This window comes from Paenarthrobacter sp. NPDC057355, from assembly GCF_042667405.1.
Classification (GTDB): Bacteria; Actinomycetota; Actinomycetes; order Actinomycetales; family Micrococcaceae; genus Arthrobacter.
In genome coordinates this window covers 171,214-227,940 of sequence record NZ_JBHVAL010000004.1, presented here as the reverse complement: position 1 = coordinate 227,940, position 56,727 = coordinate 171,214, and the positions used below count along the sequence as shown (strand labels likewise).

Annotated in this window: 51 protein-coding genes (2 of these 51 cut by a window edge); 23 read left to right on the top strand and 28 right to left on the bottom strand. The window is 63.9% G+C overall.

Annotation, left to right across the window (positions count from 1 at the left end):
- Together ACFUOZ_RS07680 and ACFUOZ_RS07675 are read right to left on the bottom strand one after the other, a co-directional pair.
- Positions 1 to 970 carry the 5' portion of a nucleoside hydrolase gene (locus tag ACFUOZ_RS07680; RefSeq protein WP_377546389.1) on the bottom strand. It extends 23 nt beyond the left edge of the window, so only the first 970 of its 993 coding nucleotides appear in the window; its start codon is at positions 968 to 970; its stop codon lies beyond the left edge, outside the window.
- 71 nt (positions 971 to 1,041) lie between these two features.
- Positions 1,042 to 2,487, bottom strand: coding sequence for an MFS transporter (locus tag ACFUOZ_RS07675; RefSeq protein ID WP_377546386.1), 1,446 nt, complete (start codon positions 2,485 to 2,487; stop codon positions 1,042 to 1,044).
- Positions 2,488 to 2,622: 135 nt separating this feature from the next.
- Between ACFUOZ_RS07675 and ACFUOZ_RS07670 the strand changes: the two genes are divergently transcribed.
- Together ACFUOZ_RS07670 and ACFUOZ_RS07665 are read left to right on the top strand one after the other, a co-directional pair.
- The gene (locus ACFUOZ_RS07670) at positions 2,623 to 3,396 is read left to right on the top strand and encodes a GntR family transcriptional regulator (RefSeq protein ID WP_377546384.1); all 774 of its coding nucleotides are present in this window, start codon (positions 2,623 to 2,625) and stop codon (positions 3,394 to 3,396) included.
- A 37-nt stretch (positions 3,397 to 3,433) separates the two neighbouring features.
- Positions 3,434 to 4,342, top strand: coding sequence for a ribokinase (locus ACFUOZ_RS07665; protein WP_377546381.1), 909 nt, complete (start codon positions 3,434 to 3,436; stop codon positions 4,340 to 4,342).
- Positions 4,343 to 4,387: 45 nt separating this feature from the next.
- Here the strand turns inward: ACFUOZ_RS07665 and ACFUOZ_RS07660 are convergent, their stop codons facing one another.
- The 3 genes from ACFUOZ_RS07660 to ACFUOZ_RS07650 form a co-directional block, all read right to left on the bottom strand.
- Positions 4,388 to 4,672, bottom strand: coding sequence for an acylphosphatase (locus ACFUOZ_RS07660; RefSeq protein ID WP_377546378.1), 285 nt, complete (start codon positions 4,670 to 4,672; stop codon positions 4,388 to 4,390).
- A gap of 106 nt (positions 4,673 to 4,778) precedes the next feature.
- Positions 4,779 to 5,657: a glycosidase gene (locus ACFUOZ_RS07655; protein WP_377546376.1), complete on the bottom strand. Its 879-nt coding sequence runs from the start codon at positions 5,655 to 5,657 to the stop codon at positions 4,779 to 4,781.
- Between the two features lie 145 nt (positions 5,658 to 5,802).
- Entirely contained in the window at positions 5,803 to 6,834 is a 1,032-nt protein-coding gene (locus tag ACFUOZ_RS07650) for an adenosine deaminase (RefSeq protein ID WP_377546374.1), read from the bottom strand.
- 83 nt (positions 6,835 to 6,917) lie between these two features.
- Between ACFUOZ_RS07650 and ACFUOZ_RS07645 the strand changes: the two genes are divergently transcribed.
- From ACFUOZ_RS07645 to ACFUOZ_RS07635, 3 genes are read left to right on the top strand one after another with little or no spacing between them, the layout of a single operon-like run.
- Positions 6,918 to 7,832 carry an MSMEG_6728 family protein gene (locus ACFUOZ_RS07645; RefSeq protein ID WP_377546372.1) on the top strand — a complete coding sequence of 305 codons (915 nt, stop codon included), beginning with the start codon at positions 6,918 to 6,920 and terminating at the stop codon, positions 7,830 to 7,832.
- Between the two features lie 28 nt (positions 7,833 to 7,860).
- A complete protein-coding gene (locus ACFUOZ_RS07640; RefSeq protein WP_377546370.1) occupies positions 7,861 to 8,253 on the top strand; it encodes a DUF1622 domain-containing protein in 393 nt (130 codons plus the stop codon).
- Entirely contained in the window at positions 8,250 to 9,251 is a 1,002-nt protein-coding gene (locus ACFUOZ_RS07635; RefSeq protein WP_377546368.1) for an alpha/beta hydrolase, read from the top strand. Before ACFUOZ_RS07640 ends, ACFUOZ_RS07635 begins: the two co-directional genes overlap by 4 nt.
- Before the next feature lie 17 nt (positions 9,252 to 9,268).
- On the opposite strand, the gene ACFUOZ_RS07630 is transcribed toward ACFUOZ_RS07635, so the two are convergent.
- Positions 9,269 to 11,623, bottom strand: a complete 2,355-nt coding sequence (locus tag ACFUOZ_RS07630) for a Tex family protein (protein WP_377546366.1) — start codon at positions 11,621 to 11,623, stop codon at positions 9,269 to 9,271.
- Between the two features lie 76 nt (positions 11,624 to 11,699).
- Between ACFUOZ_RS07630 and ACFUOZ_RS07625 the strand changes: the two genes are divergently transcribed.
- Positions 11,700 to 11,996, top strand: a complete 297-nt coding sequence (locus ACFUOZ_RS07625; protein ID WP_377546364.1) for a hypothetical protein — start codon at positions 11,700 to 11,702, stop codon at positions 11,994 to 11,996.
- Positions 11,997 to 12,034: 38 nt separating this feature from the next.
- Here the strand turns inward: ACFUOZ_RS07625 and ACFUOZ_RS07620 are convergent, their stop codons facing one another.
- Positions 12,035 to 12,466 carry a CBS domain-containing protein gene (locus ACFUOZ_RS07620; protein ID WP_377546361.1) on the bottom strand — a complete coding sequence of 144 codons (432 nt, stop codon included), beginning with the start codon at positions 12,464 to 12,466 and terminating at the stop codon, positions 12,035 to 12,037.
- A gap of 396 nt (positions 12,467 to 12,862) precedes the next feature.
- On the opposite strand from ACFUOZ_RS07620, the gene ACFUOZ_RS07615 reads away from it, so the two are divergent.
- A complete protein-coding gene (locus ACFUOZ_RS07615) occupies positions 12,863 to 15,103 on the top strand; it encodes a hypothetical protein (protein WP_377546359.1) in 2,241 nt (746 codons plus the stop codon).
- A gap of 85 nt (positions 15,104 to 15,188) precedes the next feature.
- Here the strand turns inward: ACFUOZ_RS07615 and ACFUOZ_RS07610 are convergent, their stop codons facing one another.
- A complete protein-coding gene (locus ACFUOZ_RS07610; protein WP_377546356.1) occupies positions 15,189 to 15,641 on the bottom strand; it encodes a nucleoside deaminase in 453 nt (150 codons plus the stop codon).
- A gap of 97 nt (positions 15,642 to 15,738) precedes the next feature.
- On the opposite strand from ACFUOZ_RS07610, the gene ACFUOZ_RS07605 reads away from it, so the two are divergent.
- Entirely contained in the window at positions 15,739 to 19,311 is a 3,573-nt protein-coding gene (locus ACFUOZ_RS07605) for a TM0106 family RecB-like putative nuclease (protein ID WP_377546447.1), read from the top strand.
- 44 nt (positions 19,312 to 19,355) lie between these two features.
- Here the strand turns inward: ACFUOZ_RS07605 and ACFUOZ_RS07600 are convergent, their stop codons facing one another.
- From ACFUOZ_RS07600 to ACFUOZ_RS07540, 13 genes are all read right to left on the bottom strand, one after another.
- Positions 19,356 to 20,123 (bottom strand): triose-phosphate isomerase family protein, encoded by a 768-nt coding sequence (locus tag ACFUOZ_RS07600; protein ID WP_377546354.1) that lies wholly within the window; start codon positions 20,121 to 20,123, stop codon positions 19,356 to 19,358.
- The gene (locus tag ACFUOZ_RS07595; protein WP_377546352.1) at positions 20,123 to 21,472 is read right to left on the bottom strand and encodes an MFS transporter; all 1,350 of its coding nucleotides are present in this window, start codon (positions 21,470 to 21,472) and stop codon (positions 20,123 to 20,125) included. The genes ACFUOZ_RS07600 and ACFUOZ_RS07595 overlap by 1 nt, the downstream gene beginning before the upstream one ends.
- A gap of 153 nt (positions 21,473 to 21,625) precedes the next feature.
- Entirely contained in the window at positions 21,626 to 22,390 is a 765-nt protein-coding gene (locus ACFUOZ_RS07590) for an SDR family NAD(P)-dependent oxidoreductase (protein ID WP_377546350.1), read from the bottom strand.
- A 12-nt stretch (positions 22,391 to 22,402) separates the two neighbouring features.
- A complete protein-coding gene (locus tag ACFUOZ_RS07585) occupies positions 22,403 to 23,371 on the bottom strand; it encodes a 3-hydroxyacyl-CoA dehydrogenase family protein (protein ID WP_377546348.1) in 969 nt (322 codons plus the stop codon).
- 2 nt (positions 23,372 to 23,373) lie between these two features.
- Complete coding sequence (locus ACFUOZ_RS07580; protein ID WP_377546346.1) at positions 23,374 to 23,856, bottom strand: ribose-5-phosphate isomerase; 483 nt, start codon at positions 23,854 to 23,856, stop codon at positions 23,374 to 23,376.
- Positions 23,853 to 25,607 (bottom strand): dihydroxyacetone kinase subunit DhaL, encoded by a 1,755-nt coding sequence (dhaL, locus tag ACFUOZ_RS07575; protein ID WP_377546343.1) that lies wholly within the window; start codon positions 25,605 to 25,607, stop codon positions 23,853 to 23,855. The genes ACFUOZ_RS07580 and dhaL overlap by 4 nt, the downstream gene beginning before the upstream one ends.
- On the bottom strand, positions 25,604 to 26,611 hold the full coding sequence (locus tag ACFUOZ_RS07570; protein WP_377546341.1) for a sugar phosphate isomerase/epimerase family protein: 1,008 nt from the start codon (positions 26,609 to 26,611) through the stop codon (positions 25,604 to 25,606). Before ACFUOZ_RS07570 ends, dhaL begins: the two co-directional genes overlap by 4 nt.
- Positions 26,612 to 26,778: 167 nt before the next feature.
- Positions 26,779 to 27,477, bottom strand: coding sequence for a GntR family transcriptional regulator (locus ACFUOZ_RS07565; protein WP_377546339.1), 699 nt, complete (start codon positions 27,475 to 27,477; stop codon positions 26,779 to 26,781).
- A gap of 145 nt (positions 27,478 to 27,622) precedes the next feature.
- Entirely contained in the window at positions 27,623 to 28,693 is a 1,071-nt protein-coding gene (locus tag ACFUOZ_RS07560; RefSeq protein WP_377546336.1) for an alkene reductase, read from the bottom strand.
- Positions 28,694 to 28,772: 79 nt separating this feature from the next.
- The gene (locus ACFUOZ_RS07555) at positions 28,773 to 29,456 is read right to left on the bottom strand and encodes a hypothetical protein (protein ID WP_377546334.1); all 684 of its coding nucleotides are present in this window, start codon (positions 29,454 to 29,456) and stop codon (positions 28,773 to 28,775) included.
- A gap of 55 nt (positions 29,457 to 29,511) precedes the next feature.
- Positions 29,512 to 30,129: an SIS domain-containing protein gene (locus tag ACFUOZ_RS07550; protein ID WP_377546332.1), complete on the bottom strand. Its 618-nt coding sequence runs from the start codon at positions 30,127 to 30,129 to the stop codon at positions 29,512 to 29,514.
- Between the two features lie 27 nt (positions 30,130 to 30,156).
- Positions 30,157 to 30,678: a hypothetical protein gene (locus ACFUOZ_RS07545; RefSeq protein ID WP_377546330.1), complete on the bottom strand. Its 522-nt coding sequence runs from the start codon at positions 30,676 to 30,678 to the stop codon at positions 30,157 to 30,159.
- A gap of 153 nt (positions 30,679 to 30,831) precedes the next feature.
- Positions 30,832 to 31,017: a hypothetical protein gene (locus ACFUOZ_RS07540; protein WP_377546327.1), complete on the bottom strand. Its 186-nt coding sequence runs from the start codon at positions 31,015 to 31,017 to the stop codon at positions 30,832 to 30,834.
- Positions 31,018 to 31,151: 134 nt separating this feature from the next.
- Between ACFUOZ_RS07540 and ACFUOZ_RS07535 the strand changes: the two genes are divergently transcribed.
- The gene (locus ACFUOZ_RS07535) at positions 31,152 to 32,327 is read left to right on the top strand and encodes a zinc-dependent alcohol dehydrogenase (RefSeq protein WP_377546325.1); all 1,176 of its coding nucleotides are present in this window, start codon (positions 31,152 to 31,154) and stop codon (positions 32,325 to 32,327) included.
- Between the two features lie 81 nt (positions 32,328 to 32,408).
- A complete protein-coding gene (locus ACFUOZ_RS07530; protein WP_018777112.1) occupies positions 32,409 to 32,594 on the top strand; it encodes a CsbD family protein in 186 nt (61 codons plus the stop codon).
- Positions 32,595 to 32,758: 164 nt separating this feature from the next.
- Here ACFUOZ_RS07530 and ACFUOZ_RS07525 read toward each other — a convergent pair whose 3' ends face one another.
- Positions 32,759 to 34,486, bottom strand: a complete 1,728-nt coding sequence (locus ACFUOZ_RS07525) for a purine-cytosine permease family protein (protein WP_377546323.1) — start codon at positions 34,484 to 34,486, stop codon at positions 32,759 to 32,761.
- Between the two features lie 194 nt (positions 34,487 to 34,680).
- Here ACFUOZ_RS07525 and bioB point away from each other — a divergent pair, with 194 nt between their 5' ends.
- The 12 genes from bioB (at position 34,681) to fdxA (ending at position 46,381) form a co-directional block, all read left to right on the top strand.
- Positions 34,681 to 35,703: a biotin synthase BioB gene (gene bioB / locus ACFUOZ_RS07520; protein WP_377546320.1), complete on the top strand. Its 1,023-nt coding sequence runs from the start codon at positions 34,681 to 34,683 to the stop codon at positions 35,701 to 35,703.
- Between the two features lie 256 nt (positions 35,704 to 35,959).
- Positions 35,960 to 36,439 (top strand): very short patch repair endonuclease, encoded by a 480-nt coding sequence (locus ACFUOZ_RS07515; RefSeq protein ID WP_377546318.1) that lies wholly within the window; start codon positions 35,960 to 35,962, stop codon positions 36,437 to 36,439.
- 336 nt (positions 36,440 to 36,775) lie between these two features.
- On the top strand, positions 36,776 to 37,156 hold the full coding sequence (locus tag ACFUOZ_RS07510) for an Hpt domain-containing protein (RefSeq protein WP_377546316.1): 381 nt from the start codon (positions 36,776 to 36,778) through the stop codon (positions 37,154 to 37,156).
- A 90-nt stretch (positions 37,157 to 37,246) separates the two neighbouring features.
- The gene (locus tag ACFUOZ_RS07505; protein ID WP_377546313.1) at positions 37,247 to 37,846 is read left to right on the top strand and encodes a helix-turn-helix domain-containing protein; all 600 of its coding nucleotides are present in this window, start codon (positions 37,247 to 37,249) and stop codon (positions 37,844 to 37,846) included.
- Positions 37,847 to 38,010: 164 nt separating this feature from the next.
- Positions 38,011 to 39,333: an MFS transporter gene (locus ACFUOZ_RS07500; protein WP_377546311.1), complete on the top strand. Its 1,323-nt coding sequence runs from the start codon at positions 38,011 to 38,013 to the stop codon at positions 39,331 to 39,333.
- Positions 39,334 to 39,343: 10 nt separating this feature from the next.
- On the top strand, positions 39,344 to 40,708 hold the full coding sequence (locus ACFUOZ_RS07495) for an FAD-dependent oxidoreductase (RefSeq protein WP_377546308.1): 1,365 nt from the start codon (positions 39,344 to 39,346) through the stop codon (positions 40,706 to 40,708).
- A 5-nt stretch (positions 40,709 to 40,713) separates the two neighbouring features.
- Positions 40,714 to 41,955, top strand: a complete 1,242-nt coding sequence (locus ACFUOZ_RS07490) for a CaiB/BaiF CoA transferase family protein (protein WP_377546445.1) — start codon at positions 40,714 to 40,716, stop codon at positions 41,953 to 41,955.
- Positions 41,952 to 42,755 carry an enoyl-CoA hydratase-related protein gene (locus ACFUOZ_RS07485; RefSeq protein ID WP_377546306.1) on the top strand — a complete coding sequence of 268 codons (804 nt, stop codon included), beginning with the start codon at positions 41,952 to 41,954 and terminating at the stop codon, positions 42,753 to 42,755. Before ACFUOZ_RS07490 ends, ACFUOZ_RS07485 begins: the two co-directional genes overlap by 4 nt.
- 42 nt (positions 42,756 to 42,797) lie before the next feature.
- Entirely contained in the window at positions 42,798 to 43,742 is a 945-nt protein-coding gene (locus ACFUOZ_RS07480; RefSeq protein WP_377546304.1) for a dihydrodipicolinate synthase family protein, read from the top strand.
- Positions 43,742 to 44,569: an SDR family oxidoreductase gene (locus tag ACFUOZ_RS07475; RefSeq protein WP_377546302.1), complete on the top strand. Its 828-nt coding sequence runs from the start codon at positions 43,742 to 43,744 to the stop codon at positions 44,567 to 44,569. The genes ACFUOZ_RS07480 and ACFUOZ_RS07475 overlap by 1 nt, the downstream gene beginning before the upstream one ends.
- Positions 44,570 to 44,593: 24 nt before the next feature.
- Positions 44,594 to 46,060, top strand: coding sequence for an aldehyde dehydrogenase family protein (locus tag ACFUOZ_RS07470; protein ID WP_377546300.1), 1,467 nt, complete (start codon positions 44,594 to 44,596; stop codon positions 46,058 to 46,060).
- 6 nt (positions 46,061 to 46,066) lie between these two features.
- Positions 46,067 to 46,381: a ferredoxin gene (gene fdxA / locus ACFUOZ_RS07465; RefSeq protein ID WP_377546298.1), complete on the top strand. Its 315-nt coding sequence runs from the start codon at positions 46,067 to 46,069 to the stop codon at positions 46,379 to 46,381.
- Between the two features lie 58 nt (positions 46,382 to 46,439).
- On the opposite strand, the gene ACFUOZ_RS07460 is transcribed toward fdxA, so the two are convergent.
- Positions 46,440 to 47,183: a response regulator transcription factor gene (locus tag ACFUOZ_RS07460; RefSeq protein WP_377546295.1), complete on the bottom strand. Its 744-nt coding sequence runs from the start codon at positions 47,181 to 47,183 to the stop codon at positions 46,440 to 46,442.
- Between the two features lie 99 nt (positions 47,184 to 47,282).
- Here ACFUOZ_RS07460 and ACFUOZ_RS07455 point away from each other — a divergent pair, with 99 nt between their 5' ends.
- On the top strand, positions 47,283 to 48,953 hold the full coding sequence (locus tag ACFUOZ_RS07455) for an ATP-binding protein (RefSeq protein ID WP_377546293.1): 1,671 nt from the start codon (positions 47,283 to 47,285) through the stop codon (positions 48,951 to 48,953).
- 3 nt (positions 48,954 to 48,956) lie between these two features.
- On the opposite strand, the gene ACFUOZ_RS07450 is transcribed toward ACFUOZ_RS07455, so the two are convergent.
- From ACFUOZ_RS07450 to ACFUOZ_RS07430, 5 genes are all read right to left on the bottom strand, one after another.
- Positions 48,957 to 49,211, bottom strand: a complete 255-nt coding sequence (locus tag ACFUOZ_RS07450; protein ID WP_377546290.1) for a PLD nuclease N-terminal domain-containing protein — start codon at positions 49,209 to 49,211, stop codon at positions 48,957 to 48,959.
- A 35-nt stretch (positions 49,212 to 49,246) separates the two neighbouring features.
- A complete protein-coding gene (locus ACFUOZ_RS07445; RefSeq protein WP_377546287.1) occupies positions 49,247 to 50,455 on the bottom strand; it encodes a restriction endonuclease in 1,209 nt (402 codons plus the stop codon).
- 73 nt (positions 50,456 to 50,528) lie between these two features.
- On the bottom strand, positions 50,529 to 52,760 hold the full coding sequence (locus tag ACFUOZ_RS07440) for an McrB family protein (protein WP_377546285.1): 2,232 nt from the start codon (positions 52,758 to 52,760) through the stop codon (positions 50,529 to 50,531).
- A gap of 59 nt (positions 52,761 to 52,819) precedes the next feature.
- Positions 52,820 to 54,757 carry a DUF5107 domain-containing protein gene (locus tag ACFUOZ_RS07435; RefSeq protein WP_377546282.1) on the bottom strand — a complete coding sequence of 646 codons (1,938 nt, stop codon included), beginning with the start codon at positions 54,755 to 54,757 and terminating at the stop codon, positions 52,820 to 52,822.
- Between the two features lies 1 nt (position 54,758).
- Positions 54,759 to 56,727, bottom strand: partial view of a glycoside hydrolase domain-containing protein gene (locus tag ACFUOZ_RS07430; RefSeq protein WP_377546280.1) — the 3' portion only. It continues 1,181 nt past the right edge of the window; only the last 1,969 of its 3,150 coding nucleotides appear in the window; its start codon lies beyond the right edge, outside the window; the stop codon is at positions 54,759 to 54,761.

Below are 56,727 nucleotides of genomic sequence, written 5' to 3'. Positions count from 1 at the left end.
GGTCTTCGCTAAGCCACGCCGCCTGCATGGTTCCCAGCAGGTGCGGTGCGAATTCTTCCCCGATGGACAGCACGACCCGGCACCGCGCGCCACGCTGGTCCGGGAAGCCAACGTACTGACCACGGAGGTCGCATACCGTCTGGCCGCGGCCCGGGCCATCAGTGGTGTCCACCTTCACGCGGACCTTCGGGGCCACATCCAGCTCCACTCCCCTGACGGCAATTGCTGCCGCGAGGGGGTCGTGCATCGCCGAGCATGCACGGCCAAAGATATCCACGTAGAAGCCGAAGTAGTACCCCAGCATTTCGCCCAGCGCCTGTGAAACGGGGTGCTCGTTTGCCAGCAGTTCCTGACGGTGGGATTCCTCCAGGACATTGGTCATGGTGACATCGAGCGGCACAAGGGTAATGTCCCAGTCGGCCGCGAGGACCTCCGCCGCGGCCTCGGGATCATTGGCAATGTTGGCCTCCGCTACGGGCGTGATGTTCCCGGGTGCCAGCGCCGCCCCGCCCATGATGGTGACCTCGGCGATGAGTTCCGGCAGCTTCGGTTCCAGCCGCAGCGCCTGGGCGATGTTGGTCAGCGGGCCGATGGCCACCAAACGCAGCTCGCCGGCATGCTGATGTGCCAGCTGGACAAGGAGTTCCGCGGCTGTCGCTTCCACGGGCTCCCGCTCGGATGGAGCCAGGTCGACGCCGCCGATCCCGTTGTCGCCATGAACATGCGGGGCTCCGCCGTGGAAAGTGCCCACCTGGGGATCATGGGCGCCCACTGCGACGGGGATGTCCGGATGCCCGGCCAGCTTCAGCAGGTCCAGGGTGTTCCGGGCACCGCCGGCAGCGCTGACATTGCCGCTCACGGTGCCAATGCCCACGAGTTCGGCCCTCGGGGCGGCCAGGAGGTAGGCAAGGGCAAGGGCGTCATCGATGCCGGTATCGCAGTCGAGGAAGAAGGGGGCAGGCTTGGTCATGGTCTCTCGTTTCAGGTGGCGGTGAGGGTAGAGGTGGGGTGCGTGCGAAACCGGCGGACCGGCGTCGTGCTTTAGATCTTTTCGCCCTTCGGCGCAGCGATGAACAGGCTCACGATGAACGCGACGGCGGTGATCGACACCGAAATCCAGAGGGCAGCGGAGTACCCGGCTGCGGTGCCCTGGCCGGCGAACGGCGCAACGACCACGACGCCGAGACTCGCCCCGATGCCGAAAGAGGCACCGTTGATTCCCGGCAGTGCGGCGGGTGCTTCCTTGGGCGAAAGCAGCACGGACAATCCGTTGATGGCGGTGAGGAAGAAGCCGTTGTAGAAGATGCCCAAGGCAGCAATCGCGACGAGCACTGCGATCTGGTTGTTGGCAAACAGGGCCGCCACAATGGCACAGGCAAGGCTGCTGGCAGTACCAACGCGGACGGTCTTGATCCAGCCGCGGCGGTCGGCGATCCAACCTGCCAGCGGAGCTGCGAAGACTCCGATCAGCGCGGCCGGCGTAAGGAACAGCAGCGCCGCCACCGAGGCCGGCAGGCCGAAACCGTTCACCTTGTCCTGGCTGAGGAGCACCACGGTGAAGTTGATGATGGCGAAGATTCCGGCGAGGGTCAGCACGGTGGTCGCGATGACCGGCCAAACCTGGCGGGAGCGGAGGTGGTGCACAGCTACCAAGGGAGTTTCGCGTTTCTTTTCGACGAGCCAGAAAGCTGTGAAGGACGCGATGCTGCCGGCGAGAAGACCGAGGGCCGACGGCGAGGTCCAGCCGGCGGAGGATCCCGTGGACACGAAGTAGGTAATGAAGACCAGGAACACGGACAGCGAACCCGCTCCCCACCAGTCCATGCGGCCCGGGGCCACCGCCGACTTACCGCCCGGCACCACTTTGATGACGCTGACGACGGCGATCGCGGCCAGTACCAGCACGGCGACGAAGATCGACTGGAAACCCAAGGTCTCCGCCATGAGTCCTCCGAAGTAGCCATCCACGCCGCCGACGCCTCCATTGATGGCTGCGATGATCCCGATGGACGTACCGAAGAGCCGTGCCGGGAGGTACTCGTTGAGCACGATGTAGGACAGGGCGAAGATAGCGCTGGAAACACCCTGCATGAAGCGGCCGGCGACCAGCAGCGGCAGGGTGGGGGCGAAGATGCACAGCACCGTTCCGGCTCCCATGATCACCAAAACCAGGAGCAGCGCATTGCGGCGCCCGATGAAGTCGCTCCAACGGCCGATCACCGGCCCGGAGATGGCGCCGGCCAGGAAGAACATCGACTGCACCTGGGCGACGGCTTCGGGGGTTTCACCAAAGAAGGAGCCGATGTGCGGAAGTGCAGGCGTGATCATGCTGGCGTTGAGCTGGAACGCAAGCACAGCCAGCACCAGCGTCGAGATGAGCATGGCTGCGGCCTTGCCGTGGATCCGGCCTCCGTCCGCAGTGGGGCTGGTGTCTTCCGGGGATGGGGCCTGCGGGTCGGCGGTCTGCTGGCCGGTTGGGATGTTCACATCAAACTCCTTTGTCCGAGGGCGCAGGGCGGCGCCACGAGATGTGAGTTGTTATACAAGCATGTATTACGAGCTTGTGCAACCTGTCACATTCTTCGGGTACAGTGTCGGTAACCCATTCCAAGTGAGGCCCCCTTGACCGACAACGCCGTCCAGTTCCTGTCCCGACCCATCGCAACCCAGCCGGGTCAGCCCCTTCGCGTCGCCGCGTACTCCCGCATCGCCGAAGCCATCAGGACCAAAATCCTGCCGCCAGGTTCTTTGCTCCCCACGGAGACAGAACTGGGCACCATGATGGACGTCAGCCGCACCGTGATCCGGGAAGCGCTGATGTTGCTGGAAGAAGATGGCCTCACCCGGGCACGCCGGGGTGTTGGCAGGTTCGTGGCCGATTCGCTCCCCCGCATCGGCATTGAACACATCCGCCCCTTCGACCAACTGCTCGGGGGTCCCGACCAGGACATCCAGGTCAAACGGGTAGCGGCCATCAAGCAACCGGCGTCCGAATTCGTAGCGCCGGGTATCGGCGTGGAACCCGACAAGGACGTGTGGTTCTGGGAAAGCGTCCTCATCCGCGACGGCGAACCCGTGGCACACCTCCAGGAAAACGTCGCCCAGGACATCCCCGAGGCATCAGCCCTTCAAGAAGCCGCCGAAGCACCCACCCTTTCCGCAGCGACGCTCCTTGAAGTCCTCTGCGGACTGCCGGGACTGTCCTTGGGGCCGGGTGAATGCGAAATCAGCCTCAGCACCGCCGGCCCCAGCCGCGCCAAGTTGCTCGGTTTGCGCCCGTCCGACCCCGTGCTGGTCCTCACCCAGTACGTCCGCAGCAAGGGCTCACCGTTCTACCTGGCCAAATGCCTCGTTGCCGCCAAGGCCGGACACCTCTCCGTCATCCAGTCCTCCTGAAGCTCACGCCGAGCTGACCCACCCCAAAGGATCTCCCATGAGTAACACCGTTCATTCTGCCGCGCCCAATTCGCCGTCGAGCCTCACCGTGGTGGGCAGCATCAACCTCGACATCACGGCCACAGCCAGCCGCCTCCCCTCCCCCGGCGAGACGGTGGGTGGCGCCTCCCTCCGACAGCAGCCCGGCGGCAAAGGTGCCAACCAAGCCGTCGCCGCGGCCCGGCTCGCAGGCAGCTCGCGCATGGTGGGGGCCGTAGGCCAGGACGACGCCGGGCGGTCACTTCTGGACGCGATGGCCGCCGCCGGCGTCGACATCAGTGGCATCGCGAGGGTGGACGAGGCAACCGGGACGGCGCTGGTACTGGTCGACAGCGACGGCGAAAACCAGATCGTGGTGTGCCCGGGTGCCAACGCCGCGGTGTCGCTGGACGGTGTCACCTTCGAGGAGCACGAGGCCGTTTTGTGCCAGCTGGAGGTGGACCAGCACGTGGTGCTGGAAGCGGCACGGGCCAGCAAGGGCTTCTTTGCGCTGAACGCCGCCCCCGCCGCACCGATCATTCCGGAACTGCTGGAACGCTGCGACCTGGTGATCGTGAACGAGACGGAATACGAGCTCATCCCGGCACTGAAGAGCGCTCCGCTGGTGGCCGTGACGTACGGTGGCGAGGGTTCAGCGATCTTCGTGGACGGCGAACGGGCGGCGGAAGCTCCCGCCGTGCGCGTCACGGACATTGCCAACACCATCGGAGCCGGTGACGCATTCTGCGCAGCGTTGGTATTGGCCCTTCAGGCCGGCCTTGAGCACGTGCACGCCCTGGCTGTAGCGAACGCCGTGGGCGCAGATGCGGTCCGCGATGCTGCGTCGCAGCCCGCGCTCAAACCGCTGGAACACTACATCGAAGCCATGCGACCTTCGCTCGCGGCAGGTGGAGCCCCCACCAAGTAGTCGGCAAGCTTTGCCGTCCCCGGGGCCCTAAGGTCTCCCCCGGCCCTAGCCGACGATCCGGAATCCTGTGAAGCCTCCGGCAGCTTCGGAGGTGTCAAAGTCAACGTTTTCCACGCGGCCCGGAGCCTGCGAGGACTGGAGCCACCTGGCCATGCGGTCAACGTCGCCTGCGGATCCCTCGGCCACCAGCTCCACCGAGCCATCAGCGTTGTTGCGGACCGTGCCCGTCAAGCCCAGTTCGTCGGCCTTCCGGGCGGTCCAATAGCGGAATCCCACCCCTTGGACGACGCCCGTGACATGTGCCGTGAGTCGCTTCCCCGCAGAGTTCATGGACCAACCTTACCCAACGCTGCCCTTGCCCGTCCCCTCCCCGCATAACGGAGTGGGGGACGAACAAGGGCAGCCCTGCGCCCCTAAGAAAGCGGGGCCAACGAAATCAGCTCACCACGATGTCCCGCGTGGCGTGGCTGTACGTGATGGTGACGGGTCCGCCGTCGTGGTTCAACTCGTGGTTCGCACCGTCACGGGCGCCAAACGCGCCATAGTTCTCGTCCCATGAGCGGTTCAGCGCGATCTTGTAGGTGTAGAAACCGGCCGGCAGTTCGGCGGTCAGCGTCCACACCTGGGCCAAGGGGCTGAAGGTCATCTGCGCTTCTTCATACTGCGGTGCCCAATCCTCGGGAGAGCCGAGGATCTTGTTGAAATCACCGGCAATCGCGACGGCGTCCGGCTGCGGCACGGTCTCGACGGCGGTGGCCACCGCTGCCTTGGCGGGAGCCTTCCGGCTGGCAGGCTTCTTGGTGGCGGCAGCTGCCTTCGGAGCCGATACCTTGGCTGCGGCCACCTTGGGCTCCGCGACCTCGCTGGCCGCGACCTTCGGCGCCGTTTCCTTCTTTGCGGCGGCACGCTTGGGAGCGGCTACGCGCTTGGCCTTTGCCTTCGCGGGCGGGGCTGTCGGGACCGGAACGTCGGCAGGTACCGGTGTTCCGGCGTCGAGCGCTGCTGCGAAAGCTGCAACATCTGCGAACGCGACCGTCGCACGGAGGCCGTCTTCGGGGATGGTCCAGCCCGAACGTCCCTTGACCAGCCAGCCTGCCTTGACCAGTTTGGCCGAGGCGGTGGTGAGGGTCTTGTGGCCGCGCGGGATGCCGCCGCTGAGCAGCTCAGCCTCGTGATCGTTGAAAGGAACGCGTGCAGTCGCTTCGGCCAGCACTTCGCCGGCGTTCAGCGTAGTTCCGGACCATACGCCCTCTGCGAGGATGTCCAGGACGGCCTTCAGACGAAGGTTGGTGTTCTCGGCGGTGTTCGCGCCCATGCTTCTCCTTCTACGTGGGATATTCCCTTGCAGTTTGCCAATGAATTGTTAATTCCCGCGACTGCAGCAGGTAAACACCGTGTGTCGTGACTGAGTGTGACATCACAAGCGCCGCAAGTGATGTACGGGTATCGGCTGGCGTGCTTCAGGCGCCCGTGACCGATGATTTGACCCATTCGGTGACCTCATCCAGGAGCTCCGCTTTCCGGGCGTCCGAAGCGAAAGACGAGCGGATGGAGTTGGCCGCCATTGTGGCCTGCTCGGGCACCGAGAACTTCAAGACCTCCACCAGCCGCTCATAGTTGTCGTCCACGTACCCGCCAAAGTAGGCGGGGTCGTCCGAATTGACGCAGACGTTCAGGCCGATGGCGAGCATCTCGGGCAACGGGTGGTCCTCCAGCTTGTCCACTGCGCGCAGCCGGACGTTGGATAGCGGACAAACGGTGAGCGGCACCTGCTCGGCCACCAGCCTCTGCACCACGTCGGTGTCCTCCATGCACCGGATCCCGTGATCGATCCGCTCGACGTGGAGCAGATCCAGCGCCTCAGTGATGTATGACGCCGGGCCCTCTTCGCCGGCGTGGGCGATCCGTCGGAGCCCCGCCTCGCCGGCGCGCTGGTACAGGCGCTCAAATTTCGACGGCGGGTTGCCCACCTCGGCCGAGTCCAGGCCGATGCCCGCAATGGGAGCATGCATGGCCAGGAGCTGTTCCAGCACCTCAAGGGCCGATTCCTCGGACATGTCCCGCAGGAACGCGGCAATGAGGAGGGTGGAGACACCAAAGTCCTCTTCGGAGGTTGCCAGGGCGTTGGCCACTCCGTTGACACAGGTTTCCAAGGCCACACCCCGGGAGATGTGCGCCTGGGGATCCATCATGATCTCCGCGTGCCGGACTCCCCCGGCGGCTGCTCGCTCCAGGTAGGCGCGGGTCATGTCGGTGAAGTCCTGCTCGGTCTGCAGGACAGCCATGTTGGCGTAGTAGAGGTCCAGGAAGGATTGCAGATCCGAGAATTCGTACTTCCCGCGCAGTTCTTCAATGTCTTCGTAAGGCAGTTCGATGCCGTTGCGTTCGGCCAGGTCAAAGATCAGCTCTGGCTGGAGGGTCCCTTCGATGTGCAGGTGCAGTTCGGCAACCGGGGGTGCCGTGGTGGTTGTTTTCTCGCCAATAGTTTCCACCCGATTACTCTAGGCCCGAACACGGGCACGTGTCCCGGAGCACTCAACTTGGTTCTCACGCCCGGCACCCTCAGACTGAAAGGATGCAGACTTTCCTCCCCTTTGCCGATTTCCGTGAGAGTGCCGCGGCGCTCGACACTTCAAGGCTCGGCAAACAGCGCGTCGAAGCCCTCCAGGTACTGCGCGCGTTGGTGATCCCGGAGTACGGTTGGCAGTCCCACCCGGCTGTCCGTATGTGGATGGGGCACGTTCCGGCCCTCACCTTGTACGGCTTGGCGATGGCCGACGAATGGATGGAGCGCGGCCACCCGGACAACACCCGCACCAACATTGCGGAGTTCGCTCCGCAGGCGGCCCACCCGGACTACGCCTCCAGGATCATCATGCCGCCATGGTTGGGACACGAGGACCTGCATATCAGCCACCGTTCCAAGCTGATCAGCAAGGATCCCAAGCACTACGCGCAGCTCTTCCCGGGCACCGAGGAAAAGCTGGAATACGTGTGGCCCGAGCCCAACCACGAATTCCACCCGGAGGATCCCGAAGAGGACCGCCTGTTCATCCTGCGCTCCGCCGTTGGGGACCTTCGGCCCGAAGAGCTGACCACCGTGAGCATGCCACCCCACGGCAAGGCACGTACGGTTGCTCCTTCAGCCGATGACGAATACCAGTTCGTTTACGCCGAGGAGAAGTCGCGGCGGCAGGTAGGCGGAGCCAAGAAGCGTCCCGTCAAGCCGCAGGAAAAGAAGCCCACACGCAAGCGCCAGGCACAGGAGAAGGCGTTCAGCACCCTCCCGGGCAAGACCGAGATCGCGGTCCCGTTCGACGGCGGCAGCACCTTCGCCGTCGGACTGATCCACGGCCGTCCCATCACTGTCGATGGCCGGTTCGCCCGCAATTTCGAGGTCACCAACGTGATCAAGCGCTCCGACTTCGACTATCCCGCGCTGCTCCAGGATCCCCGGGTGTTCTTCCCGGTGCCTGCACCGGCGCTGTAGAGGCACATCCACCAAGACAGGGAGGGCCATGGATTTCCAGCACATCATCGAGACTGTCGGCAGGTACATGGACGCTGCGGGCGTGGCGGTCATGGTGATCGGAGCCCTGGTCTCCATTCCCATGGCGCTCCGTGGCTACCAACCCGAACGCGCCCCTGGACTGGAACCGTTCACGCCGTACCGCGCCTACCGTCAATTACTGGGACGCTCCATCCTGCTGGGCTTGGAGCTCCTGGTGGCTGCCGACATCATCCGTACTGTCGCAGTAACGCCCACCTTTGAGAGCGTGGGCGTCCTGGCGATCATCGTGCTCATCCGGACCTTCCTCAGCTTCTCGCTGGAGCTGGAAATAACCGGCCGCTGGCCCTGGCAGAAGGAAAAAACCCCCAGCACCGGCGAACCGCTACGATCGGATCCATGACGCAACCGTGGGTACCGGACATTCTTGGCGAGGGTTTCGAGCAACAGACTTTGGAGCTCGACGGCGGCGCTGTCGCCACCTTGGTGAAGTACCTTGGCCCTGACCAGCACCTCGGCAATGGTCCGCAATGGCCTAACGCTCCCGATGGCGTTGGCCTCGACGCTGATGTCCTGTACGTCCACGGCTGGTCCGACTACTTCTTCCAACGCCACCTCGCCGAATTCTGGCATCGGGCGGGCGCACGGTTCCATGCCCTGGACCTGCACAACTATGGCCGCAGCTTGAGGCCCGGCCTTGTGCCGGGCCTGGTGACCAACCTTGCCGATTACGACGCCGACATCGCCGCGGCTTTGGAGGCCATTGGCCGCTCCGGGAACCAGGACCGGCCGCTCATCCTCCTGGGCCACTCCACCGGCGGCCTCACCCTGAGCCTGTGGGCTTCACGTCACCCCGGGGTGGCTTCGGCACTGATCCTCAACAGCCCATGGTTGGAGTTCCAGGCCACTGAACTCGGACGCCGCGCCATTGCACCCCTGGTGGGCTTGCACGCCAAACTCCATCCACTGACACCGCTGCCTCCCGTGGATCCGGGGATCTACACGCGGGCAGTCTCGGCGGCCCTGGATGGTGAATGGGACTACAATCTCGAATGGCGTCCCGATCGCGGATTCCCTCTCACGCCAGCCTTCCTGGACGCAGTGTTCCGCGGACAGGCCACCGTTGCCGCAGGCCTGGGCATCGACATACCGGTGCTCGTGTTGCTCTCGGACAAGAGCTACCTGCAGCCGAAGTGGTCCGCCGATGCCCTCACCGCAGATGTGGCCCTCAACGTGGACGCGGTGGCCCACCGTTCGTTGTCCTTGGCGGACACCGTAACGGTGAGCCGGCTGCCCAACGCCTTCCACGACATCTTCCTGTCCCCGGAACCCATCCGGAAGGAGGCGTTCGAGCGGATCGGCCGGTGGCTGCCCATGGCCCTTCAACCGATCCCCGCCTAGGGCAACGCGGGGGTTCCCTACTTCCCCAGCCCGGCCCGGCGCAGGGCTTCTGCCATGGCCGTGTTCGCCGGAGCGGCCGGCGACTGCTGCGGCCTGCCTTGGTTTCCACGACGATCCCCCTCACGCGGGCCGCCAGAGGTGCGAACACCGGAGGTGCGGCCGCCCGCGGTGCCGGGTTCGTCGTCGAGCCTCAACGTCAAGGAGATGCGCTTCCGTTCCGGATCGGCCTCCAGAACCTTGACCCGTACAACCTGCCCGGACTTCACGATTTCCCGGGGGTCGGAGACGAACTTGTTGGACAGGGCCGAGACGTGCACGAGGCCGTCCTGGTGCACCCCGACGTCGACAAACGCGCCGAACGCCGCCACGTTGGTGACCGTGCCCTCCAGGATCATCCCGGGCTTGAGGTCGGAAATCTTCTCGATCCCTTCAGAGAACGACGCCGCCTTGAATGCCGGGCGCGGATCCCGGCCGGGCTTCTCCAGCTCGGACATGATGTCCTTGACCGTGGGCAGCCCGAACGTACCGTCCACGAAGGCCTGCGGATCCAGTGCCGTAGCAGGGCCACCACTGGCCGCCACCAGGATCTTGCGCGCCACGGAGTACGCCTCCGGGTGGACGCTGGAGGCGTCCAACGGCTCCGCTCCCCCGGTGATCCGGAGGAAGCCGGCGCACTGTTCAAAGGCCTTGGCGCCCAAGCGGGGCACCTTCTTCAGATCGCTGCGCTTGGCAAAGGGCCCGTTTTCGTTCCGGTAGGCCACGATATTCTCGCTCAGCAACGGACCGACGCCCGCCACGCGGCTCAACAACGCGGGCGAGGCCGTATTCACGTCCACTCCCACCGCGTTGACGCAGTCCTCTACTACGGCATCCAAGGAGCGGTCCAGCTTCGCAGCCGTGACATCGTGCTGGTACTGGCCCACACCGATGGACTTGGGTTCGATCTTCACCAGCTCGGCCAAGGGATCCTGCAGCCGTCGGGCAATCGACACGGCACCGCGGAGGGAGACATCCATGCCCGGAAGTTCGGACGCCGCAAGGGCTGAGGCTGAGTAGACGGATGCGCCGGCCTCGGAGACCACCAGTTTCTGGATTCCCTTGGATCCGGACGCTTCCAGGGATTTGATGAGTTCGGTTGCCAGTTTGTCCGTCTCACGGGAGGCAGTCCCGTTGCCGATCGCCACGAGTTCGATGTTGTGCTGTTTGGCGAGACGGCCAAGGGTGGCCAACGCTTCGTCCCACTTCTTCGCCGGAGCGTGCGGGTAGATGGTGTCGGTGGCCACTACCTTGCCCGTACCGTCCACAACGGCCACCTTGACGCCGGTGCGCAGGCCCGGATCCAGGCCGAGCGTTGCGCGGTTGCCCGCCGGAGCCGCGAGGAGGACGTCGCGCAGGTTGGCGGCGAAAACACGCACGGCTTCGTCTTCGGCGTCGGCAAACATGCGGCCACGAAGGTCCGTGGTGAGGCGGTCCAGAATGCGGCCACGCCAGGCCAACTGGGCGGTCTGCGTCAGCCAGGTATCGGCGGGACGGCCCTGGTTGGAAACCCCAAGGCACTTGGCCACAGCGTTCTCGTACCTGCCGCGGGCGGCGGCCAGGGCGTCGTCGTCGGAGGGGTCCGCCTCGGCGAGGTCGAGCTCCAGGACGCCGTCCTTTTCGCCGCGGAGCAGGGCAAGCACGCGGTGCGAAGGCATCCCCGAAGGCACCTGGGTGAACTCGAAGTAATCCTTGAACTTCTGGCCCTCGGCCTCCATGCCCTTCTTGACCCGGGACACCATGCGCCCCTGCTTCCACAGGCGTTCGCGCAGGTCCTCGGCAAGGTCGGCGTCCTGGCCCACCCGCTCCACCAAAATGGCACGGGCGCCCGCGAGCGCTGTGGCCGCGTCCTCAATCGAGTGCTCTGCGTTCAGGTACTTGGCGGCTTCAGTGGCCGGGTCCAGCTGCGGGTTGGCGAGCAGGGCGTCTGCCAGCGGCTCGAGGCCGGCCTCCCGGGCGATCTGGGCCTTGGTGCGGCGCTTCGACTTGAAGGGCAGGTAGATGTCTTCCAGCCGGGCCTTGGTATCGGCCCCGACGACGGCGGCCTCCAGTTCCGGGGTCAGCTTGCCCTGGGCGGCAATCGCCTCGAGGACGGACTTCCGCCGCTCTTCCAGCTCCCGAAGGTACCGGAGCCGCTCTTCAAGGTCGCGGAGCTGGGTGTCATCGAGCGTCCCGGTGGCTTCCTTACGGTAGCGGGCGATGAAGGGAACGGTGGATCCGGCGTCGAGCAGTTCCACCGCGGCCTTGACCTGCCAGGCTTTGACGCCAAGTTCTTCGGCGATCTGAGCGTGGATGGCGGAGTCAGCTGACTGGTGTTGGAGATTTGAAGTCACCATGACAGTTTGCCTCACCCGGCCGACAGTTTCAGGTCGGCCCCTACCCCGGTGGCTCTGTTGGTGTTGTAGTTGAACCATGCAGGAACTGCTGATCATCCTCCAGGACGGCTTCGAGTCCGATGACGTAACTGTCACCGTGAACGGCAAGGAGGCTGCCTCGGCACGGGAAGTGTCCACCAAAATGCTGCTGGGAATGGCCGACGAGCTCACGGTGGAGCTTCCCGCGAAGGGCGCCACCGTGGGAGTGGAAGTCAGGACCCGGAGTCTCAGCGCAAGCAGGAAGCTGGCGGGCAAGCCCAAGAGCCTGATCGCCTCGATCGAAAATGGCGAACTGGTCTTGCGCGAGGGGACAGGCCGCGAGGCGTTCCTCTAGGGAGCCCCTCGCGGCGGCTGGATGGTGGTGTCCGGATACTAGCGGGCCATATGCTCCTTGGCGGAGATGTGCTCCACCAATTCACCGACGCGTTGCTCGGCATAGTTGCGGGCGATGTCGCCTTGGCTGATGATGCCCACCAAGGCATGGTTGCTGATGACTGGGAGCCGGCGCACCTGGTGCTCTTCCATCATGCGGATAGCTTCGTCCACGTTGGCATCGGCGTCGATCCAGTACGGCTTGCCCTGGGCCAGTTCCCTGGCCAGAACCTGACGGGCGTCCTTTCCTTCGGCAACGCACTTGACCACAATGTCGCGGTCGGTGATGAAGCCGGTGAGTTTGCCGTCGTTGCCGCAGATGGGAAGTGAACCGCAGTCCATATCCCGCATCATGCGGGCAGCTGCTTCAAGAGTCTGGTCCTCGACGACGCACTTGGCATCCGTCGTCATGAATTCACGTACGACACTCATGGGAGTCCTCCTTCATCGATTGGGGTCATCGACGTCGGGGTCTGGTCGGGGTCTTCAGGGTGGTCCTTGGGCTGGTCCTTCGGCTCCGGCGCCGATGCTGCCAGCCTACGCCGGGCGCCCAGGGGAGACCAGACGGCTACGCTCTTCGGGCACCGAAATTTCCGCGGATTTCCCTGGATATAATCCATTCGTTGGAGTATCCTCGTTTTGGGTTACTCACGGCTTCCGGGCACAGGCCAACTCATCTCCTATCGGGACTCCCACTCGCACCGCCTCGCCCTGGACCGTCATGCCGCCGCTTCGCCCGGACCCGGTCGACTCACCCAGGTCGTGCCGCCTCCGGCCCCGTACCGGCGATCGCATATTGATTGCTTGCAGCGCGAGAAAGATCCTCCCATGGACACCCCCAACGTCCCCAGCACCCTCCTTGACCCTGTCCCCCACCACCCCTCAGACGCGTTTCCTCCCGCGCCTGGTACATCGCCCGCTTCGTTCCCCTTCCCGTCGGAGGATTGGTGGCGCTGTTGGCGCACCGCCGCCATCAGCGGCAGGTATGAAGGAAATCAGGCCGTCACCGGCCCGGTGGGCAGCGCACTTGAACTAAGGCTCGACGTCGATCCCCGCCAGGGCGTCGAATCTCCCGTTTTGAACAAAGTCAGCGGGGACTTCTTCAGTATCCGAACCGTGAAAATCGGCGGGCTCACCCAGGTGGTGAAGACGTACGTGGAGTCGTGGATTGTCGATAACCCAGTGGCCACCATCAGCACCAATAGCGCCCACATCACCGGTACCGTGCGGTTCTGGAAGGGCACCCATCCGGTGACCACTGTGGAGATCGTGGTCTCGTGGTCGCACGGAGCCATCACCGGAGCTGTGGCCACGTTTACCGGCGGAGGTATCGCAGGGGCACCCTACGCCTGCAAGTACCGCTCAGACTGCTTCAGGGATGTGAACCTGGAATTGGACTATTGCCAGTCGGTGGACATCGAGCCGAAAGTACCCATCTACAACAGCCACGCCCACAACAACCGCCCGGCCGATCTTCCCGAACGGACGCTGACCATCGAGTCCTCGTACCGGGACGCTGGAATCGCGGTCACCGTTGACGCCGTCCATACAGTCATTGACGACTCCGCTCCGGGCTTCGCTTCGTGGAGTGTCGGTGAACTCCACGATGCCATGGAGACATCGTTCGGCAAGTACAACTCCGGCTGGCCCGCTTGGAACCTCTGGGGCGTCCAGGCCGGCCTGTTCGATTCTGCCGGGGTGGGGGGCATCATGTTCGACGCCGCTGCCGGGTTTGGCGGCGCTGGCCGGGGACCGGACCGCCAGGGTTTCGCCGTCTTCCGCAACCACACGTGGTTCACCAACCTTGTCAGCAATCCCGCCACCCAGGACCAGGCGTGGGCAATGCGCCACTTCCTCTATACGTGGGTCCATGAAGCCGGGCATGCCTTCAACTTCCTCCACGCATGGGACAAAGCACGCCCGGACTCCCTGTCCTGGATGAACTACGACTGGAAGTACGATCAGCGCAACGGCGCGGATACATTCTGGGCCAACTTCCGCTTCCGTTTTGATGACGACGAACTGCTCCATATCCGGCACGGCGACCGTGCCGCCGTCATCATGGGCGGTGACCCGTGGGCATCAGGTGGGCATCTCGAATCACCCCCGGGCGCCATGACCGTGTCCGGGCCCGGAAGCGACATTGAACTGCTCCTGTCGGCCAAGGACTACTTCGACTACATGGAACCCGTTGCCATCGAGTTCCGGTTGCGGAACACCAGTGACTCCCCGGTGTTGGTGGACTCGCGGCTGGATCCCCGGTACGGAAACACCAGCGTATACGTCCAAAAACCTGACGGGACCGTGGTGCTGCACGAATCGGTGGTCTGCTTCTACGGACTTCCGGAACCGGTGACCCTCGCCCCTGCCCCGGCTGATGGCCAAAGCGATGGCAGTGACCGTTACAGCGAGCTGGTGCCACTGGCGTATGGAACGCTCGGCTTCGTCTTCGATCAGCCGGGCCAATACCTGGTCCGGGCCGTGTACAGCACCGATGGCGTGGTCCAGGCGTCCAACACCTTGCCTTTGCGCGTGGGTTTCCCCCTCACCAAGGAGCAGGACCGCTTCGCCCCGGAATTCTTCACCCGCGAGGTTGGGCTCACCCTCGCCTTCGAGGGTTCCATGTCTCCGTACTTGAGCAAGGGCCTGGATGCCCTGACCGAGGCTGCCGATCGATTCAACGGTGAGCCTTTGGGCGTGAAGGCGGCCACCGCCGTCGCGCAGTCCGTGGGCGATGACTTCTACCGCAGGCAAAAGGACAAGATGGTCAAGCATCACAGCGCGGATCCCGGGAGGGCGCTCAGCCTGACCGAACCAGCCCTGGCCAGTTACCAGCAGGAAGGCACCCGAAGCAGCAACCTGGCCTACCGGAAGTTGGTGGAGTTGCGCACTGACCTGCATGCGAAAACCGATGACACCACTGCGGCGAAGGCGGAAGTGGAGACCCTGGCCAAGGACTTGGGAAGCCGGGGCGCAAATGCCGCCGTCGTGGCACAGGTCAAGGAACTCATCCCCGCAACCCCGGCGGCCCGGTCCCGCCGGTCGGCCCCGAAGAAGCCCGCCAAATAGTCGATTGACTCCTCGGCATACGGCTCCAGCAGCCAGCGACGACGACACCCTGCCCTTGGTGTCGTCGTCGCTCCTTCGTGGTGGGCTATTCCGCGATGTCCTCGGCCCAGAGTTCCGGATGCTCTTCCTGGAAGGCGCGCATCATGTCCACACAGCGTTGGTCGTCCAGGACCACTACCTCCACCCCGCGGGAGCGCAGGAGGTCGAACTCACCTGGGAAAGTCTCCGCTTCCCCCACCACTACGCGGGGAATCTTGAACTGGATGATGGTTCCCGTACACATCGCACAGGGTGCCAGGGTGGTGTACAAAGTGGTGTCGCGGTAGCTCTTCTGCCGTCCTGCCGCACGCAATGCGGACATTTCCCCATGGGCTATCGGGTCGCCGTGCTGGACGCGTTCGTTGTGGCCGCTTGCTATGACGTTCCCGCCGCGTGCCAAGGCTGCCCCGATGGGGATTCCGCCCTCGCTGAGGCTTTTCTGCGCGGCTTGGTAGGCGGCCTCGAAGGCCGCATCTGTGGCATGGGTCGATTCTGTCATGGGGGCAGTCTAAAGCGACCGCACACTAAATTGTCGGGGCCCGCTGATAGCTTGGCTTACAAGGGTATTCACAAGCAAGGAAGGCAGGTTGCCCACGGTGTTCTTTCTCGATCCGGAGCTGGCCGGCGCCCCACAGGACCTGGTCTTCTCGGCAAGCGATCTAGTCATTGCCGCCACGTGTGAATACCAGTTGCTGCGGAAGCTCGATGAAAAGCTGGGCCGCACACCGCGGCCGGACTTCCCAACTGATGCCATGCTGGAACGCACTGCAGAGCTTGGAGATGTCCACGAGCATCGGGTGCTGGACGAGTTCGTAGCTGAGTTTGGTCAGTGGGACCCGGCTACAGGCAAAGGCGTTTACGACGTCGAACCCGCCTCAGCGATGGACCGCGCCACCCTGAGGGCCAAGCATGCGGAATCCATCAACGCCTTGGTTGCCGGAGCGGACGTGGTGTTCCAGGCCGCCTTCTTTGATGGCACCTTCCATGGACGCTCGGATTTCCTGGTGAAGAAGCCCGGCGGGCAGTATGCGGTCTTCGATACCAAGTTGGCCCGCCATGCCAAGGTCACGGCACTCCTCCAGCTTGCCGCCTACGGGGACCAGCTCCTGCAAGCCGGCATTACACCGGATCCCACAGTCACCCTGGTGCTGGGGAACCGGGTGCACAGCGACCACCCACTCTCCCAAATCCTGCCCGTGTTCAAAGAGCGGCGCGGGCGTTTCCTGGATCTGACCGCAACCCACGTTGCCGAATCCGGGCCTGCGGAGTGGGGAGACCCCCGCGTCACGGCCTGTGGTCGTTGTGAATACTGCGCCGAACAGGTTCTGCTGCACCGCGACCTGCTGATGGTGGCAGGCATGCGGATCGGCAGGCGCAAGAAGCTGATGGAAGCCGGAGTCACCACCATCGACCAACTGGCCGCCATGCCCGCGGAGGGCGACCACACCTTGCTTCGGCTGCGTGGGCAGGCCCGGCTGCAGACCGGCGTCGGATCCCCTGATGGGACGGTTGATTACACGGACAAATCCGGCGAAGCCAAGTCCATCAGCTACAACGTCCTTGCGGACAACACGCTGGGCAGGCTCCCTGCACCTGATCCTGGCGACATCTTCTTCGACTTCGAAGGGGATCCCCTGTGGCAGGACCCCGTCACCGGAAAATGGGGCCTGGAGTATCTGTTCGGCGTCGTGGAGAACCCCGTGGAACCGGGGGCGTCGCCCGTGTTCCGCCCCTTCTGGGCACACTCCCGGGCCGAGGAAGGCAAGGCCTTCGTGGACTTCCTGGACTACGTCGCCAAGCGCCGAGCACAGTACCCGGGCATGCATATCTACCACTATGCAGCCTACGAGAAGACCGCCCTCCGGAACCTGTCCCTGACGCACGTGATGGGTGAAACCGCCGTCGATGACCTCCTCAAGCAAGGCGTCCTGGTTGACCTCTACGACACCGTGCGGCACAGTATCCGGATCTCCTCAAACTCCTACAGCATCAAGAAGCTTGAACCCCTGTACATGGGACAGCACTTGCGTTCGGGAGACGTGACCGACGCCGGTGCCTCCGTGGTTGCCTACGCCGACTACTGCACGGCCCGGGACACCGGCGAGGCTGCCAAAGCCGCCGCGATCCTTGAGGGCATCCGGGACTACAACGAGTACGACTGCCTCTCCACCCTGGAGTTGCGCAACTGGTTGCTGGCCAGGGCCGCCGAGCGCCGCATCCAGCCGGGCTCGTTTATTGAAGAACCCAATGACCGCGAGAACGGCGACAAGGACGTGGCGGCGTACGAGGCCGCGCCCGAGGAGACAGCCTTATTTGAGTACCTGGCGCAGCTCCCGGACGACGAACGCTCCACCCTGGATGCACGGGCCATAGGGATTGTGGCCGCGGGTGTCGGCTACCACCGGCGCGAGGACAAGCAACACTGGTGGGGGCACTTCGACCGTCTCGAGAAGCCCACTTCACAGTGGGATGACGCCAGGGACATTTTTGTTGTGGACCACGCGGAGCTGCTGCAGGATTGGGCCAAGCCCACACCTCGCAGTAACCCGGTCCGGATGGTCAAACTGCTCGGACGGTCGGGGGACGGTGCGGGTTTGGAGCCCGGCAAGACGTACTTCAGAATGTACGGTCCCCCGCTTCCGGGTGCGTTGCTGGCCAAGGAATCCTCGGTGCTCGGCCGTGCCGGTTGGGGCAATACGAAAGTCAGCGAGGTTGGCGAAGATGGGGATTTCGAATTCGTCACGATTGCCGAAAGCCTGCGCAAAGACTCCACCGAGTTCACCCAAGTCCCGATGGCCTTGACCCCGGACAGCCCGATTCCAACCAACGGCCAAAGGGCAGCGTTGGCAGCACTGGCCACCCGGCTCCGGGATTCCCTCCCGGAGTGGCCCAAGGACCCCGCGCTGGACCTGGTCCGACGACAACCGCCCAGACTGCGCACTCTTCAAACGCTTCCTGCGGTGGAACCCGGTCCCGACGGATACGTTGACGCAATTACGGCGGCAGTCAAGGACCTTGACCACTCCTACCTGGCGGTTCAGGGCCCTCCCGGCAGTGGCAAGACGCACGTGGGGGCGCACGTGTTGGCCCGGCTCGTGGCGGCTGGCTGGAAAGTCGGCGTGGTGGCCCAGTCCCATGCCGTGGTGGAAAACATGCTGTGTGCCGCCGTCGAAAAAGCCGGTGTGGACCCTCAGCGGGTGGCCAAAGAGGTTAAGCACAACGATCCCGTGCCATGGGGCGGGTGCGGAAAGGCCGACGTCACCGAAGCCCTGTCCATGCCCGGTGGTGCGCTGATCGGGGGCACCGCCTGGGCCATGGTGGGCAAGGAAGTTCCTGCAGGATCCCTGGACCTTCTCGTCATCGACGAAGCCGGTCAGTTCTCCCTCGCCAACACCATGGCCGTGTCCCGGGCTGCCAAGCGGCTCCTGCTGCTTGGGGATCCCCAGCAACTTCCGCAGGTCACCCAGGGAACCCATCCCGAACCGGTTGACGAGTCGGCGCTGGGCTGGTTGTCCGACGGACACAATACCCTGCCGCCGAACCTCGGCTACTTCCTGGCGTTGTCATGGCGGATGCACCCGGAACTTTGTGGTGCCGTCTCGGAGCTGTCGTACGACTCCCGGTTGGAGGCTGCCCCGGCCGCGTCACAGCGTCACTTGGACGGTGCCGACCCGGGAACTTCGTGTATTTATGTCCACCACACCGGGAACTCCACCAGCTCACCGGAGGAAGCCGCAGAAGTGCTGCGTCAGGTCCAGGCGCACCTGCGCCTTATGTGGTTGGACCCATCCCATTCTCCGGACAGCCGTCCCCTTGAGGAAAGCGATGTCCTGGTGGTGGCGCCCTACAACGCGCAGGTCCAGCTCATCAAGCATTCGCTGCACGCGGCCGGCCTGAACAAAGTCCGCGTCGGGACCGTGGACAAATTCCAAGGCCAGGAAGCTCCCGTGGTGATTGTGTCCATGGCGGCTTCCGCCGCCGGCGAGGTCCCCCGCGGCATGGAGTTCCTGCTCTCCCGCAACCGCATCAACGTGGCGGTGTCGCGCGGTCAGTGGCGTGCCGTCGTCGTGCGTTCGCCCGAGCTGACCAACTACCTCCCGACACATCCGGAGGGACTGGAAAACCTGGGCGGCTTCGTAGCCCTCTGCCAACGCGCCAAACCCAACTGAGTAACAGCAAACGCTCCATTGACGGCCCAGAGCGCCGTTTGCTGTCACCTAGTTGGGAGGGCGAGGGCTTCATCCAGGACCCGGCCGAAGTTCGCGGAATCGTGCGCAAAGCGGCCCAGGAAAAGGCCGGAAACGCCCGAAAGCTGCGGCAGGAGGCCCGGTTTGGCTGAACCCCCGTAGATCACCGGCATGCCCGCCAGCCCGTGCTGGCCCAGAGCTGCACGCAGGGCTCCAACCACTGCCGAGACATATTCAGCCGAGGCAGGTTCCGGGGCACCGATCGCCCACACCGGTTCGTAGGCAACCACGAGCCGCCCGGCCCGGGACCAGTCTCCGGACACCGCGGCACTGATCTGTTGGAAGACAATCCCGGCAGCAGCTTCCGGGGCGGCCTGCTCATCCTCCCCCACGCACAGTAAGGGCGTCACACCGGATTCGACGGCGGCATCCACCTTGAGCGCGATCATCGCGTCGGACTCGCCGAACCAGCGCCGCCGCTCGGCGTGCCCGATTTCCACCAACCCGACGCCGAGTTCGGCGAGCATCGATGGCGCCACCTCACCCGTCCAGGGGCCATCAGCCCATCCGCAGTTCTGCGCCCCCAGAACAACCGGTGACTCAGCTACAAGGTCCGCGGCGGCAGGAAGAACCGGGAACGAAGGGATGACGAACGGGACCACCCGCCCGGCCGCCAGGGCCGGACGGGCGTCCACTTCTTTCACCAACTGTTCCAGCCACGCCAGGGATTTTGCGTAGCCCATGTACATCTTGGTGCTGACCCCCACGTACACGGCGTCAGTGTTCAATAGCATCACTTGTCCAGCAGCTCATCTGCTTTGTTGGTGAAGGCGCGCGTTCCGAACATCATGATTGCTGCCAGGAAGGGCAGAACACCCAAGGCGTACACGCCCATGGTGCCCGTGTCCGAAGCCGTCATCTGGTTGACCGAGGTGCGTAGGATCGGTGCGACGAAACCACCCAGGTTACCCAATGAGTTGATCAGGCCGATACCGGCGGCCGCGGCCGTTCCGGTGAGGAACGCCGTCGGGTACGACCATGCAATGGGGCCAATCGCGAGGAAGCTGCACACCGCCAGGGTGATGAAGATGATGCCGAGGGTCGGCTGGTGGTTGGCGCCGGCCCAAGCGGAACCGAAGATGCACAGCCCGGTGGAGACGAACAATGCTGTACCCCAGCGACGCCTGCGGAGGACCGTGTTTGCTGCCCTTCCAATGAAGAAGCAGGCAAAGATGCCGAAGAACCACGGGATCGCGGTCAGGAGCCCGACGGCGAGTCCAACCTTTTGGCCGGTCAGCTGGGACACCTGCTGCGGAAGGTAGAACGTCACACCGTAGACCGCAATCTGCAGGCAGAAGTAGATGACGGTGAAGTACCAGACCTTGCCGTTCCGCATTGAGGCGAGGACACCCCGGGGACCGGATTCCTCCTTCACATTGTCTTCAAGGGCCATGACGTCGGTCAGGGCAACCTTTTCTTCCTTGCTCAGGAACTTGGCGTCCTGCGGGCTGTTGATAAGGAAGAAGAAGGCGGCAATACCGGCCACGACAGCGAGCATGCCTTCAACGAAGAACATGACCTGCCAACCGGCAACGCCCGGGACCTGGTCGCCGATGTTGATGAGCCACCCGGAAAGCGGTGCGCCGATCATCTGCGAGAACGGCTGGGCCAGGTAGAAGATGGCGAACATCTTCACGCGGACCTTGTTGGGGAACCAGGCGGCAAGGAACATGATGACGCCGGGGAACAGTCCCGCCTCGGTGACACCGAGCAGGAAGCGGAGGATGATGAACGAGGTTTCGCCTTGCACGAAGGCGAAGCAGGCCGACACGATGCCCCAGGTGACAGCGATGCGGGCAAGCCACATCTTCGCGCCGAATTTGGTGAGCAGAAGGTTGCTGGGGATCTCGAACAGGGCATAGCCGATGAAGAAAATACCGGCACCGAGTGCGTAGGCTCCTGCGGTAATGCCCTTGTCCACCCCAAGGGCAGCTTCGGCAAAACCAACGTTGGTGCGGTCAAGGAAAGCCACCACGTACAGGATGACCAGCATGGGCATCAACCGGAATGAAGCCTTGGATATTGCCGACTTCAAAACCGGCGAATCCAGCAACTCCTTGGTGGAAGTCGAGGCGACGGACATTGAAACTCCTCTTTGAGTAGTCAGTTGGGGGAGATAACCAATGCGGGTTATCAGCGCGGGAAGAAAATGAGCACCAGGCCCACGGCGCAGGCGAGGACGCCCACGGCAAGGTAGATCTTCCGTTCACGGGTCCAGGTCTTCATCGACGAAGGCCTAGTGCATGTAAAGCCCGCCATCCACATTCAGCGTCTGGCCGGAGATGTATCCGGAGTCCTCGCTGATGAGGAAGGCGATGGCTGCGGCGATGTCACGGGTGGAGCCGACGCGGTTCACCACGAGGTCCTTGACCAGCTCGTCCTTGCGCTCTTCGCTCAAGGTTCCGCCCATGATGTCGGTGTCGATGGGGCCCGGGGAGATCGCGTTGACGGTGATGTCGTACTCCCCCAACTCGCGGGCTGTAGCGCGGGTCAGCCCAATGACGCCGGCCTTTGCCACCGAGTACGGAGTCTTCGAGAAGGTGCCGCCACCGCGCTGCGCGGAAACCGAGGAAATGTTGACGATGCGGCCAACGCGGTTCTTCACCATGGACTCAGCCACGCGCCGTGTGGCGTAGTGGACACCGTTGAGGTTGATGTTCAGGACCCGATCCCATTCGGCGGGTTCGAGTTCCAGGTACCCGATGGGCGAGCTGACACCGGCAACGTTGGCCAGGGCCACAATCTGCGGCAACTCGTTTTCCAGCTCGTCAATGGCTGCGCGGACCTCGGCTTCGCTGGCTACGTTGGCGCCTACGCCGTGTGCCTGGACTCCGTATTCTGCGGCGATTTCCTTGGCGGCTGCCTTGCAGGCTGCGTCATCGAGGTCGATGATGCCGATGTTCCAGCCCTGTGCGGCCAGGTAGTTGACGGTTGCGCGGCCGATGCCACGTTCAGAGACAGCTCCGGTGACCACAGCTGTCCGTGATGCGGGGAAAGTCATGTGTTTCTCCTGTTAGTTGATGGGTGCCGGGCCGAGCTCTTCAATGAGCTTCTGCATGGCGACGTAGGCCTTGTTGCGATAGGCGATGAGTTCCGGGGTCCGTTCGGCGGGAACATTGAGGAACCCTGCACCGGTCTTGGTGCCGAGCTTGCCGGCCTCGACCAGGTCGGAGAGGATCTTCGGCGTCGCAAAGCGCTCCGGGAAGCCGGTCTGCAGCGACTTGTAGCAGAAGTTGTAGACGTCCAGGCCTGCCATGTCGGCGATGGCGAACGGCCCGAAGAAGGGCAGTCGGAAGCCGAACGTCGTACGGACCAGGGTGTCGACGTCGTCCGCTGTTGCGATGCCCTGCTCCACCAGCTGCGCCGCTTCGTGGAACAGCGCGTACTGCAGGCGGTTCAGCACGAAACCGGTGACGTCCTTGACGACGGCGGTCTGCTTGCCGGCCGCGTGGACCAAGTCACAGGATGCGGAGACCGTGGCAGCCGAAGTGCCCGCGTGCGGGATTACCTCGACGCCGGGAATGAACGGCGACGGGTTGGAAAAGTGCACGCCCAGGAAGCGCTCCGGATTGGTGACGGCCTCGGCCAGGGCGGCAATGGAGATGGTGGACGTGTTGGAACCGATCAGGGCGTCCGGGCGGGCTGCAGCACTGATCCGGGCAAGGGTCTGGTGCTTGATTTCCAGGACCTCGGGAACGCATTCCTCAATGAAATCAGCGTCAGCAACGGCTTCCTCGATGTCCTTGGCGGCCCACAGGTTCTGCTTCAGGATCTCCGTGGAACCCTCCGGGAAGAGGCCGTCGGCAATGAACTGCTCCGACTCTTCCAGCAAACGCTCGTAGTTCTTCTGCGCTACCTCGGCAGAAACATCGGCCAGGGCAACCCGGGCGCCACCGAGTGCCAGGACCTGGGCGATGCCGCCACCCATGTAGCCGGAGCCAACGACGGCGATCTTCCGGGATTGGTTTTCAGGTGTAGTCATGATCAGACCGCCTTTGTGTAGTCGGGTTCGTAAGAGCAGATGGCGTCCACCTTTGCGGCGGAGGCGGAATTCTCGTCGAAGCGGTGTCCGAGCCACTCGCCCACGAGCTTTTTGGCCAGTTCCAGTCCAATGACGCGCTGGCCGAGGGTCAGGACCTGGGCGTTGTTGCTCAGGACGGAACGTTCCACGGAGTAGGAATCGTGGGCCGTGACGGCGCGGATGCCGGGTACCTTGTTGGCTGCGATAGCGACGCCGAGGCCGGTGCCGCAGATCAGCAGTGCCCGGTCCGCTTCGCCTTCGGCCACCTTGCGGGCGGCATCGACGGCAACGTGCGGGTAGGCAGTGGAATCATCCGGTCCCACGCCGACGTCGGTCACGGACGCGACGCGCGGATCAGCTTCCAGGAGTGCCAGGAGGGCGTTCTTGTATTCCACGCCGGCTTCGTCATTGCCGACGACGATGCGCCAGCCTTCGGTGTTGCTCATTCTGATGCTCCGTTTCCGGCCGGTGCAGCGGTGGTTGCAGCGGCAAGTTGTGAATCGATGAATTGGGAGATCCGTGCGGTGATCAGTCCGAAGGACACTGCGCCGGGGTCAGGGTGGCCGAGGCTCTTCTCGGCGAGGGGACGTGCTCGGCCCTTCAGTGGCCGGAGCTCCGCGGTCCTCGCGGCAGCGGACTCGGCCGCCGCAGCCGCAACTGCCAGCGCCCTGTCAACGGGAGCACCGCCGTCGAGCTCTGCCAGGAAGGCGTCGCGGAACGGAAGGAGCGCGTCCACCATGGTCTTGTCGCCCGGCTCGGCCTTGCCGAGTTCGGTGATCGCTCCGGCGAAGGCCTGCACAGCCGCGGCAGCATCCTGGGCGCTGTACGACTCCCGGTTGCCGAGCGCCTGCCCTGCCGCGATGACGGCCGAACCCCACAAAGCTCCGGAGGTGCCGCCGGCACGCTCGCTCCAGGCCTCGCCGGCACTGGCCAGCACCCGAGCCACTGAAGAACCACCGGCAGCTTCTCCGGCAGCAGCGGCCGCATCGACGCCACGGCGCATACCGATACCGTGGTCGCCGTCGCCGGCGATCGCGTCCAGCTTGCCCAGTTCCTCTTCATGCTCGACGACGACGTCCCTCACCTGGGCGAGGATCGCCACGGCTTGCTCCCCAAGTTCCGCCGCGGCCCGGGTGGGCTGCTCGACGTCGGAGGCTTCGGCGTCGTCGGTCAATGCAGTGGTGCGCGCGGCGCGGGGTGCCATGCTGCCCCTGCGGAAAGCGGGTGTGTCGGCGGGCGCGGACCAGTACTGTTCAAGTTCTTCGTCCAGCCACAGCAACGTCAGGGACAGACCGGACATATCCAGGCTGGTCACCAACTCGCCGCACTCGGGCTCGACTACGGTGAGCCCGGCGGCCGCGAGGAGCTTCTCGATCTTGCCGAAGAGCAGGAAGAGTTCGTCGTACTTGACGGTGCCAAGTCCATTGACGATCGCCACCACGCGGTCCCCCGCGTCTTCGGGCTTATCGGCCAGGAGCTTGGACACCAGGAGCTCTGCGAGCTCGGAGGCCGTCGGCATGGGGTGCTCCGAGATGCCGGGCTCGCCGTGGATACCCAGGCCGAGGGACATCTGCCCCGCCGGTACGTGGAACAGCGGGTCCTTGGCGCCCGGCAACGTGCAGCCGTCAAAGGCCACCCCGAGGGAGCGCGTGCGATAGTTGGTCTTGATGGCCAAACGCTCGACGCCGTCAAGGTCCAGTCCCGCTTCTGCGGCGGCTCCTGCGATCTTGAAAACGGTGAGGTCACCGGCAATGCCGCGGCGCTTGTCCAACTGCTCGATGGGGGCGCTGGCAATGTCATCGGTAACGGTGACTGTGCGGGTCTCGATGCCCTCCGCGTTCAGGCGCAGCTGGGCCTGGCCGAAGTGCAGGACATCGCCGGCGTAGTTTCCGTAGCTCAGCAGCACACCGCCACCGGCGTTGGCGGCCTTCGCCACCCGGTACACCTGTCCTGCCGCGGGAGAGGCAAACATGTTCCCGCACGCCGAGCCTGCAGCCAGGCCTGGGCCAACGAGACCGGCAAAGGCCGGGTAGTGTCCGGAGCCTCCACCCACCACCAGCGCTACTTGGCCGGCAGGTATCTCGGTGGAACGCACCACGCCGCCATCCACTCTGGCTACGTAGCCGCGGTTTGCAGCCACGAAACCGTCCAGGGCGTCGTCGGCGAAGTCTGCCGCGTCGTCGAAAATCCGGGTCATTTCGCAGCTCCCGCCAGCTCCGCCGCAGGCAGCTGGCGGCCCTGGGCCACCTGGCTGGTGCCCAGCGCGTAGCCCTCGGTCTTGGGGAGGACATGGCGGCGGAGGTATTCCTGATTGCTGGCGGTGACGCTGAGGCCGTCGCCACCGTAGTGTTCGGTGCAGAGGATGCCTTGGAAGCCTACAGAGAGCGCAAACTTGAAGGCCTCGCGGTAGTTGATGAGTCCGCTTTCCATGGGGGCGGGCATGGTGATGTAGCTGTCGCGGGCTACGTCTTCGTCGCGGATGTAGTTCTTCATGTGCCAGTAATTGGAGTACGGCAGGGTCTTGGCCACCATTTCGCGCCAGTCTTCGATGGGCCGGTGAAGGCGGATCAGGTTGCCGAGGTCCGGGTTCAGGCCAACGTTGTCCAGGCCGATGTCCTGTACGAGTTGAACGGAAGAGTCGGAGGTGCCGAGGTAGGTGTCCTCGTACATCTCCAGGGACAGCAGGATGCCGGCCTCAGCGGCGTGCTGGCCGAGTTCACGGATTCGGGAGACGGCATTGCCCCACGCTTCCTTGTCACCCACGGGGTCCTTGTAGCCCTCTACGGTCCAGAACCACAGCTGTTTCTGCTGCTCCGGAGTTATGGCCTGGTGGAGGCCGATCGAGACTACTTCGCAACCAAGCTCTGCTGCAGCGTCAATGGTCCGGTGGCTGTAGGCGAGGTTGGCTTCCCAGTCACGTTCGTGGATGACGCTGCGGCGGATGGCTGAAATGACAGGCGTCCCGATGCCTACGTGCTCGGCGGTCTGTTTGAACTCGGCGAGGCGGTCCTTGCTGAGGTCTCCCGGGCGCACCCAGCTGTCGGTGAGGTCCGCGTTGGCGAAACCCGCGTCCTTCACTTCCTGGAGGACTTCGGCCCACACGGAAGCATCGGCGTCGTTGATGTCCTTGCCGGTATGGTCCGTGCCGGGGAACTGCAGGAGGGCCGCGGTGATGGGCCAATTCTCGGCGGTATACGCCATGATGATCACTCCTTCGTGGAATCCTGTTTCCTATAGGATTTATGAACCAGAAGGAACTGTCAAGCCTTTTCGGAAACTTCCTGCATCCTATATGTCTTACATATGTTCGTGAAGGGGATCACAAAAAGGCCCGCCGGGGTGTCCGGCGGGCCTCGCTTCATAAACGGCTATTCCTCGGGCGCGTCTGCCATCGCCCGTCCGCGAACCTTCTCCACGTGGTTGATCATGGTCTGTGCGGCTTTCTCCGGATCGCCGCTCAGCATGGCGTCCAACACGGCCTGGTGTTCGGAGATCGCCTGCTCGGCATCGGTGATACCCACTCCCCCGAACAAGCGGAAACGCTGGACCTGCCCGCCCAGGGTGTTGTACGCCGCGAGCAGGAACTGATTGTTCGCCTGGGCGGCTATGAGCTGGTGAAACCGTTCGTCCGCCTCAAGGTAACTGCGGTATTCGGCAAAAGTTCCACCCCTCGGAGCGGTCTTCAAGTCCTCCACAGCCCGCTTCAGCGCGTCGAGGCCCTCCGGCGTCACCCGCGAGCACGCCAAACGGGCATTCACGGGTTCTATGGAGAGCCGCGCCTCCATGAGCTCGGCAAAGTCCTCGCGGGTGAAAACAGGAGCTACCCGGTATCCCTTGAGCGCGACGCGACGAACCATGCCTGTATGCTCCAGCCGGGCCAACGCCTCGCGCACGGGTGTCGGCGAAACGTCCAGTTCCCGCGCCATCCCGTCGATGCTGACGGCAGCTCCCGGTTCCAACCGACCATCCATGAGCCATTCGAGCAACGCTTCATACACGTGGTCCGCCAGGACTTGGCGACTGACAGGAAAGCCGGGGCGGGCGACTGCCGGCGAAGGTTCAGACATGCCACAAATCCTATAGGAACGCTGGCCCGTGGCTGGCAAGGAGACGACGTCACATTCCACCCGGGTCGCGGGAGCTTAAAGCACGACGCCGGCAGGCGCCCCTTGCGAACAGAGGCGCTTGCCGACGTCGTGATGTTGCTGCTTTTTAGTTGGCGTAGAACGGGTAGTCCGTGTATCCCTCGGCGCCGTCAGCGTAGAACGTGGCCGGGTTGGGTTCATTCAGCGGCAGGCTGTCACGCCAGCGACGCGCCAGATCCGGATTGGCGATGGCCGGGCGACCTACCACTACAGCGTCGGCGAGGCCTTCTTCGATGATGGCGAAGGCTTCGTCACGGGTAGTGATTTCGCTGAAGCCGGTGTTCACCAGGAACGTTCCGTTGAAACGTTCGCGGAGGTCCTGGACCAGCGCACCCTTGGGCTCGTGGTGCAGGATGCTCAGGTACGCCAGGTTGAGCGGTGCAATGGTATCCACCAGGACCTCGTACGTGGCCCGGACATCGGCCGCATCTGTTTCTGCGATTCCCTGGACGTTGTGCTCCGGGGAAATGCGGATGCCCACGCGGTTGGCGCCCAAGGCTTCGACTACTGCGTTGACCGTCTCGATGACGAACCGTGCGCGGTTTTCCGGGGAACCGCCGTAGCTGTCGGTGCGGACGTTGGAGTTCGGTGCAAGGAATTCGTGGAGGAGGTAACCGTTGGCGGAGTGGAGTTCAACGCCGTCGAATCCTGCCTCAATGGCGTTCTTGGAGGCGGTGACGATTTCCTGGATCACTCCGGGCAGTTCGTCAGTGCGGAGTTCGCGGGGCACCGGGTAGGGCTGCTTGCCGTTCGGGGTGCGGACCTCGCCGTCGATGGCGACGGCGCTGGGGCCGACGATCTCGTGGCCACCGGTGATGTCCGCGTGCGAAACGCGTCCGCCGTGCATGATCTGGGCGAACATGCGGCCACCCTCGGCATGGACAGCGTCAGTGACCTTCTTCCAGCCGGCCACCTGCTGGTCGTTGACGAGTCCGGGCTGGCCGGGGTAGGACTGGCCGGCGGGGGCCGGGTAGGTTCCTTCGCTTACGATCAGGCCCAACGAGGCGCGCTGGCGGTAGTGCTCAGCGATCAGATCATTCGGAACGCCATCCTGGCCTGCGCGCAGGCGGGTCAACGGGGCCATCACCAATCGGTTGGAAAGCTCCAGCTCGCCGAGGGCCAAGGGGGAAAACAGCATGCGCGATTCCTTTCAGGATGAATCAGGTTCACCATGCGTAACTGTGCCGCGTCTGCAACTATTCCGGGTGAGGTGCAGATCACACAGCGCGCCCTTCAGCGGATTCAACGTCCTGCCGGTCCAGCACAGCGCCGATTCTTTCGAAGTAGCTGTCCCAGAAACGACGCCCTGATTCTCTATCGATGGGCGCGTCCTCAGTCACCTCGAAATCGGTCTCGACGGTCAGCCGGGATCCACGCCCTGTGTCCTCCAGCCGGTACCTCGTCTCCGTGTCCGGCCGGCCTGCAGGAAGAAGTGAGCGGGTGACAGCCAACTGCTCCGGGATCTCCTGCAGCACTTCGATCGCGCCGATCTCGCCGTTGCGATGGAAGAAGCACTGGAGTTCGCCGGGACCGCCATCAACAGCTGGGATGGAGATGGCGTGATACACTTCGTCCTCGAACGAGACCGACGATTCAGCCGGACGAATCAGGGCCCAAACACTGGACGGCGAATGGGCGAAGTCCGCCGAGGCATTGATGGTCATCGCTGTGAACTGCGGGACCTTGCTTTGGGCGGTGCGAAGTCTGCGTTCTGCCGCCCGTGCTGCCCGGCCCACCATCAACCCGTAGATGAAAGTCAGCAGCAGCCCGCCCACCACCAGGGCCAGGACCGCGATGCCCCGGTTATCGTGGCGTTGCAGCATGGATGCGCCGAGGATGCTCAGGGACACCAGGCCGGCGAGCGCGAGCACCGCAATGTAGCCAATAACCGTAGTCTTCACAGGGAAAGCCTGCCACGGCGATGCGCCTGCCTTGGGCAGGCACATCCCCGTGGCGCTACTTGGTCAGGTCCCTCATCGACTCGTCGAAGCATTCACACAGAGCAAGAACTGCCACCAGGTGTGCTTCCTCGGCGTGCGGCGGGTCCGTGTTGATGTTGATTGCTTCATTCACGGACTGCGCCAGGTCCTTCGATTCCCTCCCCGTCAGCGCCCACACTTTGGCGCCTGCGGATTTGGCTGCGGCCGCAGCGTCCCGGAGGTCATCGGTAATCCCCTTGGCGGCCAGGAGGACCACAATGTCTCCCTTTTTGACGGTTGCGGGAATCTGGCCGCTGATGGTCTCCCCGGCATCCTTGTTGGCTACGATGGCCGTGAACGAGCCGGGGCTGCCACCGTGATCGTGGGCGGCATCGTGGGCAGTGAGTTCGGAGGCGAAGCGTTGTGCTTCATGGGCGGAACCGTCGCTCCCGGCGGCGAATACCCGGCCGCCACGAAGCCTGGCCCTGGCCAGCTCCTCGCCCCATTCGGCAAGCCGCGACGATTCCCGACGCAGGGCGGCAACGGCTGGGCCGATCTCGCCAAGGTGTCCCAGAACAACATCCACTGCATGTCGGTTGATCTTCGAATCGGTCGCACGGATTGACTGACCTGTCCGCCTCACCACGATACTCACTTCCTTACCTCCGCTTCGTCGTTGAAACTACAGGTTCCTGTCACCCTCGCGCGTGGAGCCTTCACGCCTGCTGCGGTCACGCGTCAGCCGCTCACCCTCAGCCACGTTAACGCGGTCGGCGTCACTGGTGCGGTCGGCGTCATGGGTGTAGCCGCCGTCGTGGTCCATATTGCCGTGGCCCGCATGGTTGCCCCGACCGTCGTCGGCGGATCGGTCCGGCGTGGCGTTCGGGTCAAGCTTGTCGGCGTGGCGGAGGTGCTCCTCAACGCGTCCATGCGCTTCTTCGGCCTTCTCGGAGTGCCGCTCGGCTTCCTTACGGAGCCGGCTGGCCTCAGCTTCGGCCTGCAGGGCGTTTGCTTCGGCCTGGGCGGCCTCGGCCTTCGCTTGGTGTGCGCCGATGGCTTCCTCCTGCGCCTTTTCGCGCAGCTCCCCTGCCCTGCGGCGATTCACCTCGGCCTTCTTACGGCGGCCAACAACCACCGCGATAATCACGGCCGCAATGACCACTACGGCCACGACGATGATCAATACCAGTTGTCCTGTATCCACGAGGCTTACCTCCCTGGTGAGCGGACTTCCGTGGGCGCCGCTCGCGGCCCGTGTGCTTGGTGTCCGAGGTGTACCCCAATCGGGTTATTCCAAAACGATTCCGGTCCCGCCTCTTCTTGTATCGTAGCTAGTTATCAGGTTACTTACTAGTTTTTAGCTGCCCGTCTCCTCGGGGTGTTCCCGGGCCCGCTTTTCCTCCGGAGTCTCAGCGGACTCATCAGGGATGACGGTGGGGTCGAGTTCGGTCGTGAAGTCGCCGGTTCCTGTGTCATGCTCGACGGCGTCTGTCGCCTCAGGTCCGGAAGGTGCCGCGTCAGCTGTGTTCGGTTCTTTGCTCATGGCTAAATCTAGGCACCACCAAGGAATCGTGTCGAGAGCGGGCGGCCTTGTGTGCGGACGCGATCTCTGTTTCGCTGGAGTGGTCTCCAGAAGAGCGGGACCGGCCCCGGCATCAACAGCAGGGAGATCCACACGTGAAAGCAGTGACTTGGCAAGGCCGGCGCACGCTCAGCGTCGACGAGGTACCCGACCCCTCCATCCAGGAGCCCACGGACGCAATTGTCCGCATCACGTCCACTGCCATCTGCGGCTCGGACCTGCACTTGTATGAAGTGCTGGGTCCCTACATGCACAAGGGCGACGTCATTGGACATGAGCCGATGGGGATCGTCGAAGAAGTGGGCCCGGAAGTGCACCGGCTCAAAAAGGGCGACCGGGTAGTCGTCCCCTTTAATATCGCTTGCGGGCACTGCTACATGTGCAACCGAGGCCTGCAGTCCCAGTGCGAAACCACCCAGGTCAAGGCCAAAGGATCAGGTGCGGCGCTGTTCGGCTACTCCGAACTGTACGGCTCCGTTCCCGGAGGCCAGGCCCAGTACCTGCGGGTGCCGTTCGCGGATTACGGCCCTGTGAAAATTGATTCGGATTCACCGGACGAGCGCTACCTCTTCCTCTCCGATATCCTCCCCACCGCATGGCAGGCAGTGGAGTACGCCAATGTTCCGGAGGGCGGGACCCTCGCTGTGCTGGGACTCGGGCCAGTGGGTCAGTTCGCAACCAGGATTGGCCTCCACAAGGGCCTCCGCGTCATCGGAGTCGACCCGGTCCCGGAACGCCGGGCGATGGCAGAGTCCCATGGCGTGGAGACCATGGACTACAGTTCCGACGTCGCCAGTCAGATCCGGGAGGAAACGCTGGGCCGGGGACCGGACTCCGTGGTGGACGCCGTCGGCATGGAAGCACACGGTTCGCCTGTAGCCTCCTTCCTGCACCGGGCCGTGTCCCTCCTTCCGGACAAGCCGGCGCAGGTCGCCATGGAGACCATGAGCGTGGACCGGCTGGCGGCTCTCCATACTGCCGTGGACACGGTGCGCCGCGGCGGCACCCTGTCACTGAGCGGCGTCTACGGCGGCCAAGCCGATCCCATGCCCCTGATGACCATGTTCGACAAGCAAATCCAGCTCCGCATGGGTCAATGCAATGTGCGCCGCTGGATCGAGGACCTGCTCCCCTTGGTGGAGGACGACGCCGATCCGCTGGGAGTCATGCATCTGGTCACCCATACCGGGAGCTTGGATGAGGCGCCGGCACTCTATGAGAAGTTCCAGAAGAAGCAGGATGGATGCATCAAGGTGGTCCTCAAGCCCTGAGCAGCACACATTCAGGAAGTACCCAGAATTGCTCGATAGCCTAGCAATTGTCAGCGTTGGTACTACATCGAAGGAGATCCCATGGGACTCGGAGACAAGATCAGCAACAAGGCACAGGAAGTCACGGGCAAGGCCAAGGAAGCCTTGGGTGACGCCACGAACAACGAGAAACTGCAGGCCGAAGGTGTAGCTGACCAGGCAGCCGCCAAGACCAAGCAGGCAGGCGAGAACGTCAAGGACGCCGCAAAGGACGCCTTCGACAAGTAAGCCCTCAGCGCCAAACGAACACAGCGCAACGCCCCGGTTCCCTCCAAGGGAACCGGGGCGTTCTGCGTGCACCCAAACCATGCGTGCACCCAACTAGGTGACAGCTCCTGTCCCAATGAGCCGTCAGTAGGACATGTGCTGTCACCTAGTTGGGCGGACGGGGGCTACTTCTGCGCCGGGAGCACCAGCGCGCCCGACTTGTCCGTGGACAAGGCGAGGGACGAGATGTACTGGGGTCCGCCGTCGGGCCCGTCCTGGGCCGAGCGAAGCATGTCCGGGCGTTCGAACTCAAGGCCGGTGACGTGGCACAGGAGCTTCGCGTCGCTGGGGTTTCCGTCGGAGTCGAACATCGGCAGGTCAATGCCGTCGTCCGTGCGGCGCAGGTAGTAGCGGCCGCGGGTAATAACCGCCAGGAGCGGCGGCAGAACCAGTGCCAGGCCCACAGCGAAGATGGGCGAGAAAGGCTGGACAGCGGTACCAAAGGCCCCGAAGAACACTGCGATGGAGACCCCGGCCGAGACCAGCATGGACACGAAGCCCACGGGGTTCACGGCGTAAAGCATGCCGCGCCGGAACTCGGGAACCTTGGGCGAGATCTTCAGCAGGTACTTGTTGATCGCGATGTCCGAAGCCACCGTAACAACCCACGCCATGGCGCAGTTGGCATAGAAACCAAGGATGGTGTTCAGGAAGTCGAACATGTTGGACTCCATGAGGATCAGCGCAATCACCAGGTTGACCACCACGAACACCATCCGTCCCGGGTAGCTCTTGGTAATACGGGTGAAGGAGTTGGTCCAGGCCAGCGAACCGGAGTAGGCGTTGGTGACGTTGATCTTGATCTGCGAGATGACCACCAGCACCACGGCAAGGGTCATGGCCAGCCAGGCCGGCATCATCTCTTCATAGACGCCCAGGAACTGATGGACTGGTTCATTCGCGTGGACTGCGGCTGCGGGATCGAGCTTGGCGATGAGGTAGATGGCGATGAACAGGCCAATGATCTGCTTGATGGCACCGAAGATCACCCAGCCCGGTCCGGCGAGGATCACTGCACGCCACCAGGCGCCCCGGTTCTCAGCGGTCTTGGGCGGCATGAAGCGGAGGTAGTCGATCTGCTCGGCGATCTGGGCCATGAGGGACAGGCAGACACCGGCGGCCAGCATCACCGAGGCCAGGTTCGGGCCGCCATCGCCCGAAGCACCGGTGAACGCGAAGAAGGCGTCGATGCTTTCCGGGTGGGACAAGAGCAGGTAACCGACCGGGACCACCATCAGCAACAGCCACAGCGGAGTTGTCCACACCTGCAGGGTGGCCAGAGTCTTCATGCCATAGATCACCAGGGGAATGATGATGATCGTGGACACCGCGTAGCCGATCCACTGCGGGATGCCCAGGCCCAGTTGCAGGCCCTGGGCCATGATGGAGCCCTCAAGCGCGAAGAAGATGAACGTGAACGTGGCAAAGATGATGTTGGTGACCACCGAGCCGTAGTAGCCGAAGCCCGACCCACGGGTGATGAGGTCCAGGTCGATGTTGTAGCGGGCAGCGTAGTAGGCCAGCGGGAAGCCGGTCGCGAAGATGATCACCGCGGCCACGATGATGCCGAAGATCGCATTCACGGTGCCGTAGGCGATCCCTATGTTTGCTCCGATGGAGAAGTCGGCAAGGTAGGCGATGCCACCCAGGGCACTTGTCGCCACCACGCCGGCGCTCCACTTCCGGTAGGAACGCGGGGCGAACCGGAGCGTGTAGTCCTCCAGGCTCTCCTTCGCGGCACTCAGTGCGTCGGCGTTGCCTGCCGCTGGTACAGCTGAGGTGCCGGGCACGACGGCGGTGCTTGCCGCCGTCGTCGGCTCCAGTATTGCGGTACTCGTCTTGTCGTCGCTCATGCGGGTCGCTTTCGTCCGGGGAGGGTGCTTCGTCCACGACGCTAGTCACGCAGCGCGTCAATTCAGTCACAGGGATGTTTCGCAGCTGTAACTTCTGCATCACCCGTCCCGTGCGGACGGAGCCAAAAAGCCGGATCACCCTTTGTGCGCACCCCACAAAACGGCCCCTCACCTGCGCAGATACCGTCAAGGACATGACGCACGCACCCCATAACGTTGCCCGCTACCCCATCCTCGATACCGCCCGCGAACAGGTGCTCGAACGTGGCGAAGGCCTTAACGAAGAGCAGCTGCTGGAGATTCTGCAGCTGCCAGACGAGGCCATTCCCGCGGCCCTCGACCTCGCGCACGAGGTCCGGTTGAAGCACTGCGGCGAGGACGTGGAGGTGGAAGGCATCATCTCCATCAAGACCGGCGGTTGTCCCGAAGACTGCCATTTCTGCAGCCAATCCGGACTGTTCGACTCCCCTGTTCGCGGCGTGTGGCTGGACATCCCGGAACTGGTCAAAGCTGCCAGGGAGACTGCTGCTACGGGTGCCACTGAATTCTGCATCGTGGCCGCCGTTCGCGGCCCCGACATCAAGCTGATGAACCAGATCAAGTTCGCGATCGAGCGCATCAACGAGGAAGTGGACATCAACATCGCCTGCTCCCTGGGCATGCTCACCCAGCGCCAGGTGGACCAGCTCGCCTCGTGGGGTGTGCACCGATACAACCACAACTTGGAGACAGCCCGCAGCTACTTCCCCCAGGTGGTCACTACCCACAGCTACGAGGAACGGCTGGAAACCTGTGCCATGGTCAAGGCCGCCGGCATGGAGCTGTGCTGCGGTGCCCTGATCGGCATGGGTGAGTCTTTGGAGCAGCGTGCGGAGCTGGCCGCGCAACTTGCCGCCCTTGAACCTCACGAGGTCCCGCTGAACTTCCTCAATCCCCGGCCGGGAACCCCCTTGGAGAACCAGGGGATCATGGACGGCAAGGACGCCCTTCGCGCCATCGCGGCGTTCCGCTTGGCGATGCCACGGACTGTCCTGCGCTACGCCGGCGGACGCGAGCTGACCCTCGGCGACCTGGGCACCCGCGAGGGCCTGCTCGGCGGAATCAATGCTGTGATCGTCGGCAATTACCTCACCACCCTGGGCCGCCCCGCCAACGCCGACCTCAATCTCCTGGTGGAGCTGAACATGCCCATCAAGGAACTCCAGAAGATGCTGTGAACGCCGCCTATTGCGGCCACTGCGGCGGTGACAGCCCGACGTCGGACGTTCACCAAAGCTGCCTGCAGCAGTTGGTGATGGAACCGCCGCGCTATTGCCCACAGTGTCGGAGGCGGATGAAGGTCCAAGTCACGCCATTGGGGTGGACAGCCGAGTGCTCACGCCACCCCCTCACGAGTTTTTGTACAGATAATGCTCCTAAGAGGGCTCCATAAGAGCATTATCTGTACAAAAACTCCCTGGGTAGGGTGGTCTTATGGGCGAGAGCCGGGACCTGCTGACGCCGGAACAGCGCAGCCGAAACATGTCCAGAATCCGGGGCAAGAACACCAAACCGGAGCTGCTGGTCCGCAGGTTACTGCATGCCAAAGGCTACAGGTATCGACTGCACGGGCAGTCCGGCAGGACGAAGCTGCCAGGCCGTCCCGATCTGGTGTTTGCCGGCAAGCGCAAAGTCATCTTTGTCAACGGCTGCTTCTGGCACTTCCATGACTGCAAGGTCGGACAGCATGCCCCTGCAGCGAACGCTGCTTTCTGGGAGACCAAGCGCACCAGGACCCGGGAACGGGACGCTCAGCAGCGGGCGGAACTCGCCGCTTCCGGTTGGGGCGTCCTGACCATCTGGGAGTGCGAAATGAAGAACGTGTCCATTCTCGAAAACCGGTTGACGGCTTTCCTCGAGTCCCCGGCCAGTCACGGCTTGGATGTAGTGGAGGGGGCAGACTCCACAGGATGATCGGAGCCCGCGCTGTGCGATCCCTGTTCCCACAGGGTGTAGGCAGCAGTCCCTCCGATACCCAGCAGGACGGTCATGCAAAAGACGATGATCACCATCAGCCCAGGTGACGGGCGAGCACCACTGTCCATGCCGATTCCCCTCTCCCTAATCCGCAGCTGGAGGTCCTCCAGCGACACGCCATGTCCTGTCACTTGCTACTTTCCGGTCCGGGAATCAAGACTGCCTCTGAGTCCGCTCAAGATTTCATCAAGCTTTGGATTAATGGCACGTGGGCAGTTCGACGGGTCCTACTGTTGAATCGTGAATCTATTGTTCCGAGGCGGGAGGGATACGGTGTCTGAGTATGACGAGTGCACAGACGCCCTGGTGGATCACACCGTCCTGATTGCACTTCAAGCAGAGCTAGGCGGAGACCCGGCAATCATCCACGCCTTCGTCCGCAATTACATAGCTTTACTGCCGTGGCGTGTATCCCGCCTGCATCGGGCCTTGGACAGCCTGGACATGGATGACGCAATGGACGCCGTCCTCAGCCTGAAGACGTCCAGTCACATGGTGGGCGCCGTCTGCATGGAGCATTTGGCGTCCGAGCTTGAAATCAGCATTCGCCTGCTGCCGAACGCTGATCATCTGCTTGAGCTCCGGCCGCAGGTGACGGACATTGACCAGTGTGTTTTCGGGACGACCCGGGAACTGGAATCACCGATCCTGTAAAAATCTTCACCTTAATGAAGAGAAACCATTGACCTGCTAAAAATCTTCACTATAGTTATGTGAGTTAGCTCACCAACGAAGGATGCGGCAATGACCACCGAGACTCCTGCTCCACCAGCCACCAGCGAACTGCTGGCAACGGTCGGAAACAAGGTGCGCACCATGCGCAAGGCAAAGGGCATGACCCTGGCCCAGCTCTCGGAGATCACCGGCCTTAGCCAGGCCATCGTCAGCCAGATCGAACGCGGCATGGCCAACCCTTCATTCACCACGTTGGCGCAACTGGCCCACGGCTTGGACATCCCCGTAGGGAGGTTTTTCATTGGCCAGGACGAATCGAGATCGCCGGTAGTCCGCAGGTCAGAGCGGCGAAACCTCGTGAACGTCACCCGGGAATCGGTAGGCGAAGCAATACACGAACTGCTAACCCCCAACCGGGACGGAAGCCTCGAAGCGCAATGGATCAGCACGCCCCCAGGGCACGACACCAGCGCCACCCCTTTTACCCACAGCGGTGAAGAGTTCTGCTACATCATCTCGGGCCGTAAGGACGTCTTTCTGGACGGCGTCTGCTACAGCCTTGAAGAGGGCGACTCCATCACCTACTCCTCAGAGATCCCCCACTGGTACAAGAACAGCTACGAAGAGGTATGCGTAGCCATCTGGGTCAACGCACCACACGCGTGGTAACGCAGCCGCCCTCAGACGGCATGGGCGTGCTCCCATAACTGTCCGGACACGATCCCGTGGCCGCTGACAATCCTTGCCACTTTCGCATCAGGCGCTTCCTTCAACAGGCGTCCCTGCGTCATACCCTTTCACGCCTTCCACGGCGTAAGCGTAAGGAAACTTCCATGCTCGACATCCAAACGGACAACGCTGTCCCCGCACCCAAAGCAACTACCCCTGACCAAGGCAAGAAATTCAGCCCGGAAGTACGCAAGGGCCTCCTTGGCCTGGGCCTGGGAAACGCCCTCGAGTGGTACGACTGGATGGTCTTCGGACTCCTGTCAGCCTTCATAGGACCGAATTTCTTCCCCAATACCGATCCGTTGTCGGCAACGCTGAATGCGTTGGCCGTGTTCGCCGTCGGATTCGCTTTCCGCCCGCTGGGCGGCATCCTGCTGGGAACCCTTGCTGACCGCATCGGCCGCCGCAGGGTCATGCTCCTGTCCATCATGCTCATGGCGGGCACCACCCTGGTCATCGCCGTCACGCCCAGCTACGCCACCATCGGCCCCGCGGCCGGCATCATCCTTCTGGTGTGCCGCGTGCTGCAGGGAATTTCAACGGGCATCGAAGCTCCGCTCTCCACCTCCCACGCCGTGGAGCTGGCACCGGAAGGCCGCGAAGGCTACGTGGCCGGCATCATGTCCTTCTACGTCAACATCGGCATCCTCATGGCCTCCTTGGTCAGCTTCGTGTGCAGCCTGGTCATCGGCGGCACGGCCATGGGCGAGTGGGGCTGGCGAGTGCCCTTCATCATTGGTGCCCTCTTCGGCTTCGTGGTCCTCTACCTCCGTCGCTCCCTCCCGGAGACCCTCAAGGACGAGGAAATGGCCACCAACACGCCCCGCGCCGTCTGGAAGGGCGTCAGCAAGCACTGGCTGTCAGTCCTGGCCATCATCTTCGTCGTCGGCGCGGCACAGGCTTACAACTACGCCTGGAACGTCGGGCTCCCCAGCGCAGCACGCAGCGGGTTCAAAGAAGACCCCACAGCAGTCTTCGCCCTCACCACAATCCTGGGCGTCATCCTGGTAGTTGGCAGCTGGGTCATCGGCAAGCTCTCGGACGGCAAGGCCATGTCCAAGTGGTTCCTCGTGACCCGCGTCCTGGCCATCCCCTCGGTGTTCCTCATGCTGATGTACGTCCAGCCCGGCATCGGTGGCTTCGCCGCTGTCCTCTTGGGCGGCTCCATCGTCCTGGTCCTGAACATGACCCTCTACAACGTGGTCAGCTCATCCCTGATGCCCAAGAACATCCGCGGCACAGGTGTGGCCCTTGGCTACGGCATTGGCGTAGCACTCTTCGGCGGCACGGCCTCCTACCTGCTGGTCTGGTTCCAATCCCTGAACCTCAGCTGGATCTTCCCGGTCTACGTGGCCGTCCTGTCCATCCTCAGCATCGTTTTCTACATCGCCGCACGCCGTTCCAACGGCATCTTCGTCGGCAAGTAAGGACCTCACCATGAACTCGCTCGAACTTTCCACCACGACGGCGGACCTCACCGCCCCGGTCATCTCCCGTTCCGATGTGCTCGTCGTAGGCGGTGGCCCCGCAGGAGTGGCAGCCGCAGTCACCGCGGCCCGCTCCGGCGCGAAGGTCACCCTTCTGGAACGCTACTCCTCCCTGGGCGGCCTCGCTTCCGGCGGGATGGTCCTGGTGCTCGATGACATGATCAACGGCCAGGAAATCACGGTCACCGGCATTGTCTCCGAGTATGTGGAGCGGCTCCAGAAGCTCGGCTTGGCCATCGTTCCGCCCGCCGATGACCGCAGGACCTCCGAGGAACTGTGGAACAAATGGGGACGCTACGGCACCTTCGATTTCCACTCCCATACCAACCCGAAACCCATCTGCTACGCCGCTGCCTTCGACCCCGACGGCTGGAAGCGTGTCTCCAACGACCTCGTCCGCGAAGCAGGCGTCGATCTCCGCCTCCACTCCTGGTTCTCCCGGCCGATCGTGGACAACGGCGTGATCAAGGGCGTCATCTGCGAAACGAAACTTGGCCCGCAAGCTTTCATGGCCGACGTCGTCATCGACACCACAGGCGACATCGACGTCGCTTCCCGGGCCGGCGCGAGCTACGCCAAGGACAACTACCTCACCACCCTGGTCTTCCGCCTCGGCAACGTGAACACCAACGCAGCCGAAGCCTTCGAACAGGCCAACCCCAAGGAGGCCCGCGCCATCAACCGCAAGATCAAGCGGCTCCTGGGCGGTGCGTGGGAGCTGTGGTGGCTCAAGACACCCATCGACGGCGTGGTCTGGTGCAACGCCCCGCACATGACCGGTTTCGACGGCGTCGACCCGGCTGACATGACCGCAGCCGAGTTCGCCGCCCGGGACAGGATCTCCGAGGCCGTGGACTACGTCCGCGCCAACCTCCCGGGCTTCGAGAATGCCTACATGCTGGACGTCGCCTCCCAGATGGGTGTCCGCCAGACCCGGCTCTTGCAGGGCGAGTACGTCATGACCAAGGACGACGTCACCCAGCGTCGCCACTTCGCGGACACCGTTGCGCGTGGCCGCGACTATTACTACCCCTACCGCTCGCTGCTGCCCAAGGAAGTTGACCAGCTCCTGGTGGCAGGCCGCCACTACTCCGCCACCCCCGAGGCCCAGAAGATGTCGCGCGAAATTCCGCCCTGCATGGCCATGGGCCAGGCCGTCGGTGTCGCAGCAGCACTCGCCGTCGAAAACAACATCCTGGTCCGCGATGTCGCGGCAGCGGACATCCAGCTGGGCATGCGCCGGCACGGGGCCGACCCGGGCGACGTCCCGTCGTCGAACGCAACCATCGACTCCGACGCAGTGGTACCGGCATGAGCCTCATGACAGCGGAAGCGACAGAAAGCACGACGGCGGCACGCACCGCCGCGGCGCCGGCACCGACGCCCCTTCCGCTGGAGGGCATCAAGATCGTGGATTTCACCCAGGTGTTCATGGGTCCGTCCTGCACCCAACTGCTGGGCGACTACGGCGCGGACATCATCAAAGTGGAACGCCCGGGCGCAGGCGACATTTCGCGCAACTCGTTCCCGGACCAGGACGGCCAGGACAACCCGATCTTCCTGTCCATCAACCGCAACAAGCGCAGCGTCTCCGTGGACACCCGCACCGACGAAGGCCGCGAAGTCCTCCACCGGCTCATGGCCGACGCTGACGTCGTGGTCAGCAACTTCCGCTCCGGCGTCATGGAACGCATGGGCTTTGGCTACGAGGACCTGAAAGCGACAAACCCCGGCATCATCTGGGCCTCCGGCACCGGATTCGGACCCGATGGACCCTACTCACACAAGGGCGGACAGGACGCGATCGCCCAAGCCTACTCCGGCGTGATGTGGCGCCGCGAGTCCGAGGACACGAAACCCGCCATCTACCCCACTACCCTGTGCGACTACATCACCGGCATGCACCTCATGCAGGGCATCCTGCTGGCCCTCCGCACCCGGGACACCTCCGGGGTGGGCCAAAAGGTGGAAGTGACCATGTACGACTCCATGCTGCACCTGCAGATGCAGGAAGCGTGCATGCAGCTCAACCGCGGCTACGAGGTCAACTGGGGTGCCATGCCACTCAGCGGCGTCTTCGAAACCACCGACGGCGCCGTGTGCATGGTGGGTGGGTTCACGCCCGATCCCCTGGCCCGGATCTCCGAGGCACTGGAACTCGACGAGGACCTCACCGAACGGCCGGGCTTCGCCACCTTGGAGCAGCAGTTCAAGAACAAGCCCGCACTCCAGGCCATCTTCCGCGAACACTTCGCCACCAACACCACCGAATACTGGACGGCGAAGCTGGAAGAACAGGGACTGCTGAACGCACCTGTCCACACCTTGGAACAGGCGCTCGCTGACGCCCAAACCGAAGCGAACGGCATGATCGTGGAGGCCGAACACCCCTCGGTGGGCACCGTGAAGATGCTGAACGCCCCCATCCGCCTTTCGGCTACGCCGCCGTCCATCCGACGCGCCGCTCCACGCCTTGGCGAACACAACGTGGAGGTCCTAAAGGAGAACGGCTTCGATAAGGAAACCATCGAACGCCTCCAGCAGCTGGGAGTCCTCCGATGAGCGTTGTCGCAGAACGGGTTGACGAGGTCACTCTGGACATCACCGACGGCGTGGCAACGGTGACCATCGATCGCCAGCACGTCCTGAACGCAGTGGACAGTGCCACCCACGCGCGGCTCAACGGGATCTGGTCCCAGCTGGAAAGTGACCCGGCTGTGCGGGCCGTCGTAGTCACCGGCGCCGGCCCCCGCGCCTTCTCGGTTGGCGCCGACATGTCCGCCGACGCCGTGGACAAGACCGGCCTGGAGTACTGGGCCGGCCTGGACCCCAACGGCTTCGGCGGCCTGAGCCTGCGCACCACCCTGGATGTTCCGGTGATCGCCCGTGTCAACGGCTACGCCCTGGGCGGCGGCATGGAAATCGTCCTCGGTGCCGACATCGTAGTGGCGGCTTCCAGTGCCAAGTTCGGTTTGACCGAACCACGTGTTGGGCGATTGGCGCTCGACGGCGGCATCCACCAGTTGGTGCGCAGGGTCCCGTACACCCAGGCCATGGGAATGCTGCTGACCGGTCGCAAAGCCGATGCCGCAGAGATGCAATCCATGGGCTTGGTCAATGAGGTAGTGCCAGCCGAGGATCTGGACTCCGCAGTCCAACGCTGGGTGGACCAGATCCTGGCCTGTGCCCCCACCTCGGTCCGGGCCGTGAAGCAGATGGTCACCCAGACCTCACATCTGACTGCCAAAGAAGCCCGGGGACTCCGACTACCGGCCCTCATGGCCGCACTGGACAGCGAGGACTCCGCAGAAGGTGTCCGGGCGTTCCAGGAAAAACGCGCTCCGCTCTGGCCCGGGCGCTGACGCCTTCGCTTTCACCACTTTCGTCCTGAAAGGAAAAGAACCATGCCGCAATCCCCTGCGCCCAAAAATACCCGGGACCGCCTGCCAGCAGGCGTCTGGGGCGTCGTAGCAACACCGTTCCAAGGCAGCACCCTGGACGTGGACCTGGACAGCCTGGCCGAACTCGTGGAGCACTACGAAAACATCGGAGCAACCGGACTCACAGTCCTGGGGGTCTTCGGTGAAGCAGCCGCCCTGACCCCACAGGAACGCCGGGACGTCCTGGAAACAGTGGTCGAATCGACGTCCCTGCAACTCGTGGTGGGCGTGACAGCGTTGGCTACCAGACCCGCCATCGAAGAGGTCATGGCGGCACAGGAGGTTGCCGGGCCAAGCCTCGCCGCGGTGATGGTGCAAGCCAACTCCGCCCGCGCTGAGGCAGTCATCGCACACTTGGACGCCATCCACCGGGCCACCGGCGCCAAAGTGGTCCTGCAGGACTACCCGTTGGCCAGTGGAGTCAGCATCCCCACACCCGCCTTGATCTCGGTGGTCAATGCCTGCGAGTACGTCATCGCCGTCAAAGCCGAGGCCCCGCCCACCAGCGTGGCCATCGCAGAGCTGAGTGCCGCCGTCGGGGTTTCCATCTTCGGTGGACTGGGCGGCCAAGGTCTCCTGGACGAACTCATGGCGGGCGCTTCCGGGGCCATGACCGGATTCTCCTACCCCGAAGGGCTGATCGCGTGCGTCAGGGCGTGGCAAGAGGGCGGGTACGAGGCCGCCGAACGTGAGCTGCGGCCGTACCTGCCGCTCATCAACTTCGAGCAGCAGGCAAAAGTGGCACTGGCCATCCGCAAAGAATGCTTCCGCGAGCGCGGACTCATCAAGGACTCCGGTGTACGGGCACCCGCGGCGCTCTTCCCCGAAGCCCTGCGGGCATCCATGGCAGTCCACCTTCGTGAAGCCGCCAGTGCCCTGAGTGCTCCTGCAACAGCAGGGAGCTTCTGATGGACCTCGGAATCGCAGGCAAAACCGCACTCGTCGCAGCGTCCACGGGCGGACTCGGACTGGCCGTGGCCCGGGCGCTCGCAGCCGAAGGCGTGCGGGTGGCAGTGGTCGGCAGGCGGCGGGACCGAGCCAAGGAGATCGTGGCAGAGCTCCAGGCGGCCTACGGGACGGGAACGTTGGGCAGAGGGTCGCTGGGAACCAGTGGATTCGACGCCGTTGCCATCGAAGCGGACCTCGGCACACCGGAGGGCATCGAATCCGCCGTGGACCAGACCGTGGCCAACCTCGGACCGATCGACATCCTGGTGCTCAACGGGCCCGGACCCAAGCCGGGTGCCGCCGCAACGCTGACTTCCGAGGACATGGCCGCTGCGTTCGACCTCCTGGTCAAGCCCCATCATGCCCTGGTATCGCAGGTGCTGCCCGGCATGCGGGAACGCCGTTGGGGCCGCATCCTCGCCATCGGCTCCAGTGGAGTGACCGCGCCCCTGCCCAATCTGGCCGTCTCCAACACCGGACGCGCTGCCTTGGCCGGTTACCTCAAGACCCTGGCTGCAGAGGTCGCGCTGGACGAGGTCACGGTGAACCTGCTCCTGCCCGGCCGGATCGCCACGGACCGCGTCACGCAACTTGACCAGGCCGCAGCCAAGCGCCGCGGCACCACCCTGGAGGACATCCAGCTCGAATCCCGCAAGACCATCCCCGCCCGCCGGTATGGAGAACCCGCCGAGTTCGGCGCCGCAGCCGCCTTCCTGTGCAGCGCGCCGGCGTCGTACATCACCGGAGTCGCGCTCAGGTGCGACGGCGGCCTGATCCGCAGCCTCTGAACCTTTCCATGTAAGGACCCCATCATGACTTCCACAGCTTTTGACACCAACGTCACCACCATCACCGCCCAACACCTCATCAATGGCCAATGGCTCGGATCAGCGGACACGGAACGGATGAACCCGGCGCGGCCCGGCGAGCTGGCCGCCCTCTCCCCCAGCGGCACCGCCGAGGACGTGGATGCCGCCATCACGGCCGCCGCTGCTGCCCAGCCGGGCTGGGCCGCCCTTTCCGCACCGTCCCGCGGGGCCATCCTCATTGCCGCCGGGAACCTCCTGATCGAGCGCCAGGAGGCCATCGCTGAGGACCTGGTCCGGGAAGAAGGCAAGACCCTGGCTGAAGCCAAGGGCGAAGTGAAGCGGGCCTCGGACGTCCTGCGCTTCTTCGGCTCGCTCGGCTGGGCAGCAACGGGCGAGGTCCTGCCCAGCGGGCTCCCGGACACCGCCATCACCACCCGCCGCGAGGCACTGGGCGTTGTTGGCCTGATTACGCCGTGGAACTTCCCTATTGCCATTCCCGCCTGGAAGAGCGCCCCGGCCCTGATCAGCGGCAACACCGTGGTCATCAAGCCGGCGGAGCTCACTCCGCTGTCCGCAACACACCTTGCCCGTGCCCTGCAGGACGCCGGACTGCCCGCTGGCGTGTTCAACGTCGTGCACGGCAAAGGACGCGTTGTCGGCGACGCCCTGGCCCGCGATCCACGCATTGCCGGACTCTCGTTCACCGGCTCCACCAACGTGGGCCTGGGGCTCCAGGAGATTCTGACCGCCCGGCGTGCACGGGTGCAGCTGGAAATGGGCGGCAAGAACGGTGTGCTGGTGCTGGACGACGCTGATCCCTGCAAGGCCGCGCAGGTAGTGGCCGCCGGAGCTTTCGGGCTGACTGGCCAGGCCTGCACTGCAACCTCGCGGGTGTACGTGACCCCGGGGATCCGTGCGGCGTTCCTTGACGCGCTGGTGGCCGAAGCCGCCGCATACAGCACCGGCGACGGCCTCACGGAAGGCACGCGCATGGGCGCCGTGGTGAGCAGTCAGCAATTCGAGCAGGACCAGGCAGCGGTGCGCACCGCCGTCGAACGCGGGGCGACGCTCCTGCACGGAAACTACGACGGCGACCCGACCGGCGCGTTGTTCTTCCCGGCGGCGGTGCTCACGGAGCTGCCCTTCGATGACGCAGCGGTGACGGAAGAGATCTTCGGTCCCGTGGTAGCTGTGCTTGAGGTACCCGACTACGAAGCGGGCCTGGCCGCCATCAACGACTCCCGCTATGGACTCACAGCAGGCATCTGCACCGACTCGCTTGCACTGGCAACCGACTTCGCCGCCCGGGCGGAGGCCGGCGTGGTCAAGGTCAACCGGCCCACCGCCGGCTTGGATCTCAACGTACCGTTCGGCGGGGTCAAGGACTCCTCCACCAACACGTTCCGCGAACAAGGACGGTCTGCCCTGGACTTCTTCACGTGGGGCAAAACCGTCTACACCGGCGTGTAGTCGGGCATGAGTTACGTGATCGCGCAGCCCTGCGTGGATGTGAAAGATAAGGCGTGCATCAACGAATGCCCTGTCGATTGCATCTACGAGGGCGCGCGTTCCCTCTACATCCACCCGTCTGAATGCGTGGACTGCGGGGCGTGCGATCCCGTGTGCCCTGTGGAAGCCATCTACTTCTCAGAAGACGTCCCGGACGAATGGGCTGACTATGTGCGGGCCAACGCTGAGTTCTTCGACGACGGGCCGGGGCGCTCGCTGCCGGAGACGGACCATCCGGTCATCCAGGCGGAACCCACCCGCGTCCCCGGCCCAACTAGGTAACAGCAAACGTTCCACTGGCACCTCAGTGGAACGTTTGCTGTTACCCAGTTGGGCTCGGTTAGTTGTTGTTTGCGGCCGGTGCCAGGCGGTAGCCCACGCCGCGGACCGTTTCCAGCCAGCGGGGACCTTGGATGCTGTCGCCAAGCTTCTTGCGCAGGTTGCCCATGTGCACCTCAACGGCGCGTTCGTCCGCGTCGCTGACGTAACTGCCGACGTCGTACGGCTCATTGCGGAGGCGACGGGCGAGGTCGGCCTTGGTCCGCACAATCCGGCCGGTTTCCAACAGCGCCAGCAGGAGGTCGAACTCCGTGCGGGTGAGTTTCAACTCGGTCCCGTTCAGGGTCGCGGTGCGGGATCCGGCAGAAACGGCCAAGCCGTTGTGGATGATCTCGGGATCAGCCTCTTCGGGGGCGCTCTTTACGTCCGACGACGAACGCGGCCTCCGCATCATGGCCTCCACGCGGGCGCGCAACTCGCGCGGCCGGAAAGGCTTGGTGAGGTAGTCGTCGCCACCGGCTTCCAGGCCCATGAGCGTATCGAGTTCCTCGGCACGGGCGGTGAGCATGATGATGTACGCATCCGAGGACTTGCGGATCTGCCGTGCGACCTCGAAACCATCAATGTCAGGAAGGCCAAGGTCCAGGGTGATAACGTCCGGATTCAGTTCACGGGCAGAGGTCACACCCGCGGAACCCGTCGACGCAGTGTGAACGTCAAAGCCTGCCTGGGAGAGAACCACCCGTACCAATTCGCGAATATCCTGGTCATCTTCGATAACCAGCCCCACACGTACTTCACTCATCGCTGCCCCTCAGCCCCTTCGATAACCTCAGAAGTATATCCGTTATGGTTAGGCTGATCTCATGAACCGAATTTCTTCCGCACACGTGGTGGTTGTGCCATGACCCAACACTCCGCGTGGGATATTGGTGAAAAGAAGAAATTGCTGGTTTTTCAGCGCTCGTTCCATGAACATACCCTTCGGATGCGTGTTGTCCTCAGTCAATTGCCGTTGTCGGTGTGTGTCTGCATTTCGGCCATTTTGGTGTGGCTTTTCTTTCCCGCCACACTCGAGAACCCGCTGTTCCTTGTTTTCCTGCTGAGCCAGGCCTTCTTGTTGGCACTGTGCATTGTGGTTCCGTGGCACCGGCTCCCTTTTGCCAGCTTCCTCACGATTCCCATCCTGGACATGGTTTCCATAGCGTTTGGCCGCGAAGGAGGGCAGGAGGCGCTCACCGGCCTCAGTGTCCTTGTGGTGTTGCCTGTCATCTGGTTGTGTGCTTCCGGTCTTTATCCGAGGCTGGCAATTGCACTTTCATTTCTGGGTCCGCTGGGTATTGTTTGGGTTCCGGTATTCGTCCATGACCAAGTCAACGAGCAAGCACTCACCAAGCCCCTGCTGTTCCCGATCCTGATTCTTGGCATCGGCGTCTCAGTGAGCGTCCTGACGTTGAGCATGGTCCGTCAGCAACGCGCCCTCGAGCAAAAAGACGAGGCATTGAAGGAAGCCTTGGACATCAGCACCAAGCAGGAACGGTTGCTGAACACGGTCATGGAAGCCCTGCCCCTGGGCGTGGTGGCGGTCGACGGCGATGGGCATGACATCCTCATGAACCGGCGCCAGCGCCAGAGCCACGCTTTGGCCACCCCTCTTGACAACGACGACCCCAATGAATCGCAGCTGCTGGTCTTCGACACGGACAGGACCACGCCCATGCCCCCGGACCAGCGGCCGGTGCGGCGCGCCGTCTTGGGCGAACGCTTCACCGATCAGTTGGTGTGGCTTGGCACAGGCGCCGAACAGCGGGCCTTCACCACCAGCGCGCGGCCCATGCTCGACGACGATGGCCAGTTCGCGGGCTCCGTGGTGGTTTTCAGCGACGTCACCGACCTGGTGAACGCACTGGCAGCCAAGGACGAGTTCGTAGCCAACGTCTCCCACGAATTCCGCACCCCGCTGACATCAATCCTGGGCTACGTCGAGCTGATCCTGGACGATCCCAACACCCTGGATCCCCAAGCCCGTAAACAACTCAACATCGTCAGGCGGAATGCGGAGCGGCTGCTCACCCTGGTGTCTGACTTGTTGGCAGTGCGGTCAGGCCAGATCGTCATTCAGCGGCATACGGCAGACGTAGCGGAGCTCGTTCGAGGCAGTGTCACCTCGGCCGAGCCCCGCGCAGCAAAAGCCGGCATCAGGCTTTCGATGGACCTTCCCGATGCCTTGGAAGCCCGTGTGGATTCGTCCCGGCTCGCCCAAGTGCTGGACAATCTTGTCTCAAACGCCATCAAGTACTCCCCCGACGGCGGTGATGTGGAGGTCGCAGCCTGGGAGGACGACGACTTCATCTTCTGCCGGGTCACAGACACCGGCATGGGCATGAGCGAAGAGGAACAGGCTGAGGCCTTCACCAAGTTCTTCCGTGCCGGTGGTGTCCGCAAGAGCGCCATACCCGGTGTCGGGTTGGGATTACCCATCAGCAAAGCCATTGTCGAAGCCCACGGCGGAACCATCACCCTGGAAAGCGTGCCTGGGCAAGGCACCACCTTCACAGTGAAGATGCCGGCGTAGCCTTTACCGCGTGGCGGGAGTCCCACCAACCAGGCCGGATTGGCGGCGCCGGCCAAACAGGAAGTAGCTGACCGGGCCGAAAAAGTTGATGAACGAAACGGCCCGCCACACCGCCTTTTTACCTCTGATCTGCGAGTCAGGCGTCCTGCCGATACTGCGCTGGGCAGCAGTCAGCAACGCCAGGTTCAAGGCTCCGCTGAGCACCACGGAGACGCGCTGCCCCTTGCTCATATCCCGCCACGATTTCTTGCCGGCCATGCTGCCTCCTATCGGCGAAAGGTGTACTTCTCAGGCTAGTCCGACGCCGATCGTCCCGCCACAGCCTGGCGTACTACTTCGCCCCATGACTGTTCCGCGAGGTCAGCCACGGCGGCCAGGATTTCCGACGGCGGCCGGGACAGGTCCAGCGGATACTCGACGATGTCGATGTCGGTGTTCAGGATGCGCCGCAACTTCACTTCCCCGGCGCCGGCATAGACCAGCCAGGCGGTAGGTACCCGCAGGGCCGTACAGTAGGCCAGCAACTGGTAGTGGTCGGCACTGAGGGAGGCTCCGGCGTCGGAGGCTGCCTTGTATTTGGAGTCGTAGACCACCACCGGACGGCCACCGAGGAAGTGCACGGCATCGGGCCGGACGGTCAAACGGTCGGAATCCCGGACGGCTTCGTTGAGGAGTGCGCCGTACTGGAGGCGCATTTCCCCCGGATAAGCGCTCATGGCGCTCCGGAGGGCGGTCCCCACGAACTCTTCGAACACCTGCGCCATGTCCACCACGAACGATGCCGTCCGTTGCTTGCCCTGGCCTGCTTCCGCGGAGCCGTTGCGCAGGATGACTTCGGCCAGGCGAAGCGCGGCGTGGAATCGAAGGTTCATGCGGCTGGCCCGCCACGGCGGAAGCGGCGCGCCGGGCTGGAGGCGGGTCACGGCGTCGAGCTTTCCCTTGAGCTGCCGCAAGCGGCTCAGGACGTCGGGCCGGACTCCCGGAACCTGGCCCATGCGTTCCAAGGCGGCGCGGAGAATCCGGTTTTCGGCGATGTCCTCGGTGAATTCGTCATAGGAGACCTCCAGTGGCACCAGCATTCCGGGCCGCCGGGAGATCTGGTCCGAGATGCGGATGCGGCCCTTAACGGTCCGCAACGATTCCTCCACGTTGAGGTAACCCTGAAGGACTCCACGGCTCAGGGCTTTGTCCGACAGCTGGGCCAAGGACTCAGCGAGCGCACTCCACAGGTCCGGGTGCTCCACCGCTTCCACGGAGTGGTCCCTGAAGCCTTGCTCGCCAGCATAGCTGAGCAGGAACAGCAGGCGGTTCAGGCCCAGCCGGTCTTTGGGCCGGACCTCCAATTGGATGGTGGCCGTCCGCACGGAACCCACCTTGCCGGCCGGCTCGATGCGGTACAGCCCCATGCCCATGGGCGAGGCTTTGGCCAGCCCGCTGGTGTTGATGAACGCAGCGGACTCAGGATCAAGCTTTTCCACCACCCCACCGGAGAGCTCGTCCATGACGATGTGCCTGGGCCCCGTGGCAGGTTTCCGGGCACTTGCCGGTGCCCGTGCCGGCCTCGGGGGGATGGCGTTAGCGCTCGCCAAGACGTCCCAGCAACTGGTCCAGGCCGAAGCGCTCTTCCAACTGGGCGCGGTTCAGCTGCCCATGGTAGTGCTCCTCCAGCAATGGCATGAGCTCGTACTTCCAGATGCGGCGCAGGCCGGTGGGATTCTGCGCAGCGTTCTTCATGAAGTACGACGGCCCGATCATGAGGTCGCGGTCCCAGTCATCGATCGCATCGTTGAGGGCGTCCAGCAGGTCCGCGTTCAGCGTGTCCAAGCCGCGTGCTTCAAGGAAACGGCGCAGCGAACCGCGGACCGGTTCAACCTTCGGGTGCAGCTCAATGAACGCGAAGCGGCGGCGGATGGCCGCGTCCATCATGGCGATGGAGCGGTCGGCGGTGTTCATGGTGCCGATGATGTACAGGTTGTCCGGCAGGCTGAAGGGCTCATTCGGGCTGTACTGCAGGTAGATGCGGTCATCCCGGTACTCCAGCAGGAAGTAGAGCTCACCGAAGACCTTGGCCAGGTTGGCACGGTTCATTTCGTCGATGATCAGGAAGTACGGCTTGTGGGCGTTCTCCGGCTTGGCCGCTTCCTCCGCGAGCCGTCGCAGGGGTCCGGCCACGAGCTTGAAGGAGACCTGGCCGTCGTCGGTCTTGTCCGGTCGGTACCCCTCAAAGAAGTCCTCGTAGGCGTACGACGGGTGGAACTGCACAAGCTTCACGCGCTCGTCCGTGTGATCGCCGGCAAGCTCAGCCGCCAAGTGCTTGGCCAGGTAGGTCTTTCCGGTGCCCGGAGGGCCGTAGAGCACCAGCTGGCGGTTCTCTTCCAGCAGTTCCGCAATTTCCTTCAGCGGTTCCAGGTCCATGTGCAGCGAGGCCGCGAATTCTTCCGTGAGCGGCCGGAAGCCCTGCTGCACCACCTCGACGGCGACCGTGGGAGGCGCTTCGTCCTCACCGTCGGTTTCGGCCTCCACGGGGAGCAGTTCCTGCAGCGCTTGGATAACCCTGGTGACGTCCACCAGGATGCCGGGCGTGGACAGCTGCCGTTGCGCATGGCGCGGCAGCTCCGGGATGGCGTAGCTGTCATCGAACCAGCGGACCTTGCGGCGGATGCGGCGGTTGTCTTCGTCGTGCTCGGGCTCGCCAAGGACTACTCCCACACGTACCCGGCCAGCGTGCTGGTACAGCGTGAGGTCGCCCGGTTTCATGACCGTGAGGAAGGCGAAGACGGCGGTTTTGGTGTCTTCGCGTTCCACATAGCCAAGGTGTTTGTAGTCCTCGTCCACTGCGTGCTGGACTACCCCGGCGGTGACTCCGGCCGTCAGAGTACGGAGGTGCTGTACGTCCAGGGTTGCCTTTTCCTCGGCGACCCAGGAGGCGAGCAGTTCCGCATTGTCGTGGTGGGTGCGCAGCAGCCAAGACCTGCGCCCCGGATCCCCCACCTTGCGCCACTGGCTGACCAGCTGGCGGGCGTACCAGTCGATGCGCTGTCCGGCTTGCTCGTCCAGGTGCAGGCGGATGCGGTGAATGTCGGCGGTGATGTCCTCGTCGGTGTCCCCCTTGGCGCCGCCCACCAAGGAGGCAAAAGCGTCCCTGATCTCCTGGCGTTCCACATCCGCCACCACGGGCTCGAAGTAGCTGGGCCACACCAGGTACTCGATGCTTCGGCGCAAGGCAGGCTGGTCTTCCGGGGTGGAGGCTGCGAGTTCGTGGAAAGCATGGGGGTCGTTCCATGCGCGGTTGATGGTCTCCGTGCTCTGGCTGTCCACGTGGGCGACGAAGCGGCACAGCCACTTCAGGTGGTCCCAGATGGTCCAGTTGAACTCAGCAGTGCGGTCCCGGATCACGCCGTGGTCCGTCATGCCCTGGTACAGCTCCTCCGGGAGCTCGATGGGCGGCTCAACCCAGGACGCCGCCTCGGCCACGCGGGCGCGTTTGACCCTGAGTGACTTGACCTCGTGGGCCAGTGGCAACGACTGCAGGAACAGCAATTCCACGGCCAGCAGTTTCGCTTCCCGCGAGGCACCTTCCAGGTTTTGCCGCAGGTTGGTCATCATGGGCGCCTTGGAATCCTCAACGCCCCGCTCGAGCCTTTCCAGCAGCTCGGCAGCAGCATCCGCAGTCCAGGTCAGTGTGCGGCCGTCCAGCGCCGAGGGTTTGCCGTGAAGCGCCGGACCGAGCACATACCACGCTGCGTCCTCGATCTCTTTGGAGACTCCGGGGGCGCGGTCAATGGCAGGTTTCAAGGAGGGAATCACCCTGCCAACTTACCTTGTTTGGTTTAGCCAAGCATCTGGATATCCACAAGCTTCCCGTGCTAATGCATCCCGAATTGGTAGGCCGCCGGCACCGGCTCCTCCGGGCAAACTTCCTGCCACAGCGCGGCGATGGCATCCTCTCCTTCGCGGAGATCGGGAACCTCTACGCCCTCGCGCAGAATCGCCGCGGCCTCTGCTCCATGACCGCCCCTGGCGAGCGCCAGCGCCCTGAGGAAGCGCAAGCGTCCGACGGCGGGCCCATAGTTGGGTGCCGACTCCACCAGGTCCAGCGCCATGACAGGGTCGCCGTGCCGGATGCTCAGCGTCACCGCTTCCAGCAGCAAAGCGGTGAAAGTCGAGTCGGTTTCGACACCTGTCCGAAGTTCGGCGAGGCCCTCTTCGTCCTTCCCCGCCGCCAGCAAGGCCAGGCCCAGTCCGCGGTGCGCCAAAGCCCGGGTGCGGCGCCGGACACCCTTGGCTTCCAGGACCTTCAGATAGCCTTCCCGTGCACCGGAGAGGTCTTGCCTGGCATGCCGCATGGTGGCCAGGTGGAAGAGCGCCTCAGGGTTCTCCTGCGCGGCAAGCAACTCTTCCCAGTCCGCCCCTGCAACGTAACCGGGGGCGCCGTCGAACGCTTGTCCCTTCAGCAGCCCCAGCCACGGTTCCTGGTCCGCCGTGATGCTTTCGTCCACGAACGGCGTTCCGCTCTCATCCACCCACTTTCGGCCCAGGCGTCGGCGCCGGGCCCGTTCCACGACGCCCCAGCCGCTTCCCGGCAAAAGCATTTTCGACGGCGGCACGTCGGCGTTGCTGATCGCTGCGGGCAGCATGGCCTCAAGTTCGTCGTGCGGCAAGAGGTCCTCCAGGCGCTCCCCCGCGTGCGCTACCGCAGCATCCCAATCGATCCCGTGCGAGGTACCGGCATCCAAGTGTCCGTTGCCATACGCTTCAACCCACGCCCACTGCGCGCCCGCCGGCATCACCAAATGCTCGAACTGGGTCTGCGCCAGGCCCGCCTGGATCTCGGCATAGGGACCTGCGCCGGGGCTCAGCCATTCCTGCCAGCGTTTGCCGCCTTGTCCCTGGCCCCACACGAAAAGCTTCTTTCCCCGCAGGAGCCCCGTGGACAACATCGCCAGCCCGTCGCCGTCGTCGTCTGCGGCCACAACCCAACGACGTTCGGAGGGGTCGATGTCGAAGAAGAAGTCCGCCGCGTGCGGGTTGTTGACCAGCCACGTGCCATCATGGCCCCCGTGGGTGGTGGGACGGACGCGCGTGATGTCGGTGGCGTAGTCGCTGCCGTACGCCTCGTGAGCCGGGGCGATCACGCGGGTTTGGTCCGTTTCCGGGATGGCAGCGTTGCTCCACCAATACATCGGCACGTCGTGGTCGTTCGGGTTCCGGATCCGGACTGCGGCGAACACCACGGGCGAATCCGCGGGCAGCCAGATGTCCACTTGGAAGACCACTTCCCGGAGCCGCTCGTACTCCCACATCCGCAGGACATGTTTGCCGTCCGGCGTGTGGACGATTGCCGTGTGCAGGGGGTCGCAACTGGTGGGCGAATGGCCGCGGGTGCCTATGTTCCATTCGATCCCACCGGCAAACCATGCCTTGCGGAGCGCGATGTTGGCCAGTTGTGGGGCATCGTGGGTGTGCAGTAACTGCTTGCCCGTCGCTTTGTCGAAGATCTCCCAGATGCGGCCGCCCAGCGATGGCAGGACCGTCACCTTCAGCTTGCTGTTTTCAAGCACGACGGCGGGCACCTCCCTGGGTGCGGCGTCCCGACTGTAGCCGTCCTGCATGAGGTACGGGTAGACGTTCGGCACTACCCCATAGCGGGCCGAGGCCTGGAGCGCCTCGGGCACGCATTCTCCCACTGTGTAGGGCTGGTCGAGTTCGGCTGCCACGACGGGCAGCGGGTTCAGCGGACCGAGTTCGGCCATGGTCAGGGCGATGGTGGTGACGGTGAGGGTGGAGGTTGCGGTGTTTGCCACGTCAGAATCCGATCGTCAGGAGGACGCCGCGCTGCGGCTCGATGGTCAGGGTTTCGCCCGGCGCGTGGTTCTCTGCGGATTGGAAGCCGCGGATCGCCGGGGCGTCCATGCGGCCGGACGCGAGGTGGGCTGATCCGGCGTCGAAATTCAACGTCACTTGCACAGTCTCCCCGGCCCAGGAGGCCAGCGCCACCACTGCCCTGTCCCCGGAAATCCATGTGGTTGCAAGGACGTCGGGATGGTTGGTCCTCACCGGTGCATGGGGATCCCAAAAGCCATGCATCTGCGCTTGCTCGAGTCCGTGCTGCGCCCAAAACTCCCACAAGGGACGGTTGTCCACGGCCGGTGCCCGCCCTGTCATGCCGAACACCATTCCGCGCCACGGGTTGCCGCCGCCTTCGAGCATTTCTCCCATGAGGCCGAAAGGGATGCCCGACAGTTCCACCAGCCAGTAGTCCGGGCCGGTGGTGTCGTAGTCGAAGTACTCCCCGAGCCACAGCCGGTCCACATAGGGCAACTGCTCCATGTACAGATTGGCAGAGGAGGCGTATCCGTCATGGGCCGTGAATTGGTTGGCGGAGTGGAGGTCTATCTCCGGACCGTCAGTCCCCCGCTCCCTGCAGGCCCTCTCAAGGACTTTGCGGACGCGGAGCATCGCATGGCGGTCATAGGCGATGTCGTCCAGGTAGATGCCGTCAATGCCGTCCTCCCCCTTGGCAAGTTCGGCGAGGCTGCGCACGTAGAAGTTCTCCCAGCGAGACTCGCCTGTGGTGACCACGGCGATGTCCTCCACGTTGGGCGCGAACCACGCCGAAACGTAGCCGCTGCCTGCGTGCTCCTGGAGCCACATATGGCCCTTGCCGGGTCCATCGCTGAAAATCTCATGGTCCAGCTGCAGCAGCGGGAGGAGTTCGGGGCTATGGAAGGTGAGTTCGCGGACAGTGTTGTACACCTTGGCTTTGAGTCCATGCTGGTGGCACTTTGCGATGTACTTCCGGAGCCGGTCTTCAGTCAGCAGGGGGTCGTTGATATATGGAGCCGGGGCGGTGGCGTGGTGGATGTTCACCACAGTGGCTCCCGCGGCCTTGATGTCCACCGGCTCGGCGGCTTCGTGGAAATAGCGCTTAGCCAGGTGCTTGCCCGGTTCGATCACTTTGAAGGGCGTGAGCAGGAGCCTGAAATCGAAGTGGAGCGGTTGTGCTGGCTGCAGGGTCCTGGCCCCGCTGTAGGCCCGGACCCTTACTTTTCCGTCGTTGGTCCGGAGATTCACCCCGCCATGGACCGCACCGTCGCCGGGCTGGCGGTTGGCCCACGACACCGGCTCCAGCAGCGGTTTCTCCCGATAGAAGTTGGTGTTGAGCGGACGTTCGTAGTGCTCGTCCCGGAGGGCCAGCTGGACTCCGGCGTTCACATCGCCAAGCCACAGCGCATCCTGGTTCCTGGCGGCTACGTCCCACGTCCAGTTGAGGCTATCGGGCCGCTGGCCACCGGGGACCCCCAGACCCATGGCGAGCGGCACCGTGGCCTCGTGGAACCCAAGCTGCAGGCCGACGTCGGGCACTTCCACAGGCGCGTCCGACGTCAACAGCAGGGAGAACTGCACGGTGCCGTCGGCGTCGAGAACGCCGTTCAGTTCCAGGGTTGTTGCAGACTGGTTGCCGTGGTGGCCTGCCCACCGGCACCCCCAACTGACCCTTGCCGGCCCTTCCACGGTGAAATTAGGCGGCGAATAGTCCCAGTGGAGGTCGCCGACGTCGAACCTCATGGGGATGTCAAAAAGCTCGACGCCGGGTCCATCGGTTGCGGTGAGCGTCCCCGTGAAGGTGGACGTCACCTGCGCCGGAAGGCCCGAGTCGGAAAGCTGCAGGGTCCTGCCGAGGATTCCCAGGGTTCTGTTCGGTTCGTCCAGCGTGATGGCCGTGAATGGTGCCACCAGTCCGGCGTCCTGGGCCACGGTGGAATCCAGCCAA

What these genes read in the sequence shown, in the direction of transcription:
- ACFUOZ_RS07665 (WP_377546381.1), top strand. Translation starts at nt 3,434, where the DNA reads ATGAGTAACACCGTTCATTCTGCCGCGCCCAATTCGCCGTCGAGCCTC.
- ACFUOZ_RS07660 (WP_377546378.1), bottom strand. Translation starts at nt 4,672, where the DNA reads ATGAACTCTGCGGGGAAGCGACTCACGGCACATGTCACGGGCGTCGTC.
- ACFUOZ_RS07655 (WP_377546376.1), bottom strand. Translation starts at nt 5,657, where the DNA reads ATGGGCGCGAACACCGCCGAGAACACCAACCTTCGTCTGAAGGCCGTC.
- ACFUOZ_RS07645 (WP_377546372.1), top strand. Translation starts at nt 6,918, where the DNA reads ATGCAGACTTTCCTCCCCTTTGCCGATTTCCGTGAGAGTGCCGCGGCG.
- ACFUOZ_RS07640 (WP_377546370.1), top strand. Translation starts at nt 7,861, where the DNA reads ATGGATTTCCAGCACATCATCGAGACTGTCGGCAGGTACATGGACGCT.
- ACFUOZ_RS07635 (WP_377546368.1), top strand. Translation starts at nt 8,250, where the DNA reads ATGACGCAACCGTGGGTACCGGACATTCTTGGCGAGGGTTTCGAGCAA.
- ACFUOZ_RS07630 (WP_377546366.1), bottom strand. Translation starts at nt 11,623, where the DNA reads ATGGTGACTTCAAATCTCCAACACCAGTCAGCTGACTCCGCCATCCAC.
- ACFUOZ_RS07625 (WP_377546364.1), top strand. Translation starts at nt 11,700, where the DNA reads ATGCAGGAACTGCTGATCATCCTCCAGGACGGCTTCGAGTCCGATGAC.
- ACFUOZ_RS07620 (WP_377546361.1), bottom strand. Translation starts at nt 12,466, where the DNA reads ATGAGTGTCGTACGTGAATTCATGACGACGGATGCCAAGTGCGTCGTC.
- ACFUOZ_RS07615 (WP_377546359.1), top strand. Translation starts at nt 12,863, where the DNA reads ATGGACACCCCCAACGTCCCCAGCACCCTCCTTGACCCTGTCCCCCAC.
- ACFUOZ_RS07610 (WP_377546356.1), bottom strand. Translation starts at nt 15,641, where the DNA reads ATGACAGAATCGACCCATGCCACAGATGCGGCCTTCGAGGCCGCCTAC.
- ACFUOZ_RS07600 (WP_377546354.1), bottom strand. Translation starts at nt 20,123, where the DNA reads ATGCTATTGAACACTGACGCCGTGTACGTGGGGGTCAGCACCAAGATG.
- ACFUOZ_RS07595 (WP_377546352.1), bottom strand. Translation starts at nt 21,472, where the DNA reads ATGTCCGTCGCCTCGACTTCCACCAAGGAGTTGCTGGATTCGCCGGTT.
- ACFUOZ_RS07590 (WP_377546350.1), bottom strand. Translation starts at nt 22,390, where the DNA reads ATGACTTTCCCCGCATCACGGACAGCTGTGGTCACCGGAGCTGTCTCT.
- ACFUOZ_RS07585 (WP_377546348.1), bottom strand. Translation starts at nt 23,371, where the DNA reads ATGACTACACCTGAAAACCAATCCCGGAAGATCGCCGTCGTTGGCTCC.
- ACFUOZ_RS07580 (WP_377546346.1), bottom strand. Translation starts at nt 23,856, where the DNA reads ATGAGCAACACCGAAGGCTGGCGCATCGTCGTCGGCAATGACGAAGCC.
- dhaL (WP_377546343.1), bottom strand. Translation starts at nt 25,607, where the DNA reads ATGACCCGGATTTTCGACGACGCGGCAGACTTCGCCGACGACGCCCTG.
- ACFUOZ_RS07570 (WP_377546341.1), bottom strand. Translation starts at nt 26,611, where the DNA reads ATGGCGTATACCGCCGAGAATTGGCCCATCACCGCGGCCCTCCTGCAG.
- ACFUOZ_RS07565 (WP_377546339.1), bottom strand. Translation starts at nt 27,477, where the DNA reads ATGTCTGAACCTTCGCCGGCAGTCGCCCGCCCCGGCTTTCCTGTCAGT.
- ACFUOZ_RS07560 (WP_377546336.1), bottom strand. Translation starts at nt 28,693, where the DNA reads ATGCTGTTTTCCCCCTTGGCCCTCGGCGAGCTGGAGCTTTCCAACCGA.
- ACFUOZ_RS07540 (WP_377546327.1), bottom strand. Translation starts at nt 31,017, where the DNA reads ATGAGCAAAGAACCGAACACAGCTGACGCGGCACCTTCCGGACCTGAG.
- ACFUOZ_RS07530 (WP_018777112.1), top strand. Translation starts at nt 32,409, where the DNA reads ATGGGACTCGGAGACAAGATCAGCAACAAGGCACAGGAAGTCACGGGC.
- ACFUOZ_RS07525 (WP_377546323.1), bottom strand. Translation starts at nt 34,486, where the DNA reads ATGAGCGACGACAAGACGAGTACCGCAATACTGGAGCCGACGACGGCG.
- bioB (WP_377546320.1), top strand. Translation starts at nt 34,681, where the DNA reads ATGACGCACGCACCCCATAACGTTGCCCGCTACCCCATCCTCGATACC.
- ACFUOZ_RS07515 (WP_377546318.1), top strand. Translation starts at nt 35,960, where the DNA reads ATGGGCGAGAGCCGGGACCTGCTGACGCCGGAACAGCGCAGCCGAAAC.
- ACFUOZ_RS07505 (WP_377546313.1), top strand. Translation starts at nt 37,247, where the DNA reads ATGACCACCGAGACTCCTGCTCCACCAGCCACCAGCGAACTGCTGGCA.
- ACFUOZ_RS07500 (WP_377546311.1), top strand. Translation starts at nt 38,011, where the DNA reads ATGCTCGACATCCAAACGGACAACGCTGTCCCCGCACCCAAAGCAACT.
- ACFUOZ_RS07495 (WP_377546308.1), top strand. Translation starts at nt 39,344, where the DNA reads ATGAACTCGCTCGAACTTTCCACCACGACGGCGGACCTCACCGCCCCG.
- ACFUOZ_RS07490 (WP_377546445.1), top strand. Translation starts at nt 40,714, where the DNA reads ATGACAGCGGAAGCGACAGAAAGCACGACGGCGGCACGCACCGCCGCG.
- ACFUOZ_RS07485 (WP_377546306.1), top strand. Translation starts at nt 41,952, where the DNA reads ATGAGCGTTGTCGCAGAACGGGTTGACGAGGTCACTCTGGACATCACC.
- ACFUOZ_RS07480 (WP_377546304.1), top strand. Translation starts at nt 42,798, where the DNA reads ATGCCGCAATCCCCTGCGCCCAAAAATACCCGGGACCGCCTGCCAGCA.
- ACFUOZ_RS07475 (WP_377546302.1), top strand. Translation starts at nt 43,742, where the DNA reads ATGGACCTCGGAATCGCAGGCAAAACCGCACTCGTCGCAGCGTCCACG.
- ACFUOZ_RS07470 (WP_377546300.1), top strand. Translation starts at nt 44,594, where the DNA reads ATGACTTCCACAGCTTTTGACACCAACGTCACCACCATCACCGCCCAA.
- fdxA (WP_377546298.1), top strand. Translation starts at nt 46,067, where the DNA reads ATGAGTTACGTGATCGCGCAGCCCTGCGTGGATGTGAAAGATAAGGCG.
- ACFUOZ_RS07460 (WP_377546295.1), bottom strand. Translation starts at nt 47,183, where the DNA reads ATGAGTGAAGTACGTGTGGGGCTGGTTATCGAAGATGACCAGGATATT.
- ACFUOZ_RS07455 (WP_377546293.1), top strand. Translation starts at nt 47,283, where the DNA reads ATGACCCAACACTCCGCGTGGGATATTGGTGAAAAGAAGAAATTGCTG.
- ACFUOZ_RS07450 (WP_377546290.1), bottom strand. Translation starts at nt 49,211, where the DNA reads ATGGCCGGCAAGAAATCGTGGCGGGATATGAGCAAGGGGCAGCGCGTC.
- ACFUOZ_RS07445 (WP_377546287.1), bottom strand. Translation starts at nt 50,455, where the DNA reads ATGGACGAGCTCTCCGGTGGGGTGGTGGAAAAGCTTGATCCTGAGTCC.